This is a genomic window from Metabacillus hrfriensis (assembly GCF_030127205.1).
In the GTDB taxonomy this organism is placed as follows: domain Bacteria; phylum Bacillota; class Bacilli; order Bacillales; family Bacillaceae; genus Bacillus_P; species Bacillus_P dongyingensis.
Map to the genome: position 1 here is coordinate 1 of NZ_CP126116.1, position 57671 is coordinate 57671.

Genomic DNA, 57671 nt, shown 5'->3' on the forward strand with positions numbered 1-57671 from the left:
ATGGAGAATATTGATGAATTATGGAGCAAAGCTTTATCAGAAATTGAAAAAAAGCTGAGCAAGCCAAGTTTTGAAACATGGCTTAAATCCACTAAAGCCCATGCTCTTAAGGGAGATACATTAACAATCACTGCACCAAATGAATTTGCGCGTGACTGGCTTGAATCCAGGTATCTGCATTTAATTGCCAATACCATTTATGAGCTGACCGGCGAGGAACTGCTGATTAAGTTTATTATTCCCCAAAATCAGAATGACGTTGATTTTATGCCGAAGTCACCCATAAGGCCGATGAATAAAGAGGAAGAACAGATCGAGCTTCCGCAAAATATGCTTAATCCGAAATATACGTTTGACACATTCGTAATCGGATCCGGGAACCGTTTTGCCCATGCAGCTTCTCTTGCTGTAGCCGAAGCACCCGCCAAAGCTTATAACCCGCTGTTTATTTATGGGGGAGTCGGACTTGGAAAAACGCATTTAATGCACGCGATTGGCCACTATGTGATTGACCATAAGCCTAACGCTAAAGTCGTTTATTTATCATCAGAAAAGTTTACAAATGAATTTATCAATAGCATTCGCGACAACAAAGCGAAAGACTTCCGCAACAAATACCGCAGTGTCGACGTGCTGCTTATAGATGATATTCAATTTCTTGCGGGTAAAGAACAAACTCAAGAGGAGTTTTTCCATACGTTTAATACGCTCCATGAAGAAAGCAAGCAAATTGTTATCTCAAGCGACCGTCCTCCAAAAGAAATTCCAACCTTGGAAGACCGTCTTCGTTCAAGGTTTGAATGGGGTTTAATCACAGATATTACACCGCCTGATTTAGAAACAAGGATCGCCATCCTCAGAAAGAAAGCAAAAGCTGAAGGGCTTGATATTCCGAATGAGGTTATGCTTTACATTGCGAATCAAATCGATTCAAATATTCGTGAGCTAGAAGGAGCACTTATTCGAGTTGTAGCTTATTCATCTTTAATTAATAAGGATATAAATGCGGATCTGGCAGCTGAGGCTCTAAAGGATATTATTCCAAGTTCTAAGCCGAGAATGATTACGATTGCTGATATCCAGCGCATGGTCGGCCAGCACTTCAGTGTAAAATTAGAAGACTTCAAAGCAAAAAAACGCACAAAATCAGTGGCGTTCCCAAGACAAATCGCCATGTATCTTTCCAGAGAATTAACGGATTCCTCATTGCCTAAAATTGGCGAAGAATTCGGAGGCCGTGATCATACGACAGTTATTCATGCCCACGAAAAAATTTCTAAGCTGCTTCAGGCCGATGATCAGCTTGTTAAACAGCTAAAAGAGATCGAAAGCATGCTAAAGGGCTCATAAAAAAGCTTGCACTTATAAAAATTAATATGGATAATGTGAATAACCAAGCACGATTCATACACAGTCTGTCCACAGGTGGATAGGCTGTGTTTCCTTTCGTCAACAGAGTTATACACATTTCCACAGGCCCTACTAGTACTTCTACTATTTTTTCTTTAAATAATATATATATTAAGTGGCTCAATGAAATATGCTCCCATACGAAAAAAAAGGAGGATTTCCCTAAATGAAATTTATCATCCAAAAAGATCGGTTAGTTCAAAGTGTTCAAGATGTTATGAAGGCTGTATCTTCAAGAACAACGATCCCGATTTTGACAGGAATTAAAATTGTTGCAACAGAAGAAGGTGTCACACTTACAGGAAGTGATTCAGACATCTCCATTGAATCTTTTATTCCTACAGAAGAAAACGGCAAAGAAATTGCTGAAATCAAACAAACTGGAAGCATCGTTCTTCAAGCACGCTTTTTTAGTGAAATCGTTAAAAAACTTCCGAAAGAATCGGTAGAAATAGAAGTTCTTGGCCATCATATGACCGTCATCCGTTCAGGCAAAGCAGAATTTAATCTGAACGGTCTAGATGCAGAAGAATATCCTCATCTGCCGCAAGTAGAAGAACATAATAGTTTTAAAGTACCGACAGATCTATTAAAAACGATGATCCGTCAAACGGTTTTCTCCGTCTCAACTTCAGAAACTCGTCCCATTTTGACAGGGGTCAACTGGAAGCTTGAAAATAGAGAATTAACCTGTATTGCAACAGACAGTCACCGTCTGGCGCTCCGCAAAGCAAAAATTGAAACAGAGACAGACAGCTCTTATAATGTCGTTATTCCTGGAAAAAGCTTAAATGAATTAAGCAAAATTCTTGCAGACACAAGTGATGAAATTGAAATTGTCATTACTGAGAGCCAAGTCCTTTTTAAAGCTGAAAATTTACTTTTCTTCTCAAGGCTATTGGATGGCAACTATCCAGATACAACGAGACTTATTCCTGCTGAGAGCAAAACGGACATGGTACTGAATACAAAAGAATTCCTTCAAGCCATCGACCGTGCATCCCTTCTTGCGAAAGAAGGAAGAAATAACGTGGTTAAGTTTTCAACCCTTGAAGAAGGCATTGTAGAAGTTTCTTCAAACACACCGGAAATCGGAAAAGTAATTGAGGAAGTTCAGACTCAGGAAATAACAGGAGAAGAATTAAAAATCTCGTTCAGTGCAAAATATATGATGGATGCATTAAAAGCACTTGAAGGAACGGAAATTAAAATCAGCTTTACGGGTGCAATGAGACCATTTTTGATCCGCACTCCAGAAGACGATTCCATTCTCCAGTTAATTCTTCCTGTCAGAACGTATTAATTAAACAAGCTGCTGGCACAAGCTGGCAGCTTTTCTTTTCCATTCACGGGACCTTATACCTGCTTTCTGTTCACCTGAGACGGACACTGCAATTCTTGATAACGAACAGATATAAAGCAAAGTTTTTAAAGGTTTAATTATGTATTGTTAAAGTATAAAGAAGTTTAGTAAAATTAACTGTTGGAGACTTAAAGAAAGAAGGCGATCCGTAGTGGCAATAAAACCAGTAAAAATTGAGACAGAATACATTACGCTTGGACAGTTCTTAAAGCTTGCTGAAGTCATTCAGACAGGCGGTATGGCCAAATGGTTTTTGCAGGAATATGCGATTTTTGTAAATGGCGAGCCTGAAAACCGCCGCGGAAAAAAACTGGTTGCTGATGATACGGTTGATATTCCAGATTTTGGCTCTTTCATCGTGAAAAACTAAGGCTCTTTTCTAAAAAGTCCGCCATTTTAAATAAGATAATCTGAATGAACACTCTCTTTAAAAAAGAGCAAAAACTAAAGTTGGTGAACGGATTTGTTTATCAAAGAATTAACGCTGCGGAATTACAGGAACTATGAAGAGCTTACCGTGGAGTTTGAAAATAAGGTCAATGTTATTTTAGGGGAGAATGCCCAAGGCAAGACAAATGTGATGGAAGCGATCTACGTTTTAGCCATGGCGAAGTCTCATCGCACCTCAAATGACAAAGATCTTATCTATTGGGACAAGGAATATGCTAAAATAGAAGGCAGAGTAGAAAAGTACAGCGGCTCTGTCGCTATGCAGCTCGTTGTCTCGAAAAAAGGAAAAAAAGCGAAGCTGAATCATATTGAACAGCAGAAATTGAGCCAGTATGTAGGGGCAATGAATGTCATTATGTTTGCACCCGAGGATCTCAATCTCGTGAAGGGAAGCCCCCAAATCCGAAGACGTTTTATTGATATGGAAATTGGACAGGTTTCTCCTATCTATCTGCATGATTTAAATAGATTTCAAAAAATAATGCTGCAGCGGAATCAGTATTTAAAGCAGATGCAGATGCGCAAACAAACCGATCGCACTATGCTTGACGTACTAACTTCACAGCTATCAGAGTCTGCCGCAAAAGTCATTTTAAAACGGATTGAGTTCATAGAGAAGCTGCAAAAGTGGGCCCAGCCGATTCACACAGGCATCAGCAGAGGACTTGAAACGTTAACAATTGAGTATAAAGCATCTGTGGATGTATCAGAAGAGGCAAGTTTGTCGAAAATGATAGAAGCATATGAAGAGAAGTTTGATAAAATAAAAGATAGAGAAATCGAGCGCGGTGCAACACTAGCTGGTCCCCACAGAGATGATCTCTTATTTTTTGTGAATGGGCGCGATGTGCAGACATTCGGTTCTCAGGGACAGCAGCGGACAACCGCACTATCGCTGAAGCTTGCAGAAATCGAATTGATCCATGAGGAAATTGGAGAATACCCGATTTTGCTTCTCGATGATGTTTTATCAGAACTCGACGATTACAGACAATCGCATTTATTAAATACGATTCAGGGGAAAGTGCAGACATTTGTTACTACAACAAGTGTTGAAGGCATTGACCATCAGACGCTGAAAGAAGCAACGACATACCGTGTTGCAAAAGGCAGGCTGACACGCTGAAAAGAGGTGGTTTTTCTTGTATATTCACCTGGGAGACAATTTTGTGATTCCCTCAAAAGAAGTTGTCATGATTGTTGATCATCAATCTTCAAAAACATCCGGCATAGTCAGTGAGTTTTTAGAAAAACATCAGAATCATACAGTCAAGCTTGCGAGCGGCGAGACAAAGTCTATTGTTGTAACCACAGATAAAATCTATTTTTCCCCTCTTGCTTCAGGCACGTTGAAAAAACGCGCGAAATTCACATTTGACATAGAAATGGTTGCGGATGAACCATTCAAAAATCATTCCCAATAATTTTTATAAGCCCTTAAGAAAAGTGTAGGTGATCATAGTGGCGATGGAACAAAAACAAGTCGAACAGCAAACTTATGATGAAAACCAAATACAAGTATTAGAAGGCTTAGAAGCTGTCCGGAAACGTCCTGGGATGTATATTGGATCAACAGCAGCGAAAGGTCTTCACCATCTCGTTTGGGAAATTGTTGATAACAGTATTGACGAAGCGCTTGCTGGTTACTGTGACGAAATTAACATTATTGTTGAAGAAGATAACAGCATTACCGTAAAAGACAATGGCCGCGGTATTCCGGTCGGGATTCATGAAAAGATGGGACGCCCTGCGGTTGAAGTCATCATGACCGTTCTCCATGCCGGAGGTAAGTTCGGCGGCGGAGGCTACAAAGTATCAGGCGGACTGCATGGCGTTGGTGCATCTGTAGTTAACGCGCTTTCGACAGTCCTTGAGGTAACTGTTTACCGTGAAGGCAAAATTCATTATCAAAAATTCGAGCGCGGTGTTCCTGCTGGTGATTTGGAAGTCATAGGAGAAAGTGAACTAACAGGGACGACCACTCACTTTTGCCCTGATCCGGAAATTTTCACGGAAACGGTTGAATATGACTTTGACACCCTTGCAAATCGCTTAAGAGAATTAGCTTTCTTAAACCGTAATATTAAAATTACGATCGAAGATAAACGCGAAAATAAACGCAAAAAGGAATACTTATACGAGGGCGGAATTAAGTCATATGTCGAGCATTTAAACCGTACACGTGAAGTCATACATGAAGAGCCTGTCTATATGGAAGGCGCAAAGGATGGCATTACAGTTGAGGTTGCCTTGCAATACAATGATTCTTACACAAGCAATATTTATTCTTTTGCCAACAATATTCATACGTATGAAGGCGGAACTCATGAAGCTGGATTTAAAACAGCTCTTACTCGAGTAATTAATGACTATGCCCGTAAAAATGGCGCATTTAAAGAAAATGATGCCAATCTGACGGGTGATGATGTCCGTGAAGGAATAACTGCGATTATCTCTGTTAAGCATCCTGACCCGCAGTTTGAAGGACAAACCAAAACAAAATTAGGCAACTCGGAAACACGAACGGTTACTGATAATCTTTTTGCAGAAGGTTTTGAGAAGTTTTTATTGGAAAACCCTTCAACAGCCAAGAAAATCCTGGAAAAAGGATTAATGGCATCGAGAGCCCGCCTTGCAGCAAAAAAAGCACGTGAATTAACACGCCGCAAAAGCGCACTTGAAATTTCGAACTTGCCGGGTAAACTTGCAGACTGTTCTTCTAAAGACCCTGCTATTTCTGAATTATATGTCGTTGAGGGTGATTCTGCGGGAGGTTCTGCAAAACAAGGCCGTGACCGTCATTTCCAGGCAATCCTTCCGCTTAGAGGGAAAATTATAAATGTTGAAAAAGCACGGCTGGATAAAATTCTTTCCAATAACGAGATCCGTACGATTATCACTGCTCTCGGAACAGGTATTGCAGAGGATTTCGATATATCAAAGGCGCGTTATCATAAAATAGTTATCATGACTGATGCTGACGTGGATGGCGCCCATATCCGGACGCTTCTGCTCACATTCTTCTACCGCTACATGCGTCAAATCATTGAAAATGGATTTGTCTACATTGCGCAGCCGCCTTTATATAAAGTGCAGCAGGGTAAACGAATTGAGTATGCATACAACGACAGAGAAATGGAGAAGCTGATGGCAGAACTGCCGGCTAATCCAAAACCGGGCATCCAGCGCTACAAAGGTCTTGGGGAAATGAACCCTGAGCAGCTTTGGGAAACAACGATGGACCCCAACACAAGAACATTCCTTCAAGTTACTTTAGAAGATGCGATGGAAGCAGACGAAACATTTGACATCCTAATGGGTGACAAAGTAGAGCCCCGCCGAAATTTCATTGAAGGCAATGCTCAATACGTAAAAAATCTGGATATCTAGCAAGAAATTCAGATTCGGAAATACAGCTTAATCAAAAAGAACAGGAAAGCAGAATTCGTGCTTTGCCTGTTCTTTTTTTTCTCCTGCTTATGAATTCGCAAAGAGCCCACTACTTTTAAAGTTGTCCCGCATATCTTTTTATAGTAAGTAGGCAATTTATCTAAGCAGGAGGCGTAATGATGAATAATCAGCCATTTTATAATCAAGGAGACTTACGGCGTCCATTTGGTTTTGGAAGACCTGGATTTGGATTCGGCAGACCCGGGTTTGGTTTTGGAAGACCGGGTTTTGGATTTCCGTTTGCAACTGGGTTTATTGGAGGGCTTGCAGCAGGAGCATTATTAACTCCTGGATTTGGTTATAGCTATCCGTATTATCCGTACTATCCGCCGTATCCATATCCGTACTACCCTTATTACTGGTAACAGCCGAAAAACATCCGGTAAGGATGTTTTTTTCTTTTTGTGAAAACAAGTTTTGAAATATGATCCAGAGGGACGCTTAAAAGCGGCTGACCTTGAGGCGGGCCTCAAAGAGCATATTGAATAATTGCTGAATGCATTCAAAAGCTATACCGGCAAAAAATATCCTGCAGCTTATGAAAATATTCATGTTGCATACACGCATATGTTTAGAGTAGGCCAAGCAATGTCTGACGCGATTGTTGATCAGTTCCCTGAAAAATTCGAAGGCAAAAAACCATCTGATATGCCTAAAACAGGTATGGGCGGAATATGCGAAACAAACAGCAGTGCAATTTTATGGAGCTTTTTTGGATTTATCCTGGCTTCCACTGTGATTGCAATAATTGCTCGCAGGAAATCTGTAAATAACTAAGCAGGATGAAGCAAGGGGGCAGAGATGTCCTCTTTTTTCTATCCAAACAAGGGTGAGAAAAGAGAATATCATCTGATGAAATTGCTGGTAAACCTTCTTATATTCCTCCTTATGCATTCCGGCTGTGCAAGTTCAGAGCAGCATGCAAAAAAAGGGGGATAAGACGGATCTCAGTACAGATGAGGCAGACGACACAAAGGATAATTCTGATAAATAAATAAATTCTATCGTCCCCGGAAAGTATGAAATTAAAAGAAGATAGAGAAGGAATTGTACCCTTTTTGGTAGAGATATCAGTCCTTAAGGTAACTCAAGCAAACTCAGGTTTAATTACATGCACAGGTATATTTAATCAAGAAGTTCGTGCGCATGAAGAAAGAATGGTTATCTATACTGAATTAAAAGAATCACAAAACTAGAATCCTTGCCTCAACAGGCAGGGATTCTTTGATTGAATCGCATTTTTATCTGAATTTGACGTGTAATGTCATAGGTTTATTGATATAATGGAGAGTAGGCTATTATTTAATTTTATTCAGCCATACATAATCAGTTTGATATATTGTCAACAAGATTTGAAAGATCAAAAGTTTCCGGAGACCTTTAGCTCCCGTTTTTTTTTGAGATAAGAAAGTATAAAAAATTGCGCATCTTTGTCAAGCTCCAGCGCCTGGATTCTCGGTTAAACAAGGCGCTTCCGCTTTTCTGGCTGGAGCTATATAGCTATATAGATTAGGGAGGTTCAAACATGGAAGAAAATAAAACCCCTCAAGTAAAAGAGATTAATATTAGTCATGAAATGCGCTCATCTTTTTTGGATTATGCGATGAGTGTTATTGTTTCGCGTGCGCTTCCCGATGTTCGTGACGGGTTAAAGCCTGTTCACCGCCGTATTTTATATGCGATGAATGATTTAGGGATGACATCTGATAAACCGTTTAAGAAATCTGCCCGTATCGTCGGGGAAGTTATCGGTAAGTATCACCCTCATGGTGACAGTGCTGTTTATGATTCAATGGTCCGCATGGCACAAAATTTCAACTTCCGATATATGCTTGTAGATGGACATGGCAACTTCGGTTCAGTCGATGGCGACGGAGCCGCGGCTATGCGTTATACAGAGGCGCGCATGTCCAAAATTGCGATGGAACTTATTCGCGATATCAATAAAGATACAATCGACTATCAGGACAACTATGACGGTTCAGAACGAGAGCCGGTTGTCCTTCCGTCCCGATACCCTAATTTGCTCGTAAACGGCGCAGCGGGTATCGCAGTCGGCATGGCAACAAATATCCCTCCACATCAGCTGGGAGAAGTCATCGACGGTGTACTTGCTGTAAGTAAAGATCCGGATGTGAGCATTCCTGAGCTGATGGAAATCATTCCGGGGCCGGATTTCCCGACAGCTGGTCAGATTATTGGCCGAAGCGGAATTCGCAAAGCTTATGAAACAGGCCGCGGATCTATTACAATCCGGGCTAAAGTGGAAATAGAGGAAAAGGCATCAGGTAAAGAAGTCATTATCGTAAGAGAACTTCCTTATCAGGTAAATAAAGCGAAGTTAATTGAAAAAATTGCTGAGCTTGTGCGTGACAAGAAAATTGAAGGTATCACCGATCTGCGCGATGAATCAGACCGCAACGGAATGCGCATCGTTATTGAAGTGCGCAAAGATGCCAATTCAAATGTTCTTTTAAATAATCTATACAAACAGACTGCCCTTCAGACAAGCTTCGGCATCAATATGCTCGCACTTGTAAATGGCCAGCCTCAAGTATTGAACCTTAAACAGTTCTTAGTATACTATCTGGATCATCAGAAGGTTATTATCCGCCGCCGTACAGCGTTTGAACTTCGCAAAGCGGAAGCACGTGCGCATATTTTAGAGGGTTTGAGAATTGCATTGGATCACCTGGATGAAGTGATCGCCCTGATCCGCAGCTCTCAGACAACTGATATTGCGCGTCAAGGCCTGATGGATAATTTCTCCCTTTCTGAAAAACAGGCACAGGCGATTCTTGATATGCGTCTGCAGCGTTTAACAGGACTTGAAAGAGAGAAAATCGAAGAAGAATACCAGGGACTTGTACAGCTGATTGCAGAATTAAAAGCAATCCTGGCAGACGAAGAAAAAGTCCTTGAAATTATCCGCGAGGAATTAGAAGAAATTAAAGATCGTTTTAACGATGTGCGCCGCACAGAAATTGTATCCGGCGGAATTGAAATGATCGAAGATGAAGATCTGATTCCTGTTGAAAATATCGTTATTACTCTTACTCATAATGGCTATATTAAGAGACTGCCTATCTCAACCTACCGCAGCCAGCGCCGCGGAGGCAGAGGGATTCAGGGTATGGGGACGAATGAGGATGATTTCGTAGAACATCTTTTAACAACATCTACTCATGACACGATTCTTTTCTTTACTAATAAAGGGAAGGTTTACCGTGCAAAAGGGTATGAAATTCCAGAGTACGGAAGAACAGCTAAAGGGCTTCCGATTATTAACCTTCTGGAAATAGAAAAAGGCGAATGGGTGAATGCCATCATTCCTGTTTCTGAATTCGTTGATGATTGGTCGTTATTCTTTACAACAAAAGAAGGAATATCTAAACGTTCACCTCTTACTCAATTTGCAAATATAAGAAAAGGCGGCTTGATCGCAGTTAACCTGCGTGAAAACGATGAACTGATTTCCGTCCGTTTAACAGATGGAACAAAGCACATCATGATCGGCACGAAAAAAGGAATGCTGATTCGTTTCCCTGAAACAGATGTGCGTTCAATGGGACGTACCGCGACTGGTGTAAAAGGGATTACACTCGACTCTGACGATGAAGTTGTCGGAATGGAAATCCTTGAAGAAGATGTCGATGTTCTTGTCGTAACCCGAAATGGATTCGGGAAACGAACGCCCGCCGCTGAATATCGGATTCAAAGCAGAGGCGGTAAAGGAATTAAAACATGTAACGTCACGGAGAAAAATGGTACAGTGATTTCTGTTAAGCCTTCTACAGGAGAAGAGGACCTCATGCTGATTACAGCAAGCGGCGTTCTTATCCGGATGGCTATCGACAGTATCTCTACAACCGGCCGTAATACACAAGGTGTTAAGCTGATTAAACTTGGTGACGAAGAGCATGTTGCAACTGTTGCTGTCGTAGAAAAAGAAGAGCTCGAACCGGAAGATGATGAGCTTTTGGAGAATGAAGAAGGGTCACTGGAAGATTCATCTGCAGAACAAAACTCAACTGAAGAAAATTCTGTCGAAGACTCCATCTCTGATGAACCAGATTCAGAAGAATAAGCAAATGAAAGACATAGCCCAAAAAGCTATGTCTTTTTTCATGCTCTTTTCGCAACTTTGTTGCTTGCATTTGTCAGTAAAAGATCGGCTTGGGAACTAATTAACTTCAGTATTTGTTTATTCCTTGATAAGAGTGCGATAGGAAACTTAGAATGCGATCGGTTTATACTACGGAAAGCAATAATCATTTCGAGCACAGCCTTTATTTATTTCCGAAAACCATTTTTTACTAAATGGAATCGTTTATAATATGGTTGGGAGGGATCCATATGAGAGTCCATATTAATCAGCTATCTGAAGGATGCATTCTGTCAAAAGACGTATTTTCCAAATCGTCCAAACCGTTAATGCGAAGACAAACAATCTTAGATCAAGATCTTCTGCAAATCCTGCAGGCTTTTTTAATAGATGAAGTTGATGTAGAGCCATACCTTGAAAATGGATATGCTTTTAAACCTGATGGGGCACTACTGGAATCTTCTCTTAGTGAAAAAACAGCAGAAATAAAACAAAGCAATGATTTTGAGGAATTGTATATAAACGCTGTACTTGCCTTTAAGCAATTGTATCTTGACTGGCAATCCGGTGCATTAGTTGATATCTCGAAAATCAGAAATCTATTAATTCCTGCTGCAGAGCAGGGACTGAAAGAGCCCCATGAAATATTTAAGACCTACAATTATACAAAACATGATGACCATCTTTACCACCATTCAGTATCAGCAGCCTTAGTAAGCGCTTATTTGGGAAAGAGTATGGGCTTTTCTTATGGTGATACGATACAGGTCGCTATGGCAGGTCTTCTCTGTGACTGCGGCATGACAAAAATAGAACAAGGATTTCTGACTAAAAAGACAGCTCTCACTGACAAAGAGTTTAAAGAAATAAAGCAGCATCCTGTTTACAGCTACAAAATGCTTAAAAATATCGTTTCTTTGAAAGAGGCTGTTAGGCTTGGAGTGCTGCAGCATCATGAACGGCTTGACGGGAGCGGGTACCCTCTGGGAGCGAAGGCTGATCAGCTTCATGTATTCGGCAAAATAGCGGCTCTTGCTCATGCGTATCAGGCAATGGTCTCCGAAAGACCGCATAGGAGCAAACAATCTCCTTTTAAAGCTCTAGAACTGCTCATGCAAGATGAGTTTGGTAAATTCGATCTGACAGCATTGAACGAATTGAAGAAAGGTCTACTAAAACTAAGTTCAGGCACAAATATCAGATTGTCAGACGGCAGAATAGCAGAGATCGTTTTTATAGAAGATCAATATCCGACCAGGCCACTTGTAAAGATAGAAGAAACAGAGGAAATTCTTTCGCTGAAAGAACAAAGACACCTTTTTATTGAAGAGATCATTTAAGAGCAAACTTTTTGCTCTTTTCTTATTGCATATTTTAATAGATGCTGATATACTTCTATAAGTCAGTAACAAACCTTCTACATAAAGCAGTTAACGAAAATTATTTCTTAAAAAAATGATTGACATTAACTCGGTAGAAATGGTATATTAAAAGGGTCGCTTCGAGAGAGTGCGACACAATAAGTTCTTTGAAAACTAAACAAAACCAAAAGCGTACCAAACGTTTTAAATTTTTGAAGTCAGCAACAAATTGAGTCACAAATTTTCTTCGGAGAGTTTGATCCTGGCTCAGGACGAACGCTGGCGGCGTGCCTAATACATGCAAGTCGAGCGGACCTCTTCGGAGGTCAGCGGCGGACGGGTGAGTAACACGTGGGCAACCTGCCTGTAAGACTGGGATAACTCCGGGAAACCGGAGCTAATACCGGATAGTATCTTGAACCGCATGGTTCAAGTTGGAAAGACGGTTTCGGCTGTCACTTACAGATGGGCCCGCGGCGCATTAGCTAGTTGGTGAGGTAATGGCTCACCAAGGCAACGATGCGTAGCCGACCTGAGAGGGTGATCGGCCACACTGGGACTGAGACACGGCCCAGACTCCTACGGGAGGCAGCAGTAGGGAATCTTCCGCAATGGACGAAAGTCTGACGGAGCAACGCCGCGTGAGTGATGAAGGTTTTCGGATCGTAAAACTCTGTTGTTAGGGAAGAACAAGTGCGAGAGTAACTGCTCGCACCTTGACGGTACCTAACCAGAAAGCCACGGCTAACTACGTGCCAGCAGCCGCGGTAATACGTAGGTGGCAAGCGTTGTCCGGAATTATTGGGCGTAAAGCGCGCGCAGGCGGTTTCTTAAGTCTGATGTGAAAGCCCCCGGCTCAACCGGGGAGGGTCATTGGAAACTGGGAAACTTGAGTGCAGAAGAGGAGAGTGGAATTCCACGTGTAGCGGTGAAATGCGTAGAGATGTGGAGGAACACCAGTGGCGAAGGCGACTCTCTGGTCTGTAACTGACGCTGAGGCGCGAAAGCGTGGGGAGCGAACAGGATTAGATACCCTGGTAGTCCACGCCGTAAACGATGAGTGCTAAGTGTTAGAGGGTTTCCGCCCTTTAGTGCTGCAGCTAACGCATTAAGCACTCCGCCTGGGGAGTACGGTCGCAAGACTGAAACTCAAAGGAATTGACGGGGGCCCGCACAAGCGGTGGAGCATGTGGTTTAATTCGAAGCAACGCGAAGAACCTTACCAGGTCTTGACATCCTTTGCCACTTCTAGAGATAGAAGGTTCCCCTTCGGGGGACAAAGTGACAGGTGGTGCATGGTTGTCGTCAGCTCGTGTCGTGAGATGTTGGGTTAAGTCCCGCAACGAGCGCAACCCTTGATCTTAGTTGCCAGCATTCAGTTGGGCACTCTAAGGTGACTGCCGGTGACAAACCGGAGGAAGGTGGGGATGACGTCAAATCATCATGCCCCTTATGACCTGGGCTACACACGTGCTACAATGGATGGTACAAAGGGCTGCGAGACCGCGAGGTTTAGCCAATCCCATAAAACCATTCTCAGTTCGGATTGCAGGCTGCAACTCGCCTGCATGAAGCTGGAATCGCTAGTAATCGCGGATCAGCATGCCGCGGTGAATACGTTCCCGGGCCTTGTACACACCGCCCGTCACACCACGAGAGTTTGCAACACCCGAAGTCGGTGGGGTAACCGCAAGGAGCCAGCCGCCTAAGGTGGGGTAGATGATTGGGGTGAAGTCGTAACAAGGTAGCCGTATCGGAAGGTGCGGCTGGATCACCTCCTTTCTAAGGAAGATATGAGGACGCTTTTGGTTTTTGTTTAGTTTTGAGAGAACTTTGTTCCCTCTAAGTGAATAGCGAGTTTACTTTAGAAGTAAGCGAGGAATTATTTGCGCGTACTTTTTTGTACGTCAAAAATATTCTTTTATTCACACTTGTGAGATGGGCCTATAGCTCAGCTGGTTAGAGCGCACGCCTGATAAGCGTGAGGTCGATGGTTCGAGTCCATTTAGGCCCACCATCTCTTAAATTCATATGGGGCCTTAGCTCAGCTGGGAGAGCGCCTGCCTTGCACGCAGGAGGTCAGCGGTTCGATCCCGCTAGGCTCCACCAAGAAGTTGTTCTTTGAAAACTAGATAACGTAATTGATAACAAGTAATTCACTGAGATTTACGCTTACCATAATTAGTGATTTTCTAGACATTTATGTCTAAACAAACAACGAAATGCGAAACGCATCTTATGATGCGGTTGACCATTTAGGTTAAGTTATGAAGGGCGCACGGTGGATGCCTTGGCACTAGGAGCCGATGAAGGACGGGACTAACACCGATATGCTTTGGGGAGCTGTAAGTAAGCTTTGATCCAGAGATTTCCGAATGGGGAAACCCACTGTTCGTAATGGAACAGTATCTTTATCTGAATACATAGGATAATGAAGGCAGACCCGGGGAACTGAAACATCTAAGTACCCGGAGGAAGAGAAAGCAAACGCGATTTCCCAAGTAGCGGCGAGCGAAACGGAATTAGCCCAAACCAAGAGGCTTGCCTCTTGGGGTTGTAGGACACTCTATACGGAGTTACAAAGGAACGGGGTAGATGAAGCGACCTGGAAAGGTCCGTCAGAGAAGGTAATAACCCTGTAGTCGAAACTTCGTTCCCTCCAGAGTGGATCCTGAGTACGGCGGGACACGAGAAATCCCGTCGGAAGCAGGGAGGACCATCTCCCAAGGCTAAATACTCCCTAGTGACCGATAGTGAACCAGTACCGTGAGGGAAAGGTGAAAAGCACCCCGGAAGGGGAGTGAAAAGATCCTGAAACCGTGTGCTTACAAGTAGTCAGAGCCCGTTAATGGGTGATGGCGTGCCTTTTGTAGAATGAACCGGCGAGTTACGATCCCGTGCAAGGTTAAGTTGATGAGACGGAGCCGCAGCGAAAGCGAGTCTGAATAGGGCGTTTTAGTACGTGGTCGTAGACCCGAAACCAGGTGATCTACCCATGTCCAGGGTGAAGTTCAGGTAACACTGAATGGAGGCCCGAACCCACGCACGTTGAAAAGTGCGGGGATGAGGTGTGGGTAGCGGAGAAATTCCAATCGAACCTGGAGATAGCTGGTTCTCTCCGAAATAGCTTTAGGGCTAGCCTCAAGTATGAGAGTCTTGGAGGTAGAGCACTGATTGGACTAGGGGCCCTCATCGGGTTACCGAATTCAGTCAAACTCCGAATGCCAAAGACTTGCTCCTTGGGAGTCAGACTGCGAGTGATAAGATCCGTAGTCAAGAGGGAAACAGCCCAGACCACCAGCTAAGGTCCCAAAGTATACGTTAAGTGGAAAAGGATGTGGAGTTGCTTAGACAACCAGGATGTTGGCTTAGAAGCAGCCACCATTTAAAGAGTGCGTAATAGCTCACTGGTCGAGTGACTCTGCGCCGAAAATGTACCGGGGCTAAACGTATCACCGAAGCTGTGGACTGTTCTTACGAACAGTGGTAGGAGAGCGTTCTAAGGGCGTTGAAGCTAGACCGTAAGGACTGGTGGAGCGCTTAGAAGTGAGAATGCCGGTATGAGTAGCGAAAGAGGGGTGAGAATCCCCTCCACCGAATGCCTAAGGTTTCCTGAGGAAGGCTCGTCCGCTCAGGGTTAGTCGGGACCTAAGCCGAGGCCGAAAGGCGTAGGCGATGGACAACAGGTTGATATTCCTGTACCACCTCCTCACCATTTGAGCAATGGGGGGACGCAGGAGGATAGGGCAAGCGCGCTGTTGGATATGCGCGTCCAAGCAGTTAGGCTGAGAAGTAGGCAAATCCGCTTCTCATATAAGGCTGAGCTGTGATGGCGAGGGAAATTTAGTACCGAAGTTCCTGATTCCACACTGCCAAGAAAAGCCTCTAGCGAGGTGAGAGGTGCCCGTACCGCAAACCGACACAGGTAGGCGAGGAGAGAATCCTAAGGTGAGCGAGAGAACTCTCGTTAAGGAACTCGGCAAAATGACCCCGTAACTTCGGGAGAAGGGGTGCTTTTTAGGGTTCATAGCCCTGAAAAGCCGCAGTGAATAGGCCCAGGCGACTGTTTAGCAAAAACACAGGTCTCTGCGAAGCCGCAAGGCGAAGTATAGGGGCTGACGCCTGCCCGGTGCTGGAAGGTTAAGAGGAGAGGTTAGCGCAAGCGAAGCTTTGAATTGAAGCCCCAGTAAACGGCGGCCGTAACTATAACGGTCCTAAGGTAGCGAAATTCCTTGTCGGGTAAGTTCCGACCCGCACGAAAGGCGTAACGATCTGGGCACTGTCTCAACGAGAGACTCGGTGAAATTATAGTACCTGTGAAGATGCAGGTTACCCGCGACAGGACGGAAAGACCCCGTGGAGCTTTACTGTAGCCTGATATTGAATTTTGGTACAGCTTGTACAGGATAGGTAGGAGCCTTGGAAGCCGGAGCGCCAGCTTCGGTGGAGGCATTGGTGGGATACTACCCTTGCTGTATTGAAATTCTAACCCACAGCCCTGATCGGGCTGGGAGACAGTGTCAGGTGGGCAGTTTGACTGGGGCGGTCGCCTCCTAAAATGTAACGGAGGCGCCCAAAGGTTCCCTCAGAATGGTTGGAAATCATTCGCAGAGTGTAAAGGCACAAGGGAGCTTGACTGCGAGACCTACAAGTCGAGCAGGGACGAAAGTCGGGCTTAGTGATCCGGTGGTTCCGCATGGAAGGGCCATCGCTCAACGGATAAAAGCTACCCCGGGGATAACAGGCTTATCTCCCCCAAGAGTCCACATCGACGGGGAGGTTTGGCACCTCGATGTCGGCTCATCGCATCCTGGGGCTGTAGTCGGTCCCAAGGGTTGGGCTGTTCGCCCATTAAAGCGGTACGCGAGCTGGGTTCAGAACGTCGTGAGACAGTTCGGTCCCTATCCGTCGTGGGCGCAGGAAATTTGAGAGGAGCTGTCCTTAGTACGAGAGGACCGGGATGGACGCACCGCTGGTGTACCAGTTGTCTTGCCAAAGGCATCGCTGGGTAGCTATGTGCGGAAGGGATAAGTGCTGAAAGCATCTAAGCATGAAGCCCCCCTCAAGATGAGATTTCCCATCACATTAGTGAGTAAGAACCCTGAAAGATGATCAGGTTGATAGGTCTGAGGTGGAAGCGCGGTGACGTGTAGAGCTGACAGATACTAATCGTTCGAGGACTTAACCACAGTCTAATAAAGTGTAAAAACTGAGTGAAACTTGTTATCATACGTTATTTAGTTTTGAAAGAATAACTCTTTCTAATTGCATATTGTCTGGTGATGATGGCAAAGAGGTCACACCCGTTCCCATGCCGAACACGGAAGTTAAGCTCTTTAGCGCCGATGGTAGTTGGGGGTTTCCCCCTGTGAGAGTAGGACGTTGCCAGGCACGCAAAAAAAAGAACAGCAGAGATGCTGTTCTTTTTTGTATGGAAAAAATAAAAGGACAAAGGGCAGTTAGGAGGTTGGAAGCAGATTTTTTTGAAGAATTTACATCCATTGGAAGTTGTTGCATAGCGAACATAAAATAACGCTAAGCGCTCGTAAATGAAAAAAGTGGTTTCCCTATTTGATGGAGTGCTGTTACGATCCCGATAACCCGTTCAACTATTCATTATGGATTTTTTTTATCCAATACTTATTAGCCTGATTTTGTTATCCAATAATGCGCTGGACTATCCCTTTTCCCATAATTCATTCAAAAACATCAGTGCAAACTGAGGTATTTTTTCTTTTGTCACTTCAAGAAAACGAACAATGAATACATAATCATCCTGTGAATGGCTTAGCATTAGTTCGTACCACCACTCGGTTTCATATCTTGAGATCATGCTTAAGTTGTACAACAATAAGTAATGAGCCATGAATTCAGGCAATCCGGCAAGATCATTCATTGATGCAGGCAAGGTGTATTCGCCTGTTTGCCCATTGTACAGAAATGGAAGACTGTAAAAAGCGCTGAAGTGATCAGGCGGATAGCAAGTAATTATGTTTTCGGAGTGATTTCCTCTGCTAAGCTGAAAATGATAATCGAAATATTCAAGCAGCCTTCCCGGTGTCATGTGATAAGAGGCTGCCGCTTCAACTGGAATATGCAGCTGCTTGTTTTCATATTTGGTTCTAAAATGAACATTTTTCTGTTTATGCCTAGTAAATAAATCACTTATTTCTGGGATTCTTTTTAAAAGTTCATGCATGGTGTATTTATCATTTTCTACATGTTCCAGCTTAAATAAATGGGATGCTGTGTGAGCAAATAAACCATTTCTTTGGATCTTTACTTCATCCTGCAAAAAGCGATAATGCTGTTTTTTTCGCTTTCTTGTTGATACGCCATGTGCAAGGACGGAGGAAGTGGCCGGGTATTCTGGATCTGCTGTAAGAATGCAGGCTTTCATAAGCTGAGACATTCCGTAAAACAGGAGCATTGGCTGTACAGGAAGGGCGGCGCATGCTGATGAAAGATAAAAGTTTTCGGCATGCTTCAGATGGTAAACGAAAGGATAGCTGTTTTGATAGGATAATTCTGCAGGTGCTGTTTGCTGATTTTTTTTATAACTTTTTTCCAGAAACTTTTGGACCGTTTCCGTTGATTGATATGATTTTAACTGGTTCCAGACGCTTGTTTTCATCATCCTGCAGCTCCCCTTTCTTTTTTCGCAATTTTTAAACTCTTTTGCCTGTTCTTGACAGTAGGTTGGCTAGTTGTTAATCTACTAATAATATTTTGCCGTTAAGAGGGGGATTTAATGATGTGGGAAAGTAAATTTTTAAAAGAAGGCTTAACGTTTGATGATGTATTGCTTGTACCGGCTAAGTCGGAGGTTCTTCCAAGAGACGTAAATTTAAGTGTGAACTTAACACCAACATTAAAGCTGAATGTCCCAATCATTAGTGCTGGTATGGATACTGTAACTGAAGCGCAGCTTGCAATTGCAATGGCAAGACAAGGCGGAATGGGCATTATTCATAAGAATATGTCGATTGAACAGCAGGCAGAGCAGGTTGATAAGGTAAAACGTTCTGAAAGAGGCGTTATTACTAATCCATTCTTTTTAACTCCAGACCATCAAGTTTTTGATGCAGAGCATTTGATGGGAAAATACCGCATTTCCGGTGTTCCTGTTGTAAACAATGTGGATGAACAGAAACTCGTAGGCATTATCACGAATCGCGACATGAGATTTATTCAAGACTTCTCCATCAAGATCTCTGATGTTATGACAAAAGAAAACTTAGTAACGGCAGACGTCGGAACAACTCTTAAAGAAGCAGAAAGCATTTTGCAAAAGCATAAAATTGAAAAGCTTCCACTGGTTGATGACAATGGTGTTTTAAAAGGATTAATTACAATTAAAGATATTGAAAAAGTAATCGAGTTTCCGAATTCAGCAAAAGACGAGCATGGACGTTTGCTTGTCGGTGCTGCAGTAGGTGTTACTTCAGACACGATGCTTCGCGTGAAAAAACTGGTTGAAGCCAACGTTGATGCAATCGTGCTGGATACAGCCCATGGCCATTCAAAAGGCGTTATCGAAATGGTAAGAACCATTAGAAATGAATATCCTGATCTGAATATTATTGCAGGAAATGTTGCAACAGCAGATGCTACAAGAGAACTTGCAGAAGCTGGAGCGAACGTTGTAAAGGTAGGCATCGGACCTGGTTCTATTTGTACAACCCGTGTTGTTGCAGGTGTAGGGGTGCCTCAAATCACAGCTGTTTATGATTGTGCGACTGAAGCACGCAAGCTTGGCATTACTATTATCGCAGATGGCGGAATTAAATATTCAGGCGATATCGTAAAGGCATTAGCATCAGGCGGTCACGCAGTTATGCTGGGCAGTCTCCTGGCTGGTACTTCTGAAAGCCCTGGCGAAACGGAAATTTACCAGGGAAGACGCTTTAAAGTCTACCGCGGTATGGGTTCTGTCGGCGCAATGGAAAAAGGAAGCAAAGACCGTTACTTCCAGGAAGATAACAAAAAATTTGTTCCTGAAGGCATTGAAGGAAGAACTCCTTATAAAGGACCTCTTTCAGATACGATCTATCAGCTGGTTGGCGGTATCCGTTCCGGTATGGGATATTGCGGAACTGCAAACTTGGAAGAGCTGCGCGAGAATTCACAGTTTGTCCGCATGACGGGTGCAGGTCTTCGCGAAAGCCATCCACATGATGTTCAAATTACAAAAGAATCACCGAACTATTCGCTTTCATAAGCGTTTCTAGGTCGATTTACCTGAAATGTAATACAATGTTCAATCTTTAGGACAGAGTCTCAGACTCTGTCTATTTTTTTTGACCATAGTGTGATAAAATCGATTTTGTTGTTTGTAACTCATGTCAATAATTGAATATAAAAATAGATGAAAAACGGTGGAGGTTATGAATTTGAGCAACATGAAGTTAAAGCGTCTGCTGTCCGTTCTGTTTGCTGCTGTTCTGGCGATAACAGTTGTTTTGCCGGCATCACAGACATCTGCGGCAGAAAATGATGCAGTTGGAGTCAATGCAAAAGGTGCAATTTTAGTAGAAGCGTCTACAGGTAAAATTTTATACGGGAAAAATGCAGACGATCTGCTGCCGATTGCAAGTATGGCTAAAATTATGACAGAATACTTGGTTCTTGAAGCAGTCGATAAAGGAAAAATCAAATGGGATCAAACTTACACTCCAAGTGAGTATGTATATAAAATTTCCCAAAACCGCGGACTTTCCAACGTTCCATTACGAAAAGACGGTACATACAATGTAAAAGAGCTTTATGAAGCGATGAGCATTTATTCTGCAAACGGAGCAGCTATTGCATTAGCAGAAATCGTTTCAGGATCTGAGTCTAATTTCGTAAAATTAATGAATGAAAAGGCAAAAGATCTTGGTCTTAAAAACTTCGAATTTGTGAACTCCACAGGTTTAGAAAATGGAGATCTTGCAGGAATGCATCCGGATGGAACGACAGCAGATGCTGAAAATAAAATGTCAGCGAGGGATATGGCGCTGCTTTCTCAAAAATTAATTAACGACTACCCGGAAGTTTTGGACACAGCAAGTACTCCGAGAAAAGTATTCAGAGAAGGCACAGAAGATGCAATCAAGATGGATAACTGGAACTGGATGCTTGAAGGCCTGCTATTTGAAACCGAAGGTGTAGATGGTTTAAAAACAGGTTCTACTAAATCAGCAGGTTCTTCTTTTACAGCAACTGCTGAACGAAATGGCATGAGGGTTATAACTGTAGTATTAAACGCAGCAAGTGATGACGGCAGCCTGCACACTCCTCGTTTTAAAGAAACGAAAAAAATGATTGATTATGCATATAACAATTTCAAGATGGAAGAAATCTATCCTGAAAACTATCAAATCAAAAATAAATCTGACCTCTCTGTTGTGAAAGGGAAAGAAAAAGAAGTAGCAGTAGCAACAAAAGAACCGCTTAATCTTGTTGTTAAAAATGGTGAAAAAGAATCATATGAGCCAAGCTACGTTTTTGATCAAAAGAAGGTCAATGCAGACAATGAAGTACAAGCCCCTGTCAAAAAAGGCGAGAAAATCGGCTATATGACAGTTAAGTACACAGGAAAAGGCCAAGACCTGGGCTTCTTAGAAGAAAAAAGCGACGCCAATGTTGATATCATAACAAAAAGCGGTGTTGAAAAAGCCAATTGGTTTGTATTATCCATGAGAGGCATCGGCGGATTCTTCGGAAGTCTTTGGGGAACAGTGACAGACACTGTCACAGGCTGGTTTTAATTGAAAAAAGACTTACTCGAGATGAGTAAGTCTTTTTTACATAAATGGATATATTTAGAATTGATAGATGGCTCCGCTTTTCTTTGATTGAATTGTTTTAATTATCTCTTTAATTTTGATAGGATTTTTTTATAACTTAGGATAGAATAAGCTATATGTGCAAAATGAAATTTTACATATTACAAGGGGGATATAGAATGAATAACACAGGTACAGATCGTGTAAAACGCGGAATGGCAGAAATGCAAAAAGGCGGCGTCATTATGGACGTAGTCAATGCAGAGCAAGCAAAGATCGCTGAGGAAGCTGGAGCAGTTGCTGTTATGGCACTTGAGCGCGTTCCTGCTGACATTCGTGCAGCTGGCGGAGTTGCCCGTATGGCAGATCCTACAATTGTTGAAGAAGTGATGAAGGCTGTAACGGTTCCAGTTATGGCAAAAGCACGTATTGGCCACATTGTTGAAGCCCGCATTTTAGAAGCGATGGGTGTCGATTACATTGATGAAAGTGAAGTGCTGACTCCGGCTGATGAGGAGTACCACTTAAATAAACGTGATTATACAGTTCCATTTGTTTGCGGATGCCGTGATTTAGGCGAAGCTACTAGACGTATTGCAGAGGGCGCTTCTATGCTCCGTACAAAAGGCGAGCCTGGTACAGGAAATATCGTTGAGGCTGTTCGCCACATGCGTAAAGTAAATGGCCAAGTGCGCAGAATCATTGGAATGAGCACGGATGAACTGATGACAGAAGCGAAGCTGTTAGGCGCGCCTTATGAGCTTCTTCTTCAAATCAAGCATGAGGGACGCCTTCCGGTTGTAAACTTCGCAGCAGGCGGCGTAGCAACTCCTGCTGATGCTGCTCTAATGATGCAATTAGGCGCAGACGGAGTATTCGTAGGTTCAGGTATCTTCAAGTCTGAAAACCCGGCAAAATTTGCTCGAGCGATTGTTGAAGCAACAACTCACTATCAGGACTATGAGCTGATTGCAAGTCTTTCAAAGGGACTTGGAACAGCAATGAAAGGCATTGAGATCTCAACATTGCTTCCTGAGAACAGAATGCAAGAGCGCGGCTGGTAATCATAAAGGAGTAGAATACAATGCTTAAAATTGGTGTATTAGGCCTTCAAGGTGCTGTAAGAGAGCACATTCGATCAATAGAGGCTAGCGGTGCAGAAGGAGTCGTTGTGAAACGTCCTGAGCAGCTGGATGAACTGGATGGACTTATTATGCCAGGCGGAGAAAGCACGACAATGCGCCGCCTGATTGATAAATATGACTTCATGAATCCGCTGAAAACTTTCGCTGAACAGGGAAAACCGATGTTTGGAACCTGTGCCGGCTTAATTCTTCTTGCTAAGAACATTGTTGGATACAGTGAAGGACATCTTGGCCTAATGGATGTTACGGTTGAAAGAAATTCATTTGGGCGTCAGCGCGAAAGCTTTGAAGCAGAATTGAACATTACAGATGTTGCTGAAGATTTCGTTGGTGTGTTTATCAGGGCTCCTCATATTGTGGAAGTTGGAGAAGATGTGGAGATTTTGTCTAAGCATAACGGGAGAATTGTTGCAGCGCGTCAAGGACAGTTCCTGGGCTGCTCGTTTCATCCTGAATTAACGGATGATCACCGGATGACTGGGCTGTTTGTACGTATGGTGGAAAACACAAAAGCAAAGTTAAGTGTATAAAACCCTTGCAACCGTCCCAAACTTGTAGTAAATTATGAATTACTTAATTGAACATGCGAAACATGATGACAGGAAATAGTAGCAAGTGTTTCTTTCTTAGAGAGCCGGTGGCTGGTGTAAATCGGTGTTAGAGCCTTGTGAATCCATCCTTGAATGAGATGTTGAAATCCTCGGAGAGTATACATGTCCGGTACAGGCCGTTATCCTGCTTAAGAGGAAGGCGTTTTATTTGCCTTCAATTAGGGTGGCAACGCGGATAAACTTCCGTCCCTTTACCAGGGGACGGAAGTTTTTTTATTTGCAAAAAAACATAAAAGGAGTTTTGTCATGCTGGATATTAAATATTTGCGCGCTAACTTTGAAGAAGTAAAAGAGAAACTGTCTCATCGCGGAGAGGATTTAGGCGACTTCAGCAAGTTTGAGGAACTGGATCAAAAACGCCGTGAACTGATTTCAAAAGTAGAAGTATTTAAAAGCAAGCGAAACGAAGTTTCAGGTCAAATTGCTGTGTTAAAACGTGAAAAACAGGATGCTGATCATTTAATAAAAGAAATGCGTGAAGTTGGGGACCGTGTGAAAGAAATGGACGATGAGCTTCGCAAGGTTGAGGCAGAGCTTGAAACGTTAATGCTGTCTATTCCAAATATTCCCCATGAAAGTGTGCCGGTAGGCGAGACGGAAGATGACAATATTCTTCACCGCGAATGGGGAGAAGTTCCTGCATTTGCATATGAACCAAAGCCTCACTGGGATGTTGCCGATCACCTTGGGATTTTAGATTTTGAACGTGCAGGTAAAGTAACCGGCAGCCGATTTGTTTTCTACCGCGGTTTAGGTGCCCGTCTCGAGCGTGCTCTTATCAGTTTTATGCTTGATTTGCATATCGATGAGCACGGTTATACAGAAGTGCTGCCTCCGTATATCGTAAACCGTGACAGCATGACAGGAACAGGCCAGCTGCCTAAATTCGAAGAAGATGCATTTAAAATTGCGGGTGAAGATTACTTTTTAATTCCTACAGCTGAAGTGCCAGTAACCAACATGCACCGTGAAGAGATCCTCTCTATTGATCAGCTTCCGGTCAACTATGCAGCATACAGCTCTTGCTTCCGTTCTGAGGCTGGTTCTGCAGGAAGAGATACTAGAGGATTAATCCGCCAGCATCAATTTAATAAAGTAGAGCTTGTGAAATTTGTTAAGCCGGAAGATTCTTATGATGAGCTTGAAAAACTGACAGGACATGCAGAGAAAGTTCTTCAGCTGCTGGGTCTTCCTTATCGTGTGCTTAGAATGTGTACAGCTGACCTTGGATTCACTGCAGCAAAGAAATATGACATTGAAGTATGGATACCGAGCCAGGAAACGTACCGAGAAATATCTTCTTGCAGTAACTTTGAGGCTTTCCAGGCGCGCCGCGCAGGAATCCGTTTCAGACGTGAACCAAAAGGTAAACCTGAATTTGTTCATACATTGAACGGATCTGGTCTTGCGATTGGCAGAACTGTTGCCGCGATTCTTGAGAATTATCAGCAGGAAGATGGAACAGTCGTTATTCCTGAAGTCTTGCGTCCATATATGGGGAATAGAGAAGTCATTTCACGATAATAATAAGCTTTTAAGAAGGGGCCAAAATCCGTTTTGTCCCCTTCTTAAATTTTTTCGAAAAATTTTTTTAGAATTGTTGACAAGCATATTTTAGATATGCTATATTAATTCTTGTCAGTACGGAGGTATACCCAAGTCTGGCTGAAGGGATCGGTCTTGAAAACCGACAGGGGGGTCAAACCCCGCGGGGGTTCGAATCCCTCTACCTCCTCCATTTTACATATAAAATCCAATGTTTAGCGCATAAAGATTGGAGATTGATAAAACCTGCGGCAGATTCTGCTGCAGGTTTTTTGTATATCTTTTTTTGCTGGATACAAAAAAATAACCGATTAAACCGGTTATTTTTTAAGTAATCTTGTCTGCTCTATAAAATGGGCTACGCGCTCAACAATTGGTTCAATAGAACCTTCGTTTGCCATAATGTCATAATCGTTAATGTTGAGGCGCAAGACAGGACATGCATTAAAATTATTAATCCAATCCTCATAGCGGCGGTGCATCTCTTCCCAATAAGCAATTGGTGTCTGCTGCTCCATCGGACGGCCTCGTTCTTTGATGCGGGATAAAATATCCTCAAGGCTGCCTTCTAAGTAAATCAAAAGGTCAGGATGAGGGAAGTAAGGTGTCATGACCATCGCATCGAATAAATTCGTGTATGTTTCATAATCCACTTCTGTCATCGTGCCTTTTTCATAATGCATTTTGGCAAAAATCCCAGTATCTTCATAGATTGACCGATCCTGAATAAAACCTCCGCCGTATTCAAAAATCCGCTTTTGCTCTTTAAATCTTTCAGCAAGGAAGTAGATTTGCAGATGAAAGCTCCATCTTTCAAAATCTGCGTAAAATTTATCAAGATAGGGGTTTGTATCTACTTTTTCAAATGAGGTGCGGAAATTCAATGCATTTGCAAGTGCATTTGTCATTGTCGATTTTCCGACACCGACCGTTCCTGCAATGGTAATGACGGCGTTGTGAGGAATGCTGTATTTCTCTCTCAAATTCATTTATTAGTAACTCCTTCATGTAAAGATTCATCCAGGCGTTTAAATATATAGGTTAAATCTCTTTCGTTTTGTACAAAATCAAGCTCATCTCCGCTGAATCTCAGAACTGGGATGGAGGGGTGCTCTTTTTCCCACTGTGACATGGCCACTTCGTAGTCCTCCGATAACTGCTTTAAATAGCCGGGATCGATATTTTTTTCGATCTCTCTCCCGCGCATATCAATGCGGTTAAGCAAGGTATCAAGACTTGCATTCAAGTAAATGATCAAGTTTGGCTTTGGCATGTCGCTTGTTAAAATCGAATAAATATCAAGGTATTTATCGTATTGTTCTTTTTTAAGAGTGCGCTTTGCGAAAATAAGATTTTTATAAATATGATAATCTGCCACAACAGGCTGACTCTTTTTCAAAAATAACTGAGCAATATCTTCAAGCTGTTTATATCGATTACACAGGAAGAACATCTCTGTTTGAAAACTCCACTCTTCAATGTTTTCATAAAATTTGCCGAGAAACGGATTCTCATCAACGATCTCTTTAAGCAAATGAAATTGATAGTGTTCTGCTATCGCTCTTGCAAGCGAAGTTTTCCCAACACCAATCGGTCCTTCCACGGTAATAAACGGTACACCATTCATCACGGGTCCTCCTACGCAAAAAAATCTATCAAAACAGACAAATTTTATTGTATCACAGTGGCAATATGAAAAGAGTAAGGTTTTAACGAAAAAGAAAAGTTTCCAATTATCCTCTCATAGCAGCGAGAGTTTTATGCGGATGCAGCAGAGCGTGATCTAAGGTTACATCATTGCAGAAAAGCGTTATAGCTTTACTCAGCACTCTTGATTCCATCTCTTCTTTTTCCGTATGATGGATTCTGAATAGTAATAATATTCATAAAATGGAGGGATTTATATGCGTGAGGAAACAGCAGCGAAGGACAGTCAGGTTGAAGATTTTTTCCCGGTTAAAGATGTTGACTATCTGGAAATGTATTCAGGCAATGCCAAGCAGTCAGCTCACTATTTTTGTACTGCCTTCGGTTTTAAAATTGTCGCCTATTCAGGACTTGAGACAGGGAACAGGGAAACCGTATCCTATGTGCTTCAGCAGCAGAAGGTACGCTTGGTTATTACAGGTTCTTTAAATGACACCTCACGTGTAGCTGAATTCGTCAAGAAGCACGGGGACGGGGTAAGAGATATCGCTTTAGTCGTGGATAATGTTGAAAAGGCTTACAATGAAGCTGTTTTCAGAGGAGCCATTGCCATTACTCCGCCATTTGAACTGAAGGATGAACATGGTGCGGTAAAAAAAGCCGTAATCGGTACATACGGAGACACCATTCATTCTCTAATAGAGAGAAAAGAATACAAGGGCGCATTTATGCCGGGTTTTGAAGCGGCCGAAATGAAGATTCCTTATACAGAAGCAGGAATCATCGGCGTTGACCATGTTGTAGGAAATGTAGAGAGTATGCAGGAATGGGTTTCCTATTATGAGAAAGTGATGGGTTTTAAAGAAATGCGACATTTTACAGATTCGGATATCAGTACAGAATATTCATCTCTTATGTCGAAGGTTATGCATAATGGAGGCCGGATTAAATTTCCTATTAATGAGCCGGCAGAAGGAAAACGCAAATCGCAAATTCAGGAATACCTGGAGTTCTTCAATGGTCCAGGCGTGCAGCATCTTGCTATTTTAACAGAGGATATCGTCTCTACAGTTGCAATTTTAAAGAAAAATGGCGTGGAATTTCTGAATACCCCTGAGACTTATTATGAAACACTAAGTGAACGTGTCGGAGATATTGATGAAGAGATTGATAAGCTGAAAGAACTTAACATTCTGGTGGACCGTGACGATGAAGGGTATTTGCTGCAGATATTCACCAAGCCGATTGTCGATCGTCCCACAGTCTTTATAGAAGTGATTCAGAGAAAAGGAGCGAAAGGCTTCGGTGACGGAAACTTTAAAGCGCTTTTTGAATCAATCGAACGGGAGCAGGAGCGACGAGGGAATTTATAAGGACTTAATCCTGAAAGCAAGGTGATAAAGATGGATGTAAAGCCAGAGTCGCTTCACTGGAAAGACGCTTATAAATTAATGATTGGCTCGATCCTGCCAAGGCCAATCGCCTTCGTATCGACTATTGATGAAAAAGGAGCGGTAAACTTGGCTCCTTTCAGCTTTTTTACCGCAATCTCTGCTGAACCGATGATGATTTGTGTCTCTCCTATGAGAAAAGGGACGGATGGATCTAAAAAGGATACTCTCCTCAACATTGAAAAAACGAAGGAATTTGTCATCAACATTGTGAGTGAACAAATAGCGGAACAAATGAATCGCTGTGCAGGCGATTTTGATCCGGAGGTGGATGAATTTGTTCAAAGCGGGCTGACGAAGGAGAAAAGCAAGTCAGTTGTCCCGCCTCGTGTGAAAGAAAGCCTGGTTCACCTGGAATGCGAGCTGCATGATGTCTTGCATTTTGGAGAGAAAGCGGGATCAGGCAGTCTTGTCATCGGCAAGGTAAAGCACATCCATGTTGATGATGCTCTTTTCTATGAAGGGAAAATTGACTCTGAACAACTAAAGCCGATCGGACGTCTTGCCGGGCACATGTATACAAAACCGATGACTGATACGTTTGAGATCATAAGAAGGTGAAATCATTATGAAGTTTGTGACATTTCAAACCCCGTCCAGCAGACAGTCTGCGGGATGGCTTCAAGGGCATGATCTGGTGATTGATATGAACGCTGTAAGCCGGGGGTTCTTGCCTGGATCCATTCAAGAATTTTTAACAGAGCATGAACGATACCTCTCATATATTCATGAAATGAACCTGTTTGAAGAGGGGGATATGGGAGTTTATCGGCTTTCAGAGGTGAGACTGTCCTCACCTCTTCCAAGGCCGGTAAGCATTCGCGATTTTTATGCATTTGAGGAGCATGTGAAAACCGCCCGACAGAAAAGAGGGCTTGATGTCATTTCAGAATGGTATCAATTTCCTGTGTTTTATTTTACAAATCACCTGGCTGTGAAAGGTCCGGAGGAAAAGATTGAAGTTCCTCCAGGCTGTCAGGCTCTTGATTATGAACTTGAGATTGCCTGTGTTATAGGGAAGGAGGGGCGTGACATCCCTGCAAGTGAAGCAGAAGAGTACATTTTTGGGTACTGCATCATGAATGACTGGAGTGCGCGTGATCTTCAAAGAGAAGAAATGAAAGTTGGTCTTGGGCCGGCAAAAGGAAAGGATTTCGCAACATCGCTTGGACCATACCTCGTTTCAAAAGAAGAGCTTCATCCATATAAGACAGGAGATCGGTATGATTTAAAGATGACAGCTGCTGTTAATGGAAAAGTGATATCGAAAGGGAATTTAAAAGATATTTATTATCCTTTTTCGGAGATGATTGAAAGGGCTTCTTCAGGTGTCACCTTATATCCGGGAGAAGTGATTGGCTCAGGAACAGTCGGAACCGGATGTATTTTAGAGCTAGGGGAAGAGGTGCATCGTTATTTAAGGCCGGGAGATGAGGTCGAATTAACGATTGAAGGTCTGGGCTTATTGAAAAATAAAATTGCAGCCAAAAGCAGGTGAGAGAATGTATTATCGCACGTTAGGCAAAATTCCTCATAAGAGACATACGATGTTTAAAAAAGAAGACGGAAGCCTATACCGGGAGCAGGTTATGGGAACGAAGGGGTTTTCAGGTACACAATCCATTCTGTATCATCACTACATGCCTACAGAGGTAGCAAAGTCAGAGCTTCTTCATTCCTATCTCCCTGAATATGAACAGATGGATTCCTTGAGACACAGGCATTTCTTTACGGATGCTCTGCAAACTGAAGGGGATGCTATTGAGGCTAGAGAGTATATCCTGGGAAATGATGATCTCTTAATAGGCGTGGTTCTTGTGAAAAAAACGATGGAGTCCTATTACAGAAACGGTGATGGAGATGAATTGCTCTTTATTCATTTTGGCAATGGAAAGATTGAGACGATGTTCGGTGTCATCACATACCGGCCAGGAGATTACATCAACATACCGATAGGCACAATCTATCGTGTCGTGCCAAAAGCCGAAACAAAAATCCTTTTCATAGAATCGTTCAGCCAGATCACTACACCTAAACGATACCGAAATGAATACGGCCAGCTTTTAGAGCATAGCCCGTTCTGTGAAAGAGATTTCCGGGGTCCTGAACAGCTTCTGACAGTAGAATCCCGAGGCGAGTTTGAGGTTTTGACAAAATCCAGGGGATATATGCATAAGCATACCTTTAACCACCATCCCTTCGATGTAGCGGGATGGGACGGCTACTTGTATCCATGGGCTTTTAATATCGAGGATTTTGAACCGATAACAGGAAGGATTCATCAGCCGCCGCCTGTTCATCAAACATTTGAAGGCCACAATTTTGTTGTCTGCTCATTCGTGCCTAGAATGTACGATTATCATCCCGAGTCGATTCCGGCGCCGTATTATCACAGCAATGTAAACAGTGATGAGCTTCTTTACTATGTAGAAGGAAATTTTATGAGCCGAAAAGGAATCAAAAAAGGATCCATCACCCTTCATCCAAGCGGAATTCCGCATGGTCCTCATCCTGGAAAAACGGAAGCGAGCATCGGGAAAAAAGAGACGCTTGAACTCGCGGTAATGATTGATACGTTTCGTCCGCTCCGAATTGTGAAAAAGGCCAAAGAAATTGAAGATGCCAATTATATGTATACTTGGACCGAAAAATAAGAAAAGCAGCCTGATAGGGCTGCTTTTTATGTTGGCGTTTTTACTACATCAAAGTTGTCGGCAATCAATAACCAGTTTTGCGGGAAAGAGAGCCCGAGCTTCCAATAGCTCATGCCTCTCAGCTTTAATTCTTTCATTAAATCAAATTTGGCCTGAATGGAACGGGCATCCTCAAACCAGACTTCATGTTCTCTCCCTTCCTTATCGCGGTAATTGAAGTGTGGAGCTTGGGCTTTCATATCATATTGAATGGAGACATTGTACTCACTTGCTAAGCGGATTGCCTGCTGCGGGCTGATGGCTTTTGCAAATTCTCCTCCGGGCTTAAACGGCAGGGTCCAGTCGTATCCGTATAAATTCTGCCCCATCATGACTTTATTTGCCGGTATTTCTGACAGGGTGTACTCGAGGACCTCCCTAACCGGTCCAATCGGGGATACTGCCATTGGCGGTCCGCCGCTATAGCCCCACTCGTAAGTCATCACCACTACAAAATCGACAATTTCGCCATGTGCTTTATAATCATGCGCCTCGTACCATTTCCCTTTTTGATCTGCGCTTGTTTTAGGGGCCAGAGCTGTAGAAATGAGCCAGCCTTCTTTTTTAAAACGGGCTTTTGCTTTTCTTAAGAAACGATTATAGGCTTCTCTGTCGACCGGCCTTAAATACTCCATATCAAAATGGATATCGCGGAATCCATATTTTTTTGCGGTTTCAACAATGTTATTCAGAAGTTTGTTCTGAACATCCTGATTTGTTAAGATGATTCGGCCGATTTCGTCACTGAAGCCTTCATCATCTAAATTCGTCACTATCATCATTAATGTGACTCTATTGTTTTTGGCGATATTAGGAAAGTCATTTAAGAGCGGCTCATCTAGAGTGCCATCCTTTTGAATGCGGAAGCTGAACGGACCGAGGTAAGTTAAATAAGGCGCTGCTTCCCGTGCACTTTCCACCAGATTAGGACTTACCTGATTTCCGGAAGGTTCAATATAAGCGTTGAATTCTGCTTTTTGTTTTGGACGGTCGGGAATATAAAGTCTGAACCCAATTTGCAGCGGGCTATTAATCGAGATTTGATTTACTTCAGATAATTCCTTTGGAGTTGAACCGTATCTTCTGCTGATAGACCACAATGTATCTCCAGGCTGCACCCAATAAAATCGCCCTTTTATCGGAATGACGATTGTCTGGCCGATAACAAGCTGGCCTGGATTGGGAATTTCATTTGTCCGGATGATCTCTTCAGCGGTTGTACTGTAAGCTTGGGCTATCCCGTATAAAGTTTGTCCTTCTCGGACAATATGTATCTGCATATTGATTCCCCTCACTCATTCGTCATAATCTCTCTGTTACATCTTATGAAGGAACAAGCGGGAGCATGTTATATTTTTATTTGGCGGGAATCGCCTATATCTGCCTGAAGGACATTTTTCATCATGCGAAGAGCGTATTCATTGTCATGTTTATCATTTGAAGCAATGCAGTCAGATGGAACGGAGAGTTTATATCCCCGCATATAGGCATCATTAGCGGAAAAAAGAACACAGATGTTTCCGGCTATTCCCGTCAAAATTAGATGCTGCACTTGAAGATTGTCCAGAAGCATGTTTAAGGCAGTTCCATAAAAGGCAGAATGCATGGGTTTGATTAAGAAAAAATCCGTATCATCAGGATAGAGCTGTTCAATGATTGGCCTGCTCAGTTCATTTGTGCATTTTTCAGAAATCTTTTGAAAATCAGCCTGCCATAATTTATAATGATCATTTATATAAATGATGGGACGTTTTTTCTTCTGCATTTTCTTTTTTAATGAGAAAATGTTCTCAGAAACTTGTTTAGCCTCATCAGCCAAAACTTCACCATGCTTAAATTTAAAATTATTAATCATATCAATAATGAGCAGGGCACAGTTATCTTTTTTATCCAAGGCGTCATCTCTCCTTTATAAAGATTAGCTTGTGTCATAATGAAATAATCTATAAGGAGTACATTATGGATAAGGACACGTTATATATGGAACTTGCAATAAAAGAAGCTCTGAAAGCAAAGGCAATCGGCGAAGTTCCAATAGGTGCGGTCATCGTACATAACGATGAAGTAGTTGGATCCGGATACAATCTAAGAGAAAGTGAGCAAAGGTCAATTGCCCATGCAGAAATGATTGCGATTGATCAGGCGTGCGCCTCAATGGGTACTTGGAGACTTGAGGATGCGACGCTTTACGTAACCCTTGAGCCCTGTCCGATGTGTGCAGGGGCAATAGTGCTTTCAAGAGTGAAAAGAGTGGTTTACGGGGCTGCAGATCCGAAAGGCGGATGTGCAGGAACACTGATGAATCTTCTGGATGAAAAAAGATTTAACCACCAGGTTGAAGTAGCTAAAGGAATCCTTGAGGAAGAATGCGGGTTAATGCTCAGCGATTTTTTCAGGGATCTTAGAAAGCAAAAGAAAGCAGAAAAAGCTTCTTCAAAAAATTTACAGTAGTTGGATATTGCATTTTTTTCGAAAAGCTTATATACTAGGTTATGCGTCGTACTAAACGGCGCACCTTAACTAGGTATCAATTTTGCCGTGCTAAGCGGGGAGGTAGCGGTGCCCTGTACTCGCAATCCGCTCTAGCGAGGCCGAATCCCTTTCCCGAGGTTAGCTGTCTGTAGGGCCTGCCTTAAGTAAGTGGTGTTGACGTCTGGGTCCTGCGCAATGGGAATCCATGAACCATGTCAGGTCCGGAAGGAAGCAGCATTAAGTGGAACCTCTCATGTGCCGCAGGGTTGCCTGGGCCGAGCTAACTGCTTAAGTAACGCTTATGGACACTAATCGACGGAAGGTGCACGGCAGTTTAATTTATAATGAACAAACCCATCCTCTTGCAGGGTGGGTTTTTTATTTGTTTAGGAATTTATAAAATTCAAAAGGCTGCGGGGGTAAAATAAAGGTATCCTCGTCCAGATCCTGCACTTAGATCCCCGTTCAGAACGAATCAGACCAGGACGCCTGCGCTTTTGATCTTTGCAAAAAAGGCTGTCTGAAATTAGTCCTTGTCTCCTTTGTAAAATACTAATTCCTTAAGGTATAATAGAAGGGATGAATTTGAAGGAGGGCGTTATGTGAGTTACCAAGCTTTATACCGTGTTTGGCGGCCGCAGCAATTTCATGATGTCGTAGGTCAAGAACATATTACAAGAACGCTTCAAAATGCCCTGCTGCAAGAAAAATTCTCGCATGCCTATCTTTTTTCCGGACCAAGAGGAACTGGAAAAACTAGTGCTGCCAAGATTTTTGCGAAAACAGTCAATTGTGAAAAAGCTCCGGTTGCAGAACCGTGCAATGAATGTTCTGCTTGCCTTGGCATCACAGATGGTTCCATTTCCGATGTGATTGAAATAGATGCTGCTTCAAATAATGGAGTAGATGAAATACGGGATATACGTGATAAAGTAAAATATGCGCCGTCTTCGGTGAGCTATAAAGTTTATATCGTTGATGAAGTGCACATGCTCTCCATAGGAGCGTTCAATGCCTTGTTAAAAACGCTTGAAGAACCGCCTAAGCATGTCATCTTTATATTAGCCACTACAGAACCTCACAAAATACCGCTGACGATTATCTCCAGGTGCCAGAGATTCGATTTTAAACGAATAACAGCGGCAGCTATTGTCGGGAGAATGCAGGAAATCATTGAAGATCAGGAGATAGAAGCAGATACTGCTGCGCTTCAGGTCATTGCAAGTGCAGCGGACGGCGGTATGCGTGATGCCCTGAGTTTGCTCGATCAGGCTATTTCCTTCAGTGATGAAACTGTGACATTAGACAATGCACTGCTGATAACGGGATCAGTCTCACAGGCGATGATAGGTGAATTAATCCATGCTATGTTCAATAAAGACGTATCTGTAGCTCTGCAGGCTTTAGATGAGCTGATGAATCAGGGAAAGGATGCATCGAAACTTGTAGAAGACTTTATCTACTATTACAGAGATCTTCTGCTGTATCAAACGGCGCCGCAGCTTGAGGAAGTATTAGAGCGGGTTACAGTTGATGAACTGTTTGTGGAATTATCTAAACAGATGCCTCCCGATACAATCTACCATGCTATAGATGTCCTGAACAAAAGCCAGCAGGAAATGAAATGGACAAATCACCCCCGTATATTCCTTGAGGTGGCAATTGTAAAGCTATCCGAGCATGAGGCAAAAGCTGTTCAATCTGGCCAAAGTGAAAACCATGCTGAGCTTGAAGCGACAGTGAAGAAACTTGCAAATGAATTAGAACTCCTGAAAAAACAGGGAGTCACAATCAGCGGACAGCAAGCGCCGCAAAATGAACAAAAGGCGCCAAAAGCCGTCCGAAGCGGGTACAAGGTGCCTGCAGGCCGGATTCAGGAAATCCTGAAAGACGCAACGAAACAAAACCTGGCAGCCATAAAGAGCCGCTGGGGAGAGCTGCTTGATTATCTGCGCAGGCAAAACAAAGTATCTCATGCAGCGCTTCTGACAGACAGTGAACCGGTAGCTGCATCAGAAACTGCTTTTGTGTTAAAGTTTAAATATGAAATCCATTGTAAAATGGTAGCGGACAACAACAATCAGGTTCGCAGCAATATGGAAGCCATTCTTTTAGAATTAACGGGACGAAACATGGAAATGGTTGGCGTTCCAGAACAAGAATGGGGTAAAATAAGAGAAGATTACATACGTGATCAGCGTCAGAATGATGACGGCGATTCCCCTGAAGAAGACGAAGATCCGCTCATAGCTGAAGCAAAAAAACTAGTGGGTACAGATCTCATTGAAATAAAAGATTAATATTGGAGGAGATTTATTATGAACCGTGGCGGAATGGGCAACATGCAAAAAATGATGAAACAAATGCAGAAAATGCAGAAAGACATGGCCAAAGCACAAGAAGAACTGGCTGAAAAAACAATCGAAGGAACAGCTGGCGGCGGTATGGTTGTTGTTACAATTAATGGAAACAAAGAAGTGGTTGATGTAAACATTAAAGAGGAAGTTGTAGATCCGGAAGATATCGATATGCTTCAAGATTTAGTTCTTGCTGCTACAAATGACGCTCTGAAGAAAATGGATGAGCTCACAAACGATACAATGGGTAAATTTACAAAAGGCATGAACTTGCCAGGCATGTTCTAGGAGGAATGGAATGCATTATCCTGAACCGATATCAAAGCTGATTGACAGCTTTATGAAACTGCCAGGAATTGGCCCGAAGACGGCCGTTCGTCTGGCTTTTTTTGTACTGAATATGAAAGAAGACGTTGTGCTGGATTTTGCAAAGGCCTTGGTCAATGCCAAAAGAAATCTTACGTACTGTTCTGTATGCGGTCATATTACAGATCAGGATCCCTGCTATATATGTGAAGACCAAAGAAGAGATAAAACCGTCATTTGTGTCGTTCAGGACCCAAAAGACGTTATCGCAATGGAAAAAATGAAAGAGTATTCAGGGCTGTATCATGTGCTTCAAGGAGCAATCTCACCGATGGATGGTATCGGACCTGAGGATATCAAGATTCCTGAACTGCTGAAAAGGCTTCAAGACGACACAGTGCAGGAAATCATACTCGCTACCAATCCTAACATTGAAGGTGAAGCAACCGCGATGTATATCTCCAGACTTTTAAAGCCGACAGGGATCAAAATGACGCGAATAGCACATGGGCTTCCTGTAGGCGGAGATCTGGAATATGCGGATGAAGTAACTTTATCAAAAGCTCTGGAAGGAAGACGGGAGCTTTAATATCGGGATGCCGGAGAGGGGAAGTATCTTTGTTTTTTCGCAGAAAAGGCTGGCTTAGAAAAGAATATGATCAGCTGCTGGTTGATGACCTCCTTTTTATGAAAGATGAATGGAATCGGCAAAAACAGCTTGTTGATAAAAGTGTGGAGCCGTCTCCTGAAATACTGTATGAATTAAAAGTGGCTCAATCAAAATATTTCTTCTTATTAAGAGAAGCAAAAAAGAGAAATATTACGATCGGCAGAAAATAGCTTGTTCTATTTTCACCAGGCTTTCATAGATATTTAGAAAGTAATGATGAAAGTGAGTGGTGGAATGGAACCCGTCTACGTTTTTTCCATTCTCGGAGGAATCACAATCCTGCTGCTTGTTGCAGGCGCCCCGCTCAAGTCAATGCGCTGGGCTGGCCAAGTGCTTGTGAAAGTTGTAATAGGTGCATTATTTTTATTTTTCATTAATGCATTTGGTACAAGCATAGGCCTGCACATCCCCATTAATCTGACGACTGCGGGTATTTCTGGATTGCTTGGTTTGCCGGGTGTTGCTGCATTAATTATTATAAAAATGGTTATCTTATCTTAGAACAGGCGGCTTGTTTCGCTTGTTCTAATTTTTTTGTTGACACGTTTTGTAGCGGGTGGTATATTAATAGACGTCGCTGATGACGTTAAATAAAACTTTTTAAAAAAGTTGTTGACGGAACAGAGAGATAAATGGTATATTAAAGGGGTCGCTTCGAGAGAATGCGACACAATAAGTTCTTTGAAAACTAAACAAAACCAAAAGCGTACCAAACGTTTTAAATTTTTGAAGTCAGCAACAAATTGAGTCACAAATTTTCTTCGGAGAGTTTGATCCTGGCTCAGGACGAACGCTGGCGGCGTGCCTAATACATGCAAGTCGAGCGGACCTCTTCGGAGGTCAGCGGCGGACGGGTGAGTAACACGTGGGCAACCTGCCTGTAAGACTGGGATAACTCCGGGAAACCGGAGCTAATACCGGATAGTATCTTGAACCGCATGGTTCAAGTTGGAAAGACGGTTTCGGCTGTCACTTACAGATGGGCCCGCGGCGCATTAGCTAGTTGGTGAGGTAATGGCTCACCAAGGCAACGATGCGTAGCCGACCTGAGAGGGTGATCGGCCACACTGGGACTGAGACACGGCCCAGACTCCTACGGGAGGCAGCAGTAGGGAATCTTCCGCAATGGACGAAAGTCTGACGGAGCAACGCCGCGTGAGTGATGAAGGTTTTCGGATCGTAAAACTCTGTTGTTAGGGAAGAACAAGTGCGAGAGTAACTGCTCGCACCTTGACGGTACCTAACCAGAAAGCCACGGCTAACTACGTGCCAGCAGCCGCGGTAATACGTAGGTGGCAAGCGTTGTCCGGAATTATTGGGCGTAAAGCGCGCGCAGGCGGTTTCTTAAGTCTGATGTGAAAGCCCCCGGCTCAACCGGGGAGGGTCATTGGAAACTGGGAAACTTGAGTGCAGAAGAGGAGAGTGGAATTCCACGTGTAGCGGTGAAATGCGTAGAGATGTGGAGGAACACCAGTGGCGAAGGCGACTCTCTGGTCTGTAACTGACGCTGAGGCGCGAAAGCGTGGGGAGCGAACAGGATTAGATACCCTGGTAGTCCACGCCGTAAACGATGAGTGCTAAGTGTTAGAGGGTTTCCGCCCTTTAGTGCTGCAGCTAACGCATTAAGCACTCCGCCTGGGGAGTACGGTCGCAAGACTGAAACTCAAAGGAATTGACGGGGGCCCGCACAAGCGGTGGAGCATGTGGTTTAATTCGAAGCAACGCGAAGAACCTTACCAGGTCTTGACATCCTTTGCCACTTCTAGAGATAGAAGGTTCCCCTTCGGGGGACAAAGTGACAGGTGGTGCATGGTTGTCGTCAGCTCGTGTCGTGAGATGTTGGGTTAAGTCCCGCAACGAGCGCAACCCTTGATCTTAGTTGCCAGCATTCAGTTGGGCACTCTAAGGTGACTGCCGGTGACAAACCGGAGGAAGGTGGGGATGACGTCAAATCATCATGCCCCTTATGACCTGGGCTACACACGTGCTACAATGGATGGTACAAAGGGCTGCGAGACCGCGAGGTTTAGCCAATCCCATAAAACCATTCTCAGTTCGGATTGCAGGCTGCAACTCGCCTGCATGAAGCTGGAATCGCTAGTAATCGCGGATCAGCATGCCGCGGTGAATACGTTCCCGGGCCTTGTACACACCGCCCGTCACACCACGAGAGTTTGCAACACCCGAAGTCGGTGGGGTAACCGCAAGGAGCCAGCCGCCTAAGGTGGGGTAGATGATTGGGGTGAAGTCGTAACAAGGTAGCCGTATCGGAAGGTGCGGCTGGATCACCTCCTTTCTAAGGAAGATATGAGGACGCTTTTGGTTTTTGTTTAGTTTTGAGAGAACTTTGTTCCCTCTAAGTGAATAGCGAGTTTACTTTAGAAGTAAGCGAGGAATTATTTGCGCGTACTTTTTTGTACGTCAAAAATATTCTTTTATTCACACTTGTGAGATGGGCCTATAGCTCAGCTGGTTAGAGCGCACGCCTGATAAGCGTGAGGTCGATGGTTCGAGTCCATTTAGGCCCACCATCTCTTAAATTCATATGGGGCCTTAGCTCAGCTGGGAGAGCGCCTGCCTTGCACGCAGGAGGTCAGCGGTTCGATCCCGCTAGGCTCCACCAAGAAGTTGTTCTTTGAAAACTAGATAACGTAATTGATAACAAGTAATTCACTGAGATTTACGCTTACCATAATTAGTGATTTTCTAGACATTTATGTCTAAACAAACAACGAAATGCGAAACGCATCTTGTGATGCGATTGACCATTTAGGTTAAGTTATGAAGGGCGCACGGTGGATGCCTTGGCACTAGGAGCCGATGAAGGACGGGACTAACACCGATATGCTTTGGGGAGCTGTAAGTAAGCTTTGATCCAGAGATTTCCGAATGGGGAAACCCACTGTTCGTAATGGAACAGTATCTTTATCTGAATACATAGGATAATGAAGGCAGACCCGGGGAACTGAAACATCTAAGTACCCGGAGGAAGAGAAAGCAAACGCGATTTCCCAAGTAGCGGCGAGCGAAACGGAATTAGCCCAAACCAAGAGGCTTGCCTCTTGGGGTTGTAGGACACTCTATACGGAGTTACAAAGGAACGGGGTAGATGAAGCGACCTGGAAAGGTCCGTCAGAGAAGGTAATAACCCTGTAGTCGAAACTTCGTTCCCTCCAGAGTGGATCCTGAGTACGGCGGGACACGAGAAATCCCGTCGGAAGCAGGGAGGACCATCTCCCAAGGCTAAATACTCCCTAGTGACCGATAGTGAACCAGTACCGTGAGGGAAAGGTGAAAAGCACCCCGGAAGGGGAGTGAAAAGATCCTGAAACCGTGTGCTTACAAGTAGTCAGAGCCCGTTAATGGGTGATGGCGTGCCTTTTGTAGAATGAACCGGCGAGTTACGATCCCGTGCAAGGTTAAGTTGATGAGACGGAGCCGCAGCGAAAGCGAGTCTGAATAGGGCGTTTTAGTACGTGGTCGTAGACCCGAAACCAGGTGATCTACCCATGTCCAGGGTGAAGTTCAGGTAACACTGAATGGAGGCCCGAACCCACGCACGTTGAAAAGTGCGGGGATGAGGTGTGGGTAGCGGAGAAATTCCAATCGAACCTGGAGATAGCTGGTTCTCTCCGAAATAGCTTTAGGGCTAGCCTCAAGTATGAGAGTCTTGGAGGTAGAGCACTGATTGGACTAGGGGCCCTCATCGGGTTACCGAATTCAGTCAAACTCCGAATGCCAAAGACTTGCTCCTTGGGAGTCAGACTGCGAGTGATAAGATCCGTAGTCAAGAGGGAAACAGCCCAGACCACCAGCTAAGGTCCCAAAGTATACGTTAAGTGGAAAAGGATGTGGAGTTGCTTAGACAACCAGGATGTTGGCTTAGAAGCAGCCACCATTTAAAGAGTGCGTAATAGCTCACTGGTCGAGTGACTCTGCGCCGAAAATGTACCGGGGCTAAACGTATCACCGAAGCTGTGGACTGTTCTTACGAACAGTGGTAGGAGAGCGTTCTAAGGGCGTTGAAGCTAGACCGTAAGGACTGGTGGAGCGCTTAGAAGTGAGAATGCCGGTATGAGTAGCGAAAGAGGGGTGAGAATCCCCTCCACCGAATGCCTAAGGTTTCCTGAGGAAGGCTCGTCCGCTCAGGGTTAGTCGGGACCTAAGCCGAGGCCGAAAGGCGTAGGCGATGGACAACAGGTTGATATTCCTGTACCACCTCCTCACCATTTGAGCAATGGGGGGACGCAGGAGGATAGGGCAAGCGCGCTGTTGGATATGCGCGTCCAAGCAGTTAGGCTGAGAAGTAGGCAAATCCGCTTCTCATATAAGGCTGAGCTGTGATGGCGAGGGAAATTTAGTACCGAAGTTCCTGATTCCACACTGCCAAGAAAAGCCTCTAGCGAGGTGAGAGGTGCCCGTACCGCAAACCGACACAGGTAGGCGAGGAGAGAATCCTAAGGTGAGCGAGAGAACTCTCGTTAAGGAACTCGGCAAAATGACCCCGTAACTTCGGGAGAAGGGGTGCTTTTTAGGGTTCATAGCCCTGAAAAGCCGCAGTGAATAGGCCCAGGCGACTGTTTAGCAAAAACACAGGTCTCTGCGAAGCCGCAAGGCGAAGTATAGGGGCTGACGCCTGCCCGGTGCTGGAAGGTTAAGAGGAGAGGTTAGCGCAAGCGAAGCTTTGAATTGAAGCCCCAGTAAACGGCGGCCGTAACTATAACGGTCCTAAGGTAGCGAAATTCCTTGTCGGGTAAGTTCCGACCCGCACGAAAGGCGTAACGATCTGGGCACTGTCTCAACGAGAGACTCGGTGAAATTATAGTACCTGTGAAGATGCAGGTTACCCGCGACAGGACGGAAAGACCCCGTGGAGCTTTACTGTAGCCTGATATTGAATTTTGGTACAGCTTGTACAGGATAGGTAGGAGCCTTGGAAGCCGGAGCGCCAGCTTCGGTGGAGGCATTGGTGGGATACTACCCTTGCTGTATTGAAATTCTAACCCACAGCCCTGATCGGGCTGGGAGACAGTGTCAGGTGGGCAGTTTGACTGGGGCGGTCGCCTCCTAAAATGTAACGGAGGCGCCCAAAGGTTCCCTCAGAATGGTTGGAAATCATTCGCAGAGTGTAAAGGCACAAGGGAGCTTGACTGCGAGACCTACAAGTCGAGCAGGGACGAAAGTCGGGCTTAGTGATCCGGTGGTTCCGCATGGAAGGGCCATCGCTCAACGGATAAAAGCTACCCCGGGGATAACAGGCTTATCTCCCCCAAGAGTCCACATCGACGGGGAGGTTTGGCACCTCGATGTCGGCTCATCGCATCCTGGGGCTGTAGTCGGTCCCAAGGGTTGGGCTGTTCGCCCATTAAAGCGGTACGCGAGCTGGGTTCAGAACGTCGTGAGACAGTTCGGTCCCTATCCGTCGTGGGCGCAGGAAATTTGAGAGGAGCTGTCCTTAGTACGAGAGGACCGGGATGGACGCACCGCTGGTGTACCAGTTGTCTTGCCAAAGGCATCGCTGGGTAGCTATGTGCGGAAGGGATAAGTGCTGAAAGCATCTAAGCATGAAGCCCCCCTCAAGATGAGATTTCCCATCACATTAGTGAGTAAGAACCCTGAAAGATGATCAGGTTGATAGGTCTGAGGTGGAAGCGCGGTGACGTGTGGAGCTGACAGATACTAATCGTTCGAGGACTTAACCACAGTCTAATAAAGTGTAAAAACTGAGTGAAACTTGTTATCATACGTTATTTAGTTTTGAAAGAATAACTCTTTCTAATTGCATATTGTCTGGTGATGATGGCAAAGAGGTCACACCCGTTCCCATGCCGAACACGGAAGTTAAGCTCTTTAGCGCCGATGGTAGTTGGGGGTTTCCCCCTGTGAGAGTAGGACGTTGCCAGGCACGCAAAAAAAAGAACAGCAGAGATGCTGTTCTTTTTTGTATGGAAAAAGAGATAAAATGGCCTTTTTCTTGCTGCCCTTGGTAAATGAATCTTTTAAGAAGCAGACAAAGCAACAGCCAAAACATCAGCTGCAGCCATCTTTAATAAATCGTCTGCCCAGATATTTTTTTGTAGACATACACGATTTATGAACACCATCATACAATTAGAGAGGGTAAGATAATTCGAAATTTTGTATACAAAATTTGATCTGTGGCAAAACTGTTTGTATGGAGGTGGAGAGCATTGAATTCGGAAGACTTAAAGAAACCGGCTGGGGAAACGTGTATTATATGTGATACGGAAAAAGCGAAGGGAATTCATCTCTATACAAGCTTTGTTTGTACAGATTGCGAGATTGATATGATTCAGACAGAAACAGAAGACCCTAAATATAAATATTTTATTGATAAGCTGCGGAGAGTGAAAACGCCGCCGCTCTACTCTTAAGCTGCCTTGTCAGGCAGCTTTTTCTATTGACCTACTACTGATATAATAACGGTAATACATGATAAAGGACGGTTTTTGTTTAGATGGATACTCCACTGTATTCAGCCTTAAAAAGGCATGCGATGAAACGCCCGGTTTCGTTTCATGTACCCGGGCATAAATATGGAAAGATTTTTTCTCAAGAGGCAAGAGATGATTTTGAAAAGATTTTAAAGTTAGATGCGACGGAGATCACAGGATTGGATGATCTTCATGATCCAAGCGGTCCGATTGCAGAGGCTCAGGAGCTTGCTGCAGCTCTATATAAGGCAGATAAAACATTCTTTTTAGTAAACGGTTCAACTTCAGGAAATATCGCAATGATTATGGCTTGCTGTGAGAGAGATAAGCCGGTTTTAGTCCAGCGGAACAGTCATAAATCCATTATTAATGGAATCAGACTTGCAGGAGCCTGTCCAGTGTTTCTGGCGCCAAAATTTGATGAAGAATTGATGGTGCCTTCTTATGTGCCTCATGAAACCATTGCTGAAGCTATAAATGAATATCCAGATGCATCAGCTTTAATATTAACGAGTCCGAATTATTATGGTCTGGCGTGTGACCTGCAAGGTGCAATAAAGCTTGCCCATGAAAAGAACATCCCTGTTTTGGTGGATGAAGCGCATGGTGCCCATTTTATACTGGGGGATCCTTTCCCGCAATCAGCATTAGAGGCTGGTGCAGATGTTGTTGTTCACTCTGCCCATAAAACATTGCCGGCAATGACAATGGGTTCCTTTTTGCATGTGAATGGCAAATTGGCAAATGTAAACCGTATAGGACACTATCTATCCATTTTACAGAGCAGCAGTCCATCATATCCAATCATGGCCTCATTGGACTTAGCAAGAGCTTATTTACAGGGTTTAACATCTGCAGAGGCAGTTGATTCCATCGCTGAAGCAATAAACTCTTTTGAAAATACGATTATGGAAATAGATGAGCTGTGCATTGTCCGTTCCAATGACAGGAAGGCAAGTACAGATCCGCTTAAACTTACGATTAAGTCAACTGCAGGAATGACTGGTTTTGAGCTTCAGAGTCACTTAGATGCTTCTGGCATCTATACGGAGCTTGCAGACCTCCAGAATGTATTGCTCGTTTTGCCGTTAGCAAGTAAGATCGCGCCTGAATTTGGGTATACCACTATAAAGGGTAGTTTCGCTTTAAAAAACGAGCTGAATCCTCTAATGTTCCAAAATGGCACCAGTCCTATCAGTATGCCCCTATCCAATCATCAGTTAAATGGGTATAGTAGAGAGGTTGTATCTTTTAAAGATGCGGCTGGCTTATTAAGCGCAGATGCTGTTATCCCATATCCGCCGGGAATCCCTCTTTTAATGGAGGGAGAAAGAATCACGAAGGAACATATCATCCAAATACAGGTGCTGATTCAAGGCGGTGCGAGGTTTCAGGGAAGCAGGGCACTGACAGAAGAAAAGCTTGCAGTTTATATAAAGAAAAGGTGATTGTAATGAAAGGGATTTTTATCACATTCGAAGGACCTGATGGTGCAGGGAAGACAACCATCCTAAATATGCTGTCTGAGGAATTCAGGGAAAAGGGTATAGAGGCAGTATTCACACGTGAACCAGGAGGAATCCGGATTGCTGAGCAAATCCGCGAAGTGATTTTAAATAAAGAAAATACAGAAATGGATTCAAGAACAGAGGCTTTACTGTATGCAGCTGCAAGACGCCAGCATATTGTAGAGAAAGTAATTCCTGCCTTAAATGAGGGAAAACTGATTATCTGTGACCGGTTTATTGATAGTTCCTTAGCTTATCAGGGGTTTGCAAGAGAAATAGGTGTAGATGATGTTTATTCTATTAATATGTTTGCGATTGATGGTGTCATGCCTGAGGTTACTTTATACTTTGATATTGAGCCTGAACGCGGTCTGATGAGAATCAGCGGCAATGACGGCAGAGAAGTGAACAGACTGGATCTTGAAAAGATGGACTTTCATTTAAAAGTTCAGCAAGGCTATAAACATTTAATCGATAAATTCCCTGAACGGATAAAAGTTATTAATGCAGATCAGTCTCTTGATGACGTCTATCGGGATGTAAAGGAAGTTTTAATTCCTTATTTAAAGTAAACGCTGATATAATAAGTAACAACAATGTTACAATTACCATAAATGAAACAATGCTTTATCAGGATTAAGCTGTTAAACTATAAGGAGGCATACCTATGAAAATGATTATTGCGGTTGTACAGGATCAGGACAGCAATAAGCTTTCAAGCGCATTGGTTGAACATAATTTCAGAGCAACGAAACTTGCATCGACTGGCGGATTTTTGAAGTCAGGCAATACAACATTCATGATTGGTACGGAAGATGCACGTGTTGAGAAAGCATTGGCCGTTATTAAAGAGAACTGCCAATCAAGAGAACAGCTCGTAGCTCCAGTGTCACCCATGGGCGGAAATGCGGATTCGTATGTACCTTATCCTGTTGAAGTTGAAGTTGGCGGAGCGACAGTCTTTGTGCTTCCGATCGAACAATTCCACCATTTTTAAGGTGTGGGCATAAATGAAGATCAATCAAGAGCTTCGTACGGGATTAGATAAGAGAAACGCCAATCAGAAGACAAATGCCGCCGGATCCAAACCATTTTCAGAAATGGTGCTGAGACAAGAATCCAAGCTGCAGCTGCAGGAATTAAATACATTGATGGCAAATGTTGAAGAGGCTGGCCGGCGTGTTGCGAAATCCCGGAATATGCGGGATCTATCGAGATATAAATCGCTTGTCAGACGATTCGTACAGGAAGCTGTGGACTATGGGCTGAAAGTAAAGCAGTCCGGGACCTGGGACTATAGCGGAAGCACCCGGTCACTGATCACCGTAGAACAACTGGATCAGCATCTTATTGAACTGACGGAAAATCTGCTCAATGAAGATCAGTCATCCATCGACATACTGGCAAAAATAGGTGAAATTAAAGGCCTTTTAATTAACCTCTATACGTAAAGAGTGATAGATATGACGATGAGTACTTGGAATGAGCTGGCCGATTATCAGCCTAAAGTACTAAAGCTGCTGGGCAACAGTCTCGAAAAAAACCGGCTGGCCCATGCATACCTTTTTGAAGGGAAAAAAGGTACAGGAAAAAAAGAAATCAGCCTGCTTCTTGCCAGAAGCTTCTTTTGTGAAAATACCGAAGATTTTAGACCTTGTGAGACATGCAGAAACTGCAAGCGCATCCATTCCGGCAATCATCCGGATGTTCATTTAGTGGAACCGGACGGATTATCGATAAAAAAGTGGCAGATTCAAGATCTCCAGGGAGAATTCACAAAAACCGGCGTTGAATCAAGCAAAAAACTGTACATTATTTCGCATGCTGACAAAATGACGGCAAATGCTGCCAACAGTCTGCTGAAATTTTTAGAAGAACCAAATGCCAATACGATGGCTATTCTGATGACTGAACAAGTGCATCAAATTTTAAATACAATCCTATCAAGGTGCCAAACGCTCACTTTTATGCCACTGCCTACTTCAGCTATTGAGAAAGAGCTGTTAAAGCAGGAGGTATCTCCTAATTTTGCGAAGCTTGCAGCAAGAATGACCAACAATGTTGAAAAAGCACTCGAATTAAGTCGAGATGATTGGTTTGCACAGGCAAGACTTGTAGTGATAAAATTGTATGAAGTGATATCAAAGCGAAACGGACAGGCATTTGTCCAAGTTCAAACGCAATGGATGCCATTTTTCGCAGAAAAAGAACAGCAGGACATGGGCTATGACTTGCTATTATATTTATATAAAGACATTCTTTCCATCCAAATTGGCAATACGGATCATGTTATCTATCAAGATCTGCTTCCACAGTTAGAACAGCACGCCATTCAAGTATCCAGACAAAAGGTCCTTGAAAAAATCACTTCTATTTTAGAAGCAAAAAAAAGACTCCAGATGAATGTGAGTCCACAATTACTGATGGAGCAATTGGTTTTATCTTTGCAGGAGGGATAAGATTGTACGATGTAGTGGGTGTCCGCTTTAAAAAAGCGGGTAAAATATATTATTTCGACCCTAATGGGCTTCAAATAGAAAACGCCGATTATGTTATTGTCGAAACAGTAAGAGGCGTAGAGTTCGGCAAAGTAGTAATTCACAAGAAACAAGTTGGCGAGAATGATATTGTCTTGCCTCTTAAAAAGGTTCTTCGTGTGGCTGATGAGAAAGACCGCCTGATCGTAGACGAAAATCATCATGCTGCAAAGGAAGCCTACGAGGTTTGTCAGCAAAAAGTGAACGAGCACAGGCTTGATATGAAACTTGTTGATGTTGAATATACGTTTGACAGAAACAAGGTTATTTTTTACTTCACTGCTGACGGACGAGTTGATTTCAGGGAATTGGTTAAGGATCTCGCTGCCATCTTCAAGACTCGAATTGAGTTAAGACAAATCGGGGTCAGAGATGAGGCGAAAATGCTTGGCGGTATCGGACCCTGCGGAAGAATGCTGTGCTGCTCCACTTTCTTAGGGGATTTCGAACCGGTTTCCATTAAGATGGCCAAGGATCAGAATCTTTCACTGAATCCAACAAAAATCTCAGGGTTATGCGGCAGATTAATGTGCTGCTTAAAATATGAGAATGATGAGTACGAATCTGCTAAAGAACAGCTTCCGGATATTGGAGAATCGATCGGCACTCCAATCGGCATCGGAAAAGTAGTCGGGTTAAATATATTGGAACGGGTATTGCAGGTTGAACTTTCAGAAAAAGACCGCGTGGTTGAATTTACTTGGGAAGAATTAATGAAAGAAGGCGCAGTTCCAATGAAATCCACAGATTAATGAGGTGGAACAAGTGGATAAAAAAGAGATCTTTGAATCTGTAAGCAGTATGGAGGAACAAATCGGCTCTCTGTATCGACAGCTTGGAGAGCTGAAGCATCATTTAGGAGAGCTGCTTGAAGAAAATCATCATTTGCAGCTTGAAAATGATAACCTCCGCAGGCGGCTAAACTCGACTGCTGCGACAGAAAAAAAGAAGCAAAATAAACAGCATACAGATAAACAAGCACTGGATTCAAAGATTGTGGACATTGGAGAGGGATACGACAATCTGGCCCGTCTTTATCAGGAAGGCTTCCATATTTGCAATGTTCATTATGGAAGTGTCCGCAAAGATGGAGACTGCTTGTTTTGTCTTTCCTTTCTTAATAAGAAATAAACTGGCTTTCCTGCTTATGGGAAAGCTTTTTTTATGGAAGAGGAACACTTTGTCAATACTAACAAAAAAGAAAGGATTTTATGATGGTTGATTTAATAGGAGATGAACGTCTCGATTATTTATTGGCAGAAGATTTAAGGATTATTCAAAGTCCGTCTGTTTTTGCCTTTTCATTAGATGCTGTCCTTCTTTCGAAATTCGCATATATGCCGATACAAAAGGGACGGGTCCTTGATTTATGCTCGGGAAATGCAGTTGTGCCCCTGCTTCTATCTACAAGATCCAAAGCAATGATTACAGGAGTTGAAATTCAGGAGAGATTATTTCAAATGGCTGAAAAAAGTGTGGCCTACAATCAGCTTCAGGATCAGATTACCATGATTCATGGAGACTTAAAGGATATGCCGGCAGCACTCGGCCACGGGAAATTCGATGTAATTACGTGCAATCCTCCATATTTTAAAACTCCTAAGAAAGACGAAATGAATCAAAATGAACACCTTGCCATTGCCCGTCATGAAATACTCTGCACACTTGAGGATGTTATTATGGCCAGCGGCAAGCTTTCAAGAATGGGCGGCAAAATAGCGCTTGTTCATCGTCCGGGAAGATTAGTTGAAATTATAGAGCTAATGAAGAAATATAAAATTGAACCTAAGCGGATTCAGCTTGTTTACCCAAAACAGGGAAAAGAAGCGAATACCCTTTTAATAGAAGGAATTAAAGGCGGACAGCCTGATATAAAGATTCTGCCTCCGCTGTTTGTATATGACGAAAACAATGAATACACAAAAGAAGTAAAAGAGATTTTATATGGAGACAAATAGCACTCATTTCTTTTATGTGCTCGAATGCAGGGATGGGAGCTATTATGCAGGCTACACAAATGACCTTGAAGCCCGCATTCAAAAACATAATGCCGGAAAAGGCGCTAAATACACCCGTGCAAGAAAACCAGTATCTTTGCTTTATAACAAGCCGTTTGAAACAAAAAGCGAGGCTCTTAAAGCAGAATATTACTTCAAAAAGCTGTCGAGGAAAAAGAAGGACGAGTTTTTGAAAATGCCTGATGAGGAAAAGGTATGGGGATTTTCGCAGGGAGAGGATGATACAAATGCAGGAACAAAAAAGCTTTAACCAAGATACAGAGTGGGGATCTCTTTACCTGGTCCCAACTCCTATAGGGAATTTAGAAGATATGACGTTTCGCGCAATCAATATTTTAAAAGAGGTTGATGTAATTGCAGCTGAGGATACAAGGGAGTCGAAAAAGCTGTGCAATTACTTTGAAATCGATACTCATCTGATTAGTTACCATGAACATAATAAGGAATCAAGCGGCCATAAAATTCTTGAGCTGATGAAACAGGGAAAAAGCGTTGCCTTAGTTAGTGATGCCGGGATGCCGATTATTTCAGATCCAGGCAGCCAGCTTGTAAATGAAATTTTGGCTGAGAATGGAAAGGTTATACCTCTCCCGGGTGCAAATGCAGCCCTGACGGCTTTAGTAGCATCAGGAATTACCCCTCAGCCATTCTTCTTTTTCGGATTTTTGGAAAGACAGAAAAAAGAGAAGAAAAAGCAGCTGGAAGAATTATCGAAGCGCACAGAAACGATGATTTTTTATGAATCTCCCCATCGGTTAAAGGAAACTCTGGCGGTGATGAGTGAAATATTGGGCAACCGCAGAATATGCTTATCAAGAGAGCTGACCAAACGCTTCGAGGAATTTATCCGGGGAACAATAAAAGACGCTTTAATGTGGTCGGAGGAAAATCAGATTCGCGGTGAGTTTTGTTTAATCGTTGAAGGAAGAGATGAAAAGGACGTGATCGCGGAAGAAGAGTGGTGGACCCCCCTTACTCTTGAAGAACATGTCAGTCATTATGTCCGTGAAGGCCATGCTTCAAAAGAAGCAATTAAGCAAGTAGCAAAAGAACGCGGCATACCGAAGCGGGATGTTTATCAGTCCTATCATGTAAATGAATAAAATAAAAAGACCCGACAGCGAGTGTCAGGTCTTTTTTATTTATTTTACTAAATTGCTTTGAATTTCTTTAAGAATTTGTTCTGCACCTTCGCGGCTAAGAACTAATTTTCCGTTGCCTAGAGTGAAGTTATCATCAGATACTTCGCCAGTTACAGCACAAGTCATGTTTGGTTTATATTTTTTAAGGATAATTCTTTCGTCATCCACGTAGATTTCTAATGCGTCTTTTTCTGCGATTCCTAAAGTGCGTCGCAATTCGATTGGAATAACCACACGGCCGAGCTCATCAACTTTACGTACGATTCCTGTAGATTTCATGTTTATGTTCTCCTCCCAATAATAGGTTCTCTATATGTTTTTTCTTAAACTTCGTCATTTTTCGACAAAATCTTCATCCTCATAAGCATAACAGTGTTTCCAATAAACGTCAATCCTCAAATATCCAATAGTTTGTAAAATTAAGTTGGTTTTCCTTGAACACTTATGCACTAAGCATAATAGGAATATATACCCTTGATAAAAGGAAATTAAACTCATAAAAGGGAATTTTTAATTATACAGTGAATAGTATTAATTCAAAATATTGTTTATTTAATTATAACGATTGTTCGACAAGAATCAACAAAAATAATTCATTAGGAAACATTTGGCATACCAGAGCCATTCATATTATTCTTGTCCTCCTTTGTTTTTTTGTCCATAGAAGGTATATTTTCTTGATATTAAAGGCTAAGATGGTATCATAAAGAGTATAAATAACAATGATTAGTCGCTCTCGTCCATTGGGGCGGGGGCTTTTCTTCTCTAACCCAGAGACAGTCTTCAATACCAGGAGGGAAACGGATGGAAGGTCACAAAAAGTCATTTTATATTACAACACCTATTTACTATCCAAGCGGAAAACTACATATTGGACATGCTTATACAACGGTAGCGGGCGATGCTATGGCCCGTTATAAACGCATGCGCGGTTTTGATGTTATGTATTTAACTGGCACAGATGAACATGGGCAGAAAATTCAGCGCAAGGCTGAAGAAATCGGAGTAACACCTCAAAAATATGTTGATGACATTGTCAGCGGCATTAAAGATCTTTGGAGCAAACTTGATATCTCGTATGATGATTTTATTCGTACAACAGAAGACCGTCATAAAGAAATTGTTGAAAAGGTATTTGCGAAGCTGCTTGAGCAAGGGGATATTTATCTCGATCAATACGAAGGATGGTATTGTACACCTTGTGAATCATTCTTTACAGAAAGACAGCTTGAAAACGGCAACTGTCCTGATTGCGGGCGTCCTGTAGAAAAAGTAAAAGAAGAATCCTACTTCTTCAAGATGAGCAAGTATGCAGATCGTCTTCTGCAGTATTACTCAGAAAATCCGGAATTTATTCAGCCGGAATCACGCAAAAACGAAATGATTAACAACTTCATTAAACCAGGTCTTGAGGACTTGGCAGTATCACGGACGACTTTTGATTGGGGAGTGAAAGTTCCGGGAGATCCAAAGCATGTCATATATGTATGGATTGACGCTCTGTCCAATTATATTACAGCACTCGGATATGGCTCGGAGAACGATGAAAAGTACAATAAATTCTGGCCCGCAGATGTTCATCTAGTAGGAAAAGAAATTGTGCGTTTCCATACAATCTATTGGCCGATTATGCTGATGGCGCTTGATTTGCCGTTGCCGAAAAAAGTGTTTGCACATGGCTGGCTATTGATGAAGGACGGAAAAATGTCCAAATCAAAAGGAAATGTTGTAGATCCAGTTACCCTAATTGACCGCTACGGCCTTGACGCCCTTCGGTATTATCTATTAAGAGAGGTACCGTTCGGTTCAGACGGCGTCTTTACACCAGAAGGTTTTATCGAAAGACTGAATTTTGATCTTGCAAATGACCTTGGAAACCTGCTGAATCGTACAATTGCCATGATTCAAAAATATTTTGACGGCGAAATCCCTGCGTACAGCGGACCTAAGACAGACTTTGACGGGGAATTATCAGCTTTCAGCAAAGATACCCTTGTAAAATACGAAGAAGCGATGGAGAAAATGGAATTTTCCATTGCATTGAATGCACTTTGGCAATTCATCAGCAGAACGAATAAATACATTGATGAAACGCAGCCTTGGAATCTTGCAAAGGATGAGGAAAACCGCGAAAAGCTTGGTTCAGTTATGTATCATCTTGCCGAGTCCCTTCGTATTTCAGGAATCCTGCTGAAACCATTCCTTACGAAAACACCTGACAAGATGTTTGAACAGCTTGGCATACAGGAGCCTGCGCTCAAAGAGTGGGCCAGCTTATCAGAATTTGGGCAGCTGCATCAAGTCAAAGTCTCTAAAGGGGTTCCAATTTTCCCTCGTTTAGAAGTAGAGGAAGAGGTTCAATATATTAAAGAGCAAATGCAGGGAACGGCTCCTGCTGCTGAGGAAGAAAAGAAAGAGCAAAAAGCAGATGCATCAGGCGAAATTACGTTTGATGAATTTATGAAAGTTGAAATGCGTGTTGCAGAAGTCATTCATGCAGAACCGGTAAAAAAAGCTGATCGTTTATTAAAGCTGCAGCTTGATCTTGGTTCTGAAAAAAGACAGGTTGTATCAGGAATTGCGAAGAGCTATCAGCCTGAACAGCTTGTCGGAAAGAAAGTCATTTGCATCACGAATCTAAAACCTGTAAAACTGCGCGGAGAACTTTCACAAGGCATGATCCTGGCTGGCGAAGAAGAAGGCAATTTGTCGCTTGCTACTGTCGATTCCAGCCTTCCGAACGGTACGATTATTAAATAAAAAAAGAGAAGAAAGAGGTGTTTCACGTGTAACAATCGGGAATGACGCCTCTTTTTTTCTTTGCTTAAACCCTATGAAAGGATGTCTAAACATGTTATTTGATACACATGCTCATTTAAATGCGATTCAATACAATGATGACTTAGAAGAAGTGATTGAAAGAGCACTTGAAGAAGGGGTAACCCATACGGTTGTAGTCGGCTTTGATACGGAGACCATTACACGTGCCATCGAGCTTGCGGAGAAGTATGATTTTATCTATGCAGCTGTTGGCTGGCATCCAGTCGATGCAATTGATATGAAAGATGAAGACCTCAAGTGGATAAAAGAACTTGCATCACACCCTAAAGTTGTAGCGATTGGCGAGATGGGGCTTGATTATTATTGGGATAAATCTCCGAAGGAAATTCAAAAGGATGTATTCCGCAAGCAAATCGCCCTTGCTAAAGAAGTGCAGCTTCCAATAATTATTCATAATCGGGATGCAACTTCCGATGTTGTTGAAATTCTGCAGGAAGAAAATGCAAGTGAAGTAGGCGGCATAATGCATTGTTTTACAGGAAGTCTTGAAGTGGCGAAACAATGTATGGATATGAATTTTTATATTTCATTTGGCGGGCCGGTTACATTTAAAAATGCTAAAAAACCGAAGGAAGTTGCTGCGCAAATTCCAATGGATCGTCTTTTAATAGAAACTGATTGCCCATACTTAACACCTCATCCGTTTAGAGGAAAACGAAATGAACCGAGCTATGTGAAATATGTAGCAGAGCAAATTGCTGAACTTAGAGAAATGGATTATGCAGAATTTGTTAGACAAACTTCCGACAATGCAAAAAGATTATTCGGCATTTCTCGCTAAAGGAATTTGTAGAATTTTGATAGGGCTTGTCCGAAAGTACAGGTTTTAAAGAGGTTCTACATGTCTCTTTTTCCTCATAGGATATATTTGTCGACAAGAATTGCTTCACTTTTTGATAGTTTTTTAGCATAATAGTGATTACGATTAGAAAAAATTGATAGAAGTGGGTGAGGGTTGACAGCAAGATCGATACTTTATATAATCCTCGGAGGAGAAGGAGGCGTTTTTCATAGTGATAAATAATATGAAAAAGCTGTTATCCGCAAAACTAAGCTTTAACAAGATTGTCCTCGCAATTGTCAGTTTAGTAGTTTTGGGAACGGGTACTGCATTCGCGACATTTGAAGCGTCGAAGAACACAGTTACTGTTTCGCTGAACGGCAAAGACGAGAAGCTCAGGACACACGCACGTACAGTTGATGAATTACTCCAAGATTTAGACATAGATAGAAAACAAGAAGACGAGGTATCCCCATCAGGAGATACTAAGATCAAAAACAATCTAAAAGTTGTTTATGAGGCTTCGAAACCTGTACAGCTTACGGTGGACGATGAGAAAAGGACAATAAGGACAACAGCAAAAACCGTAGAAGAATTTTTGAAAGAACAAAAAATAGCAGTTTCAGAGCACGATAAGATGAATGCTTCGTTGCAAACGAAAATTTCTGATAATCTTAAGCTCAACATTGAGAAAGCCATACAGATCACACTAACGGTTGAAAATAAAAAACAACAAGTATGGTCAACTTCGACTACTGTCGCTGACTTTTTGAAAGACCAAAAGGTACAGGTAAATGAACTTGATAAGGTTGAACCCCAAATTCATGAAACATTGAGTGCAAATGACGCCGTAATAGTCACACGTGTAGAAAAAGTCACCGATGTAGTGGAAGAACCAGTTGCATTTTCAGTTGTAACAAAAAATGATAACAGCATTCCAAAAGGAAAACAGGAAGTTATTAAGCCTGGTACAGAAGGTACTGTTGCGAAACATTTTGAGGTTATGCTTGAAAATGGAAAAGAAGTGTCAAGAAAGCTGATCAAAGAAGAAACGAAAAGTGAAAGTCAGGACCGTGTTGTTGTAATAGGCACAAAAGCTGCACCTAAGCCTGTGAGTACGGCAAGTACTTCAAGCAAGCCTGAAACAGTGTCGCGTTCAAACGATTCTGTTGCAAAAGAGTTTTATGTTACATCAACTGCTTATACCGCTCATTGTAATGGGTGTTCCGGCACGACTGCCACAGGTGTCGATTTAAGAGCAAATCCGAATGCCAAAGTAATCGCGGTAGATCCAAGTGTTATTCCTTTAGGGTCTAAAGTTTATGTAGAAGGTTACGGATATGCCATTGCCTCGGATACAGGCGGCGCAATCAAAGGGAAAAAGATTGATGTTTTCTTCTCTGATAAGGGAGCAGCCTATCGATGGGGAAGAAAGCAAGTTAAAATCAAAGTGTTAAATTGATTCTCTGACAGAGGGTTTAGATCCCTCTGTTTTTTTGCGTTATAATGGGGTACAATTACGTTTCAATAATATAGACGTTTGACTGCTCAGGAAAGTTTCACCTTTTTGGAGGAAAACATGAAAATTAAAGAAATTATTGTTGTTGAAGGAAGAGATGATACAACTGCCATTAAGCGCGCAGTTGATGCCGATACAATTGAAACGAACGGATCTGCAATTGGAGATTCGGTCATTGAACAGATCCGCCTTGCCCAGAAGACGCGGGGTGTCATTATTTTTACAGATCCTGACTTCCCAGGAGAAAAAATACGCAAAACGGTTGCAGAGCAGGTTCCCGGCTGCAAGCATGCTTTTATTACAAAACCTGAAGCCAGACCTAAAAATGGAAAAGGCATCGGAGTTGAGCATGCGTCCATAGAAGCGATCCGAAACGCTCTTAAAGAGATCAAAGAAGAGATGACGGATACAGATCCGATTATTGATAAAGATGATTTGATGACGGCGGGTTTAATAGGCGGTCCAAAAGCGAAGGAGCGGCGTGAAAAACTCGGGGTGCTTTTGAAAATAGGCTATACAAACGGCAAGCAGCTTGAAAAAAGACTGCATATGTTTCAAATTACAAAACAAACTTTTGCACAAGCTATAGAGGAGATTGTTCGGGAGGAGCAGCAAAATGATTAAAGATATCGCAACACCGGTTCGCACGAAAGCTATTTTAGAAAAGTACGGGTTTTCATTCAAGAAAAGTCTTGGACAAAACTTTTTAATTGACCCGAACGTGCTGAACCGTATTGTAGACCATGCAGATGTAACAGATGAAACAGGTGTTATTGAAATCGGTCCGGGGATCGGAGCTTTGACAGAACAGCTTGCCAAAAGGGCGAAAAAGGTTGTTGCATTTGAAATTGATCAGCGCCTCATCCCGATCTTAAAAGACACCTTATCGCCTTATGACAATGTAACAGTCATTCATCAGGACATCCTTTTGGCAAATGTAAAAGAGGTTATGGAAGAACAATTCAAGGACTGCCGCGAAGTGATGGTCGTCGCTAACCTCCCTTACTATGTAACTACTCCAATTATTATGAAACTGCTTGAAGATCATTTGCCTTTGAAAGGGATCGTCGTCATGCTGCAAAAAGAAGTAGCAGATCGAATCGCGGCTTCTCCTTCTTCAAAAGATTATGGTTCACTTTCCATTGCTGTTCAATACTATACAGACGCCAAGACGGTCATGACGGTGCCTAGAACCGTTTTTATGCCCCAGCCTAATGTTGACTCCGCTATTATCCGTCTGCTTCTGCGTGAGGAAGCTAGAGTGGTTATAAAGGATGAAGACTTTTTCTTTAAAATTGTTCGTGCGAGCTTTGCTCAGCGAAGAAAAACACTCCTTAACAATCTGACACATTCTCTTCCAGACGGAAAAGAAAAGAAACCTGATATTGAACAAGCTTTAGAAAAAGCCGGCATCGACGGAAAGAGAAGAGGGGAAACTCTTTCGATTGAAGAATTTGCAGTGCTGAGTGATTTGTTAGTTGAGGATTTTAATGGATAAAGTTCATTTATGAAAAATGGCCCGCAGCGAAAGACAGCTGCGGGCTTTTTATATGGGCATTTTTTGATATGAAGGCAGTGGGAATGAATGGTTTTAATTGCTTAACGTGCCCAAGGCGGTTCTGCTTTTCTATTGTTCAGCTCCACCGCCCAACTCCTCGGCCAGAAAGGATTCACCGAAAAAGTCAAACCCGGACTTTTCCGGTGAATCCTTATCTGTCTGTCGGAGCTAAACGGGCGGTTCCGCTTTTCTGGCGGGTCACACTTTTCAATCAGCATCATAGGCTAGAAAAGGATTGTTCTTAGCTTAGGGGTCTAAACGAATTAGACATAGAATGGGCATCACCTTAGGGCCTAACCAGTCCGCGGTGCTCTTTGAAGATCAGTTCCGGGGAATCGGTCATTTGGAGTGAAGAACATGCAAATAAAAATTGGAGATATCGTAGCCCGAAAATCATATAAGTATGATGTCCTGTTTCGGGTAATAGACCTGAAACAAGCAGAAGATGGAACGTGGGCTGCCATTTTATACGGAGAAGAAGTACGACTGATCGCAGATGCGTTATG

The 57671-nt window shown here is 43.0% G+C and carries 48 protein-coding genes, 5 tRNA genes, 6 rRNA genes, 1 other RNA gene and 1 other annotated feature (1 of these 61 running past the window's edge); of the genes, 54 read left to right on the forward strand and 6 right to left on the reverse strand.

The features are described 5' to 3' along the window. From dnaA to rrf (QLQ22_RS00075), 15 genes are all read left to right on the forward strand, one after another. Positions 1-1350, forward strand: a complete 1350-nt coding sequence (gene dnaA / locus QLQ22_RS00005; RefSeq protein WP_223438836.1) for a chromosomal replication initiator protein DnaA — start codon at positions 1-3, stop codon at positions 1348-1350. A gap of 226 nt (positions 1351-1576) precedes the next feature. Then, entirely contained in the window at positions 1577-2713 is a 1137-nt protein-coding gene (gene dnaN / locus QLQ22_RS00010) for a DNA polymerase III subunit beta (protein WP_223438837.1), read from the forward strand. 217 nt (positions 2714-2930) lie between these two features. Next, positions 2931-3143 carry a S4 domain-containing protein YaaA gene (gene yaaA, locus QLQ22_RS00015; RefSeq protein ID WP_223443758.1) on the forward strand — a complete coding sequence of 71 codons (213 nt, stop codon included), beginning with the start codon at positions 2931-2933 and terminating at the stop codon, positions 3141-3143. A 93-nt stretch (positions 3144-3236) separates the two neighbouring features. Further along, positions 3237-4349 carry a DNA replication/repair protein RecF gene (gene recF, locus QLQ22_RS00020; RefSeq protein WP_252207814.1) on the forward strand — a complete coding sequence of 371 codons (1113 nt, stop codon included), beginning with the start codon at positions 3237-3239 and terminating at the stop codon, positions 4347-4349. A gap of 16 nt (positions 4350-4365) precedes the next feature. Beyond that, the gene (remB, locus tag QLQ22_RS00025) at positions 4366-4647 is read left to right on the forward strand and encodes an extracellular matrix regulator RemB (protein WP_223438839.1); all 282 of its coding nucleotides are present in this window, start codon (positions 4366-4368) and stop codon (positions 4645-4647) included. 43 nt (positions 4648-4690) lie between these two features. Continuing rightward, the gene (gene gyrB, locus QLQ22_RS00030) at positions 4691-6613 is read left to right on the forward strand and encodes a DNA topoisomerase (ATP-hydrolyzing) subunit B (protein WP_223438840.1); all 1923 of its coding nucleotides are present in this window, start codon (positions 4691-4693) and stop codon (positions 6611-6613) included. 179 nt (positions 6614-6792) lie between these two features. After that, complete coding sequence (locus tag QLQ22_RS00035; RefSeq protein WP_284015788.1) at positions 6793-7038, forward strand: spore coat protein; 246 nt, start codon at positions 6793-6795, stop codon at positions 7036-7038. A 124-nt stretch (positions 7039-7162) separates the two neighbouring features. Continuing rightward, positions 7163-7450, forward strand: coding sequence for a hypothetical protein (locus tag QLQ22_RS00040; protein ID WP_284015789.1), 288 nt, complete (start codon positions 7163-7165; stop codon positions 7448-7450). 748 nt (positions 7451-8198) lie between these two features. After that, a complete protein-coding gene (gyrA, locus tag QLQ22_RS00045) occupies positions 8199-10760 on the forward strand; it encodes a DNA gyrase subunit A (RefSeq protein WP_223438843.1) in 2562 nt (853 codons plus the stop codon). A gap of 269 nt (positions 10761-11029) precedes the next feature. Continuing rightward, entirely contained in the window at positions 11030-12118 is a 1089-nt protein-coding gene (locus QLQ22_RS00050; RefSeq protein ID WP_252207819.1) for an HD-GYP domain-containing protein, read from the forward strand. A 265-nt stretch (positions 12119-12383) separates the two neighbouring features. Then, positions 12384-13921 (forward strand): 16S ribosomal RNA (locus tag QLQ22_RS00055). A gap of 158 nt (positions 13922-14079) precedes the next feature. Further along, a tRNA-Ile gene (locus QLQ22_RS00060) sits at positions 14080-14156 on the forward strand. 16 nt (positions 14157-14172) lie between these two features. Next, positions 14173-14248 (forward strand) — tRNA-Ala (locus QLQ22_RS00065). Between the two features lie 149 nt (positions 14249-14397). Continuing rightward, positions 14398-17328, forward strand: a 23S ribosomal RNA gene (locus QLQ22_RS00070). Positions 17329-17414: 86 nt separating this feature from the next. Beyond that, a 5S ribosomal RNA gene (rrf, locus tag QLQ22_RS00075) occupies positions 17415-17530 on the forward strand. Together the 16S, 23S and 5S rRNA genes with 2 tRNA genes alongside form the textbook arrangement of a ribosomal RNA operon. 286 nt (positions 17531-17816) lie before the next feature. Here rrf (QLQ22_RS00075) and QLQ22_RS00080 read toward each other — a convergent pair. Then, positions 17817-18776, reverse strand: coding sequence for a YaaC family protein (locus QLQ22_RS00080; protein ID WP_284015790.1), 960 nt, complete (start codon positions 18774-18776; stop codon positions 17817-17819). A gap of 117 nt (positions 18777-18893) precedes the next feature. Here QLQ22_RS00080 and guaB point away from each other — a divergent pair, with 117 nt between their 5' ends. From guaB to QLQ22_RS00110, 6 genes are all read left to right on the forward strand, one after another. Beyond that, a complete protein-coding gene (gene guaB, locus QLQ22_RS00085) occupies positions 18894-20360 on the forward strand; it encodes an IMP dehydrogenase (protein WP_223438846.1) in 1467 nt (488 codons plus the stop codon). A gap of 172 nt (positions 20361-20532) precedes the next feature. Further along, entirely contained in the window at positions 20533-21891 is a 1359-nt protein-coding gene (locus QLQ22_RS00090; protein WP_420828809.1) for a D-alanyl-D-alanine carboxypeptidase family protein, read from the forward strand. Positions 21892-22088: 197 nt separating this feature from the next. Beyond that, positions 22089-22973: a pyridoxal 5'-phosphate synthase lyase subunit PdxS gene (gene pdxS, locus QLQ22_RS00095; RefSeq protein WP_223438848.1), complete on the forward strand. Its 885-nt coding sequence runs from the start codon at positions 22089-22091 to the stop codon at positions 22971-22973. A gap of 20 nt (positions 22974-22993) precedes the next feature. Beyond that, positions 22994-23584 carry a pyridoxal 5'-phosphate synthase glutaminase subunit PdxT gene (gene pdxT, locus QLQ22_RS00100; protein WP_223438849.1) on the forward strand — a complete coding sequence of 197 codons (591 nt, stop codon included), beginning with the start codon at positions 22994-22996 and terminating at the stop codon, positions 23582-23584. A 56-nt stretch (positions 23585-23640) separates the two neighbouring features. Then, positions 23641-23859 (forward strand) — a binding site (T-box leader). Positions 23860-23911: 52 nt separating this feature from the next. Beyond that, a complete protein-coding gene (gene serS / locus QLQ22_RS00105; protein WP_223438850.1) occupies positions 23912-25189 on the forward strand; it encodes a serine--tRNA ligase in 1278 nt (425 codons plus the stop codon). Positions 25190-25310: 121 nt separating this feature from the next. Next, a tRNA-Ser gene (locus QLQ22_RS00110) sits at positions 25311-25403 on the forward strand. A gap of 127 nt (positions 25404-25530) precedes the next feature. Here QLQ22_RS00110 and QLQ22_RS00115 read toward each other — a convergent pair. Further along, positions 25531-26199, reverse strand: coding sequence for a deoxynucleoside kinase (locus QLQ22_RS00115; RefSeq protein ID WP_252207824.1), 669 nt, complete (start codon positions 26197-26199; stop codon positions 25531-25533). After that, entirely contained in the window at positions 26196-26837 is a 642-nt protein-coding gene (locus tag QLQ22_RS00120) for a deoxynucleoside kinase (protein WP_252207826.1), read from the reverse strand. The genes QLQ22_RS00115 and QLQ22_RS00120 overlap by 4 nt, the downstream gene beginning before the upstream one ends. Before the next feature lie 277 nt (positions 26838-27114). Here QLQ22_RS00120 and hppD point away from each other — a divergent pair, with 277 nt between their 5' ends. The 4 genes from hppD to QLQ22_RS00140 are packed head-to-tail and all read left to right on the forward strand — an operon-like array spanning position 27115 to position 30962. Then, on the forward strand, positions 27115-28230 hold the full coding sequence (gene hppD / locus QLQ22_RS00125; RefSeq protein WP_223438853.1) for a 4-hydroxyphenylpyruvate dioxygenase: 1116 nt from the start codon (positions 27115-27117) through the stop codon (positions 28228-28230). Between the two features lie 30 nt (positions 28231-28260). Then, positions 28261-28869, forward strand: coding sequence for a flavin reductase family protein (locus tag QLQ22_RS00130; RefSeq protein ID WP_284015791.1), 609 nt, complete (start codon positions 28261-28263; stop codon positions 28867-28869). A 7-nt stretch (positions 28870-28876) separates the two neighbouring features. Then, positions 28877-29806: a fumarylacetoacetate hydrolase family protein gene (locus QLQ22_RS00135; protein WP_284015792.1), complete on the forward strand. Its 930-nt coding sequence runs from the start codon at positions 28877-28879 to the stop codon at positions 29804-29806. A gap of 4 nt (positions 29807-29810) precedes the next feature. Then, positions 29811-30962, forward strand: coding sequence for a homogentisate 1,2-dioxygenase (locus QLQ22_RS00140; RefSeq protein WP_223438856.1), 1152 nt, complete (start codon positions 29811-29813; stop codon positions 30960-30962). A 26-nt stretch (positions 30963-30988) separates the two neighbouring features. On the opposite strand, the gene QLQ22_RS00145 is transcribed toward QLQ22_RS00140, so the two are convergent. Further along, a complete protein-coding gene (locus QLQ22_RS00145) occupies positions 30989-32281 on the reverse strand; it encodes a glycoside hydrolase family 18 protein (protein ID WP_223438857.1) in 1293 nt (430 codons plus the stop codon). A 68-nt stretch (positions 32282-32349) separates the two neighbouring features. Then, positions 32350-32895 carry a cysteine hydrolase family protein gene (locus QLQ22_RS00150; RefSeq protein WP_284015793.1) on the reverse strand — a complete coding sequence of 182 codons (546 nt, stop codon included), beginning with the start codon at positions 32893-32895 and terminating at the stop codon, positions 32350-32352. Positions 32896-32960: 65 nt separating this feature from the next. On the opposite strand from QLQ22_RS00150, the gene tadA reads away from it, so the two are divergent. The 23 genes from tadA to rsmI all read left to right on the forward strand — a co-directional run bounded on the left by tadA (position 32961) and on the right by rsmI (position 50427). Beyond that, complete coding sequence (gene tadA, locus QLQ22_RS00155) at positions 32961-33452, forward strand: tRNA adenosine(34) deaminase TadA (protein ID WP_223438859.1); 492 nt, start codon at positions 32961-32963, stop codon at positions 33450-33452. Positions 33453-33537: 85 nt separating this feature from the next. Next, positions 33538-33803: signal recognition particle sRNA large type (ffs, locus tag QLQ22_RS00160), an RNA gene on the forward strand. 272 nt (positions 33804-34075) lie between these two features. Continuing rightward, the gene (gene dnaX / locus QLQ22_RS00165) at positions 34076-35773 is read left to right on the forward strand and encodes a DNA polymerase III subunit gamma/tau (RefSeq protein WP_284015794.1); all 1698 of its coding nucleotides are present in this window, start codon (positions 34076-34078) and stop codon (positions 35771-35773) included. 18 nt (positions 35774-35791) lie between these two features. Beyond that, positions 35792-36118 (forward strand): YbaB/EbfC family nucleoid-associated protein, encoded by a 327-nt coding sequence (locus tag QLQ22_RS00170; RefSeq protein ID WP_223438861.1) that lies wholly within the window; start codon positions 35792-35794, stop codon positions 36116-36118. 10 nt (positions 36119-36128) lie between these two features. After that, positions 36129-36725, forward strand: coding sequence for a recombination mediator RecR (recR, locus tag QLQ22_RS00175; protein ID WP_070875719.1), 597 nt, complete (start codon positions 36129-36131; stop codon positions 36723-36725). Between the two features lie 29 nt (positions 36726-36754). Then, positions 36755-36976 (forward strand): YaaL family protein, encoded by a 222-nt coding sequence (locus QLQ22_RS00180; protein ID WP_223438862.1) that lies wholly within the window; start codon positions 36755-36757, stop codon positions 36974-36976. A gap of 64 nt (positions 36977-37040) precedes the next feature. Beyond that, positions 37041-37307, forward strand: coding sequence for a pro-sigmaK processing inhibitor BofA family protein (locus QLQ22_RS00185; RefSeq protein ID WP_284015795.1), 267 nt, complete (start codon positions 37041-37043; stop codon positions 37305-37307). Positions 37308-37564: 257 nt separating this feature from the next. After that, positions 37565-39102, forward strand: a 16S ribosomal RNA gene (locus QLQ22_RS00190). A gap of 158 nt (positions 39103-39260) precedes the next feature. Beyond that, a tRNA-Ile gene (locus QLQ22_RS00195) sits at positions 39261-39337 on the forward strand. A 16-nt stretch (positions 39338-39353) separates the two neighbouring features. Then, a tRNA-Ala gene (locus QLQ22_RS00200) sits at positions 39354-39429 on the forward strand. A gap of 149 nt (positions 39430-39578) precedes the next feature. Further along, positions 39579-42509, forward strand: a 23S ribosomal RNA gene (locus QLQ22_RS00205). A gap of 86 nt (positions 42510-42595) precedes the next feature. After that, positions 42596-42711: ribosomal RNA gene (gene rrf / locus QLQ22_RS00210) — 5S ribosomal RNA — on the forward strand. A gap of 286 nt (positions 42712-42997) precedes the next feature. Next, entirely contained in the window at positions 42998-43201 is a 204-nt protein-coding gene (locus tag QLQ22_RS00215) for a sigma factor G inhibitor Gin (RefSeq protein ID WP_223438864.1), read from the forward strand. 83 nt (positions 43202-43284) lie between these two features. Continuing rightward, complete coding sequence (locus tag QLQ22_RS00220; protein WP_284015796.1) at positions 43285-44709, forward strand: aminotransferase class I/II-fold pyridoxal phosphate-dependent enzyme; 1425 nt, start codon at positions 43285-43287, stop codon at positions 44707-44709. A 5-nt stretch (positions 44710-44714) separates the two neighbouring features. Then, positions 44715-45341, forward strand: coding sequence for a dTMP kinase (gene tmk / locus QLQ22_RS00225; protein WP_223438866.1), 627 nt, complete (start codon positions 44715-44717; stop codon positions 45339-45341). A 95-nt stretch (positions 45342-45436) separates the two neighbouring features. After that, a complete protein-coding gene (locus tag QLQ22_RS00230) occupies positions 45437-45766 on the forward strand; it encodes a cyclic di-AMP receptor DarA (protein ID WP_223438867.1) in 330 nt (109 codons plus the stop codon). A gap of 13 nt (positions 45767-45779) precedes the next feature. Further along, positions 45780-46220, forward strand: coding sequence for a YaaR family protein (locus QLQ22_RS00235; RefSeq protein WP_252207829.1), 441 nt, complete (start codon positions 45780-45782; stop codon positions 46218-46220). Positions 46221-46238: 18 nt separating this feature from the next. Next, positions 46239-47228 carry a DNA polymerase III subunit delta' gene (gene holB / locus QLQ22_RS00240; RefSeq protein ID WP_423246249.1) on the forward strand — a complete coding sequence of 330 codons (990 nt, stop codon included), beginning with the start codon at positions 46239-46241 and terminating at the stop codon, positions 47226-47228. A gap of 2 nt (positions 47229-47230) precedes the next feature. Beyond that, positions 47231-48058, forward strand: a complete 828-nt coding sequence (gene ricT, locus QLQ22_RS00245) for a competence/sporulation regulator complex protein RicT (protein WP_223438870.1) — start codon at positions 47231-47233, stop codon at positions 48056-48058. Positions 48059-48071: 13 nt separating this feature from the next. Continuing rightward, positions 48072-48437, forward strand: a complete 366-nt coding sequence (yabA, locus tag QLQ22_RS00250) for a DNA replication initiation control protein YabA (RefSeq protein ID WP_223438871.1) — start codon at positions 48072-48074, stop codon at positions 48435-48437. Between the two features lie 83 nt (positions 48438-48520). Beyond that, the gene (locus tag QLQ22_RS00255; RefSeq protein WP_223438872.1) at positions 48521-49264 is read left to right on the forward strand and encodes a tRNA1(Val) (adenine(37)-N6)-methyltransferase; all 744 of its coding nucleotides are present in this window, start codon (positions 48521-48523) and stop codon (positions 49262-49264) included. Further along, positions 49251-49574, forward strand: a complete 324-nt coding sequence (locus tag QLQ22_RS00260; RefSeq protein ID WP_223438873.1) for a GIY-YIG nuclease family protein — start codon at positions 49251-49253, stop codon at positions 49572-49574. The genes QLQ22_RS00255 and QLQ22_RS00260 overlap by 14 nt, the downstream gene beginning before the upstream one ends. Next, the gene (gene rsmI, locus QLQ22_RS00265; protein ID WP_284015797.1) at positions 49552-50427 is read left to right on the forward strand and encodes a 16S rRNA (cytidine(1402)-2'-O)-methyltransferase; all 876 of its coding nucleotides are present in this window, start codon (positions 49552-49554) and stop codon (positions 50425-50427) included. The genes QLQ22_RS00260 and rsmI overlap by 23 nt, the downstream gene beginning before the upstream one ends. Before the next feature lie 39 nt (positions 50428-50466). On the opposite strand, the gene QLQ22_RS00270 is transcribed toward rsmI, so the two are convergent. After that, positions 50467-50751 carry a transition state genes transcriptional regulator AbrB gene (locus QLQ22_RS00270; protein ID WP_175443492.1) on the reverse strand — a complete coding sequence of 95 codons (285 nt, stop codon included), beginning with the start codon at positions 50749-50751 and terminating at the stop codon, positions 50467-50469. 519 nt (positions 50752-51270) lie between these two features. On the opposite strand from QLQ22_RS00270, the gene metG reads away from it, so the two are divergent. The 6 genes from metG to yabG form a co-directional block, all read left to right on the forward strand. After that, on the forward strand, positions 51271-53226 hold the full coding sequence (gene metG, locus QLQ22_RS00275; protein WP_284015798.1) for a methionine--tRNA ligase: 1956 nt from the start codon (positions 51271-51273) through the stop codon (positions 53224-53226). 91 nt (positions 53227-53317) lie between these two features. Then, positions 53318-54088, forward strand: a complete 771-nt coding sequence (locus QLQ22_RS00280; protein WP_223438876.1) for a TatD family hydrolase — start codon at positions 53318-53320, stop codon at positions 54086-54088. 232 nt (positions 54089-54320) lie between these two features. After that, positions 54321-55550, forward strand: coding sequence for a ubiquitin-like domain-containing protein (locus QLQ22_RS00285; RefSeq protein ID WP_338037003.1), 1230 nt, complete (start codon positions 54321-54323; stop codon positions 55548-55550). Positions 55551-55667: 117 nt separating this feature from the next. Continuing rightward, positions 55668-56231 (forward strand): ribonuclease M5, encoded by a 564-nt coding sequence (gene rnmV, locus QLQ22_RS00290; RefSeq protein ID WP_223438877.1) that lies wholly within the window; start codon positions 55668-55670, stop codon positions 56229-56231. Continuing rightward, a complete protein-coding gene (gene rsmA / locus QLQ22_RS00295) occupies positions 56224-57105 on the forward strand; it encodes a 16S rRNA (adenine(1518)-N(6)/adenine(1519)-N(6))-dimethyltransferase RsmA (RefSeq protein WP_223438878.1) in 882 nt (293 codons plus the stop codon). Before rnmV ends, rsmA begins: the two co-directional genes overlap by 8 nt. Before the next feature lie 417 nt (positions 57106-57522). Then, a protein-coding gene (gene yabG / locus QLQ22_RS00300) for a sporulation peptidase YabG (protein WP_223438879.1) crosses the window boundary here: on the forward strand, positions 57523-57671 show its 5' portion. 739 nt of this gene lie beyond the right edge of the window; the window shows 149 of its 888 coding nt (coding positions 1-149); it begins with the start codon at positions 57523-57525; its stop codon lies beyond the right edge, outside the window.

Bases quoted from the DNA above. Each gene is read 5' to 3' on its own strand.
- dnaA (WP_223438836.1), top strand. From the start codon at position 1: ATGGAGAATATTGATGAATTATGGAGCAAAGCTTTATCAGAAATTGAA.
- dnaN (WP_223438837.1), top strand. From the start codon at position 1,577: ATGAAATTTATCATCCAAAAAGATCGGTTAGTTCAAAGTGTTCAAGAT.
- gyrB (WP_223438840.1), top strand. From the start codon at position 4,691: ATGGAACAAAAACAAGTCGAACAGCAAACTTATGATGAAAACCAAATA.
- QLQ22_RS00035 (WP_284015788.1), top strand. From the start codon at position 6,793: ATGAATAATCAGCCATTTTATAATCAAGGAGACTTACGGCGTCCATTT.
- gyrA (WP_223438843.1), top strand. From the start codon at position 8,199: ATGGAAGAAAATAAAACCCCTCAAGTAAAAGAGATTAATATTAGTCAT.
- QLQ22_RS00050 (WP_252207819.1), top strand. From the start codon at position 11,030: ATGAGAGTCCATATTAATCAGCTATCTGAAGGATGCATTCTGTCAAAA.
- QLQ22_RS00080 (WP_284015790.1), bottom strand. From the start codon at position 18,776: ATGATGAAAACAAGCGTCTGGAACCAGTTAAAATCATATCAATCAACG.
- guaB (WP_223438846.1), top strand. From the start codon at position 18,894: ATGTGGGAAAGTAAATTTTTAAAAGAAGGCTTAACGTTTGATGATGTA.
- pdxS (WP_223438848.1), top strand. From the start codon at position 22,089: ATGAATAACACAGGTACAGATCGTGTAAAACGCGGAATGGCAGAAATG.
- pdxT (WP_223438849.1), top strand. From the start codon at position 22,994: ATGCTTAAAATTGGTGTATTAGGCCTTCAAGGTGCTGTAAGAGAGCAC.
- serS (WP_223438850.1), top strand. From the start codon at position 23,912: ATGCTGGATATTAAATATTTGCGCGCTAACTTTGAAGAAGTAAAAGAG.
- QLQ22_RS00115 (WP_252207824.1), bottom strand. From the start codon at position 26,199: ATGAATTTGAGAGAGAAATACAGCATTCCTCACAACGCCGTCATTACC.
- QLQ22_RS00120 (WP_252207826.1), bottom strand. From the start codon at position 26,837: ATGAATGGTGTACCGTTTATTACCGTGGAAGGACCGATTGGTGTTGGG.
- hppD (WP_223438853.1), top strand. From the start codon at position 27,115: ATGCGTGAGGAAACAGCAGCGAAGGACAGTCAGGTTGAAGATTTTTTC.
- QLQ22_RS00130 (WP_284015791.1), top strand. From the start codon at position 28,261: ATGGATGTAAAGCCAGAGTCGCTTCACTGGAAAGACGCTTATAAATTA.
- QLQ22_RS00135 (WP_284015792.1), top strand. From the start codon at position 28,877: ATGAAGTTTGTGACATTTCAAACCCCGTCCAGCAGACAGTCTGCGGGA.
- QLQ22_RS00140 (WP_223438856.1), top strand. From the start codon at position 29,811: ATGTATTATCGCACGTTAGGCAAAATTCCTCATAAGAGACATACGATG.
- QLQ22_RS00145 (WP_223438857.1), bottom strand. From the start codon at position 32,281: ATGCAGATACATATTGTCCGAGAAGGACAAACTTTATACGGGATAGCC.
- tadA (WP_223438859.1), top strand. From the start codon at position 32,961: ATGGATAAGGACACGTTATATATGGAACTTGCAATAAAAGAAGCTCTG.
- QLQ22_RS00170 (WP_223438861.1), top strand. From the start codon at position 35,792: ATGAACCGTGGCGGAATGGGCAACATGCAAAAAATGATGAAACAAATG.
- recR (WP_070875719.1), top strand. From the start codon at position 36,129: ATGCATTATCCTGAACCGATATCAAAGCTGATTGACAGCTTTATGAAA.
- QLQ22_RS00185 (WP_284015795.1), top strand. From the start codon at position 37,041: ATGGAACCCGTCTACGTTTTTTCCATTCTCGGAGGAATCACAATCCTG.
- QLQ22_RS00220 (WP_284015796.1), top strand. From the start codon at position 43,285: ATGGATACTCCACTGTATTCAGCCTTAAAAAGGCATGCGATGAAACGC.
- tmk (WP_223438866.1), top strand. From the start codon at position 44,715: ATGAAAGGGATTTTTATCACATTCGAAGGACCTGATGGTGCAGGGAAG.
- QLQ22_RS00230 (WP_223438867.1), top strand. From the start codon at position 45,437: ATGAAAATGATTATTGCGGTTGTACAGGATCAGGACAGCAATAAGCTT.
- QLQ22_RS00235 (WP_252207829.1), top strand. From the start codon at position 45,780: ATGAAGATCAATCAAGAGCTTCGTACGGGATTAGATAAGAGAAACGCC.
- holB (WP_423246249.1), top strand. From the start codon at position 46,239: ATGAGTACTTGGAATGAGCTGGCCGATTATCAGCCTAAAGTACTAAAG.
- QLQ22_RS00255 (WP_223438872.1), top strand. From the start codon at position 48,521: ATGGTTGATTTAATAGGAGATGAACGTCTCGATTATTTATTGGCAGAA.
- QLQ22_RS00260 (WP_223438873.1), top strand. From the start codon at position 49,251: ATGGAGACAAATAGCACTCATTTCTTTTATGTGCTCGAATGCAGGGAT.
- rsmI (WP_284015797.1), top strand. From the start codon at position 49,552: ATGCAGGAACAAAAAAGCTTTAACCAAGATACAGAGTGGGGATCTCTT.
- metG (WP_284015798.1), top strand. From the start codon at position 51,271: ATGGAAGGTCACAAAAAGTCATTTTATATTACAACACCTATTTACTAT.
- QLQ22_RS00280 (WP_223438876.1), top strand. From the start codon at position 53,318: ATGTTATTTGATACACATGCTCATTTAAATGCGATTCAATACAATGAT.
- rnmV (WP_223438877.1), top strand. From the start codon at position 55,668: ATGAAAATTAAAGAAATTATTGTTGTTGAAGGAAGAGATGATACAACT.
- rsmA (WP_223438878.1), top strand. From the start codon at position 56,224: ATGATTAAAGATATCGCAACACCGGTTCGCACGAAAGCTATTTTAGAA.